Origin of the sequence: Candidatus Accumulibacter similis, from assembly GCA_013347225.1 — a bacterium.
GTDB lineage: Bacteria > Pseudomonadota > Gammaproteobacteria > Burkholderiales > Rhodocyclaceae > Accumulibacter > Accumulibacter similis.
Genome location: CP054595.1, coordinates 1,497,267 through 1,554,281, shown reverse-complemented (window position 1 = coordinate 1,554,281; position 57,015 = coordinate 1,497,267). Strand labels below are relative to the sequence as shown.

At 66.0% G+C, this 57,015-nt stretch carries 52 protein-coding genes and 2 pseudogenes (1 of these 54 cut by a window edge); 26 read left to right on the top strand and 28 right to left on the bottom strand.

Annotation, left to right across the window (positions count from 1 at the left end):
* Positions 1-656 carry the 3' portion of a PEP-CTERM sorting domain-containing protein gene (locus tag HT579_07210; protein ID QKS28727.1) on the top strand. Its footprint begins 364 nt before the window's first position, so the window shows 656 of its 1,020 coding nt (coding positions 365-1,020); its start codon lies beyond the left edge, outside the window; it ends in the stop codon at positions 654-656.
* 669 nt (positions 657-1,325) lie between these two features.
* Here the strand turns inward: HT579_07210 and HT579_07205 are convergent.
* The 5 genes from HT579_07205 to HT579_07185 all read right to left on the bottom strand — a co-directional run bounded on the left by HT579_07205 (position 1,326) and on the right by HT579_07185 (position 9,108).
* Complete coding sequence (locus tag HT579_07205; protein ID QKS28726.1) at positions 1,326-2,360, bottom strand: alpha/beta fold hydrolase; 1,035 nt, start codon at positions 2,358-2,360, stop codon at positions 1,326-1,328.
* Complete coding sequence (locus HT579_07200) at positions 2,360-3,151, bottom strand: alpha/beta hydrolase (GenBank protein QKS28725.1); 792 nt, start codon at positions 3,149-3,151, stop codon at positions 2,360-2,362. Before HT579_07200 ends, HT579_07205 begins: the two co-directional genes overlap by 1 nt.
* Before the next feature lie 5 nt (positions 3,152-3,156).
* Entirely contained in the window at positions 3,157-4,677 is a 1,521-nt protein-coding gene (locus HT579_07195; GenBank protein ID QKS31548.1) for a wax ester/triacylglycerol synthase family O-acyltransferase, read from the bottom strand.
* A 184-nt stretch (positions 4,678-4,861) separates the two neighbouring features.
* Positions 4,862-7,942, bottom strand: a complete 3,081-nt coding sequence (locus tag HT579_07190; protein QKS28724.1) for an efflux RND transporter permease subunit — start codon at positions 7,940-7,942, stop codon at positions 4,862-4,864.
* Positions 7,939-9,108 (bottom strand): efflux RND transporter periplasmic adaptor subunit, encoded by a 1,170-nt coding sequence (locus HT579_07185; GenBank protein ID QKS28723.1) that lies wholly within the window; start codon positions 9,106-9,108, stop codon positions 7,939-7,941. Before HT579_07185 ends, HT579_07190 begins: the two co-directional genes overlap by 4 nt.
* Before the next feature lie 273 nt (positions 9,109-9,381).
* On the opposite strand from HT579_07185, the gene HT579_07180 reads away from it, so the two are divergent.
* Positions 9,382-9,723: a hypothetical protein gene (locus tag HT579_07180; GenBank protein ID QKS28722.1), complete on the top strand. Its 342-nt coding sequence runs from the start codon at positions 9,382-9,384 to the stop codon at positions 9,721-9,723.
* Positions 9,724-9,878: 155 nt separating this feature from the next.
* On the opposite strand, the gene purM is transcribed toward HT579_07180, so the two are convergent.
* On the bottom strand, positions 9,879-10,916 hold the full coding sequence (purM, locus tag HT579_07175; GenBank protein ID QKS28721.1) for a phosphoribosylformylglycinamidine cyclo-ligase: 1,038 nt from the start codon (positions 10,914-10,916) through the stop codon (positions 9,879-9,881).
* Between the two features lie 143 nt (positions 10,917-11,059).
* Here purM and hda point away from each other — a divergent pair, with 143 nt between their 5' ends.
* The 4 genes from hda (at position 11,060) to folK (ending at position 14,367) form a co-directional block, all read left to right on the top strand.
* Positions 11,060-11,716 carry a DnaA regulatory inactivator Hda gene (gene hda / locus HT579_07170; GenBank protein QKS28720.1) on the top strand — a complete coding sequence of 219 codons (657 nt, stop codon included), beginning with the start codon at positions 11,060-11,062 and terminating at the stop codon, positions 11,714-11,716.
* Positions 11,717-11,733: 17 nt separating this feature from the next.
* The gene (locus HT579_07165; protein ID QKS28719.1) at positions 11,734-12,399 is read left to right on the top strand and encodes an HAD family hydrolase; all 666 of its coding nucleotides are present in this window, start codon (positions 11,734-11,736) and stop codon (positions 12,397-12,399) included.
* Between the two features lie 86 nt (positions 12,400-12,485).
* Complete coding sequence (pcnB, locus tag HT579_07160; GenBank protein QKS28718.1) at positions 12,486-13,835, top strand: polynucleotide adenylyltransferase PcnB; 1,350 nt, start codon at positions 12,486-12,488, stop codon at positions 13,833-13,835.
* Positions 13,836-13,872: 37 nt separating this feature from the next.
* Positions 13,873-14,367 carry a 2-amino-4-hydroxy-6-hydroxymethyldihydropteridine diphosphokinase gene (gene folK, locus HT579_07155; protein ID QKS31547.1) on the top strand — a complete coding sequence of 165 codons (495 nt, stop codon included), beginning with the start codon at positions 13,873-13,875 and terminating at the stop codon, positions 14,365-14,367.
* Positions 14,368-14,415: 48 nt separating this feature from the next.
* Here folK and HT579_07150 read toward each other — a convergent pair whose 3' ends face one another.
* Entirely contained in the window at positions 14,416-14,661 is a 246-nt protein-coding gene (locus HT579_07150) for a hypothetical protein (protein ID QKS28717.1), read from the bottom strand.
* Between HT579_07150 and HT579_07145 the strand changes: the two genes are divergently transcribed.
* The 6 genes from HT579_07145 to panD all read left to right on the top strand — a co-directional run bounded on the left by HT579_07145 (position 14,645) and on the right by panD (position 18,951).
* Positions 14,645-14,839 carry a hypothetical protein gene (locus HT579_07145; GenBank protein QKS27481.1) on the top strand — a complete coding sequence of 65 codons (195 nt, stop codon included), beginning with the start codon at positions 14,645-14,647 and terminating at the stop codon, positions 14,837-14,839. The genes HT579_07150 and HT579_07145 overlap by 17 nt on opposite strands.
* 103 nt (positions 14,840-14,942) lie before the next feature.
* Positions 14,943-16,064, top strand: a complete 1,122-nt coding sequence (locus HT579_07140; GenBank protein QKS28716.1) for a CZB domain-containing protein — start codon at positions 14,943-14,945, stop codon at positions 16,062-16,064.
* Positions 16,065-16,088: 24 nt separating this feature from the next.
* The gene (locus tag HT579_07135) at positions 16,089-16,739 is read left to right on the top strand and encodes a deoxynucleoside kinase (protein ID QKS28715.1); all 651 of its coding nucleotides are present in this window, start codon (positions 16,089-16,091) and stop codon (positions 16,737-16,739) included.
* A 4-nt stretch (positions 16,740-16,743) separates the two neighbouring features.
* Entirely contained in the window at positions 16,744-17,556 is an 813-nt protein-coding gene (panB, locus tag HT579_07130; GenBank protein QKS28714.1) for a 3-methyl-2-oxobutanoate hydroxymethyltransferase, read from the top strand.
* Positions 17,557-17,665: 109 nt separating this feature from the next.
* Positions 17,666-18,511 (top strand): pantoate--beta-alanine ligase, encoded by an 846-nt coding sequence (locus tag HT579_07125; GenBank protein ID QKS31546.1) that lies wholly within the window; start codon positions 17,666-17,668, stop codon positions 18,509-18,511.
* A gap of 56 nt (positions 18,512-18,567) precedes the next feature.
* Positions 18,568-18,951, top strand: a complete 384-nt coding sequence (gene panD, locus HT579_07120) for an aspartate 1-decarboxylase (protein QKS28713.1) — start codon at positions 18,568-18,570, stop codon at positions 18,949-18,951.
* A 96-nt stretch (positions 18,952-19,047) separates the two neighbouring features.
* On the opposite strand, the gene HT579_07115 is transcribed toward panD, so the two are convergent.
* Both HT579_07115 and HT579_07110 read right to left on the bottom strand, forming a co-directional pair.
* A complete protein-coding gene (locus HT579_07115) occupies positions 19,048-20,391 on the bottom strand; it encodes an NYN domain-containing protein (protein ID QKS28712.1) in 1,344 nt (447 codons plus the stop codon).
* Between the two features lie 192 nt (positions 20,392-20,583).
* Positions 20,584-21,096, bottom strand: coding sequence for a YbaK/EbsC family protein (locus HT579_07110; protein ID QKS28711.1), 513 nt, complete (start codon positions 21,094-21,096; stop codon positions 20,584-20,586).
* A 322-nt stretch (positions 21,097-21,418) separates the two neighbouring features.
* Here HT579_07110 and HT579_07105 point away from each other — a divergent pair, with 322 nt between their 5' ends.
* The 4 genes from HT579_07105 (at position 21,419) to HT579_07090 (ending at position 26,803) form a co-directional block, all read left to right on the top strand.
* Positions 21,419-22,579, top strand: coding sequence for an acyl-CoA/acyl-ACP dehydrogenase (locus HT579_07105; protein ID QKS28710.1), 1,161 nt, complete (start codon positions 21,419-21,421; stop codon positions 22,577-22,579).
* Between the two features lie 17 nt (positions 22,580-22,596).
* Positions 22,597-23,775 carry a CoA transferase gene (locus tag HT579_07100; protein QKS28709.1) on the top strand — a complete coding sequence of 393 codons (1,179 nt, stop codon included), beginning with the start codon at positions 22,597-22,599 and terminating at the stop codon, positions 23,773-23,775.
* Positions 23,776-23,895: 120 nt separating this feature from the next.
* On the top strand, positions 23,896-24,267 hold the full coding sequence (locus HT579_07095) for a hypothetical protein (protein QKS28708.1): 372 nt from the start codon (positions 23,896-23,898) through the stop codon (positions 24,265-24,267).
* A 181-nt stretch (positions 24,268-24,448) separates the two neighbouring features.
* Positions 24,449-26,803 (top strand): tetratricopeptide repeat protein, encoded by a 2,355-nt coding sequence (locus tag HT579_07090; protein ID QKS28707.1) that lies wholly within the window; start codon positions 24,449-24,451, stop codon positions 26,801-26,803.
* A gap of 165 nt (positions 26,804-26,968) precedes the next feature.
* Here the strand turns inward: HT579_07090 and HT579_07085 are convergent, their stop codons facing one another.
* The 3 genes and pseudogenes from HT579_07085 to HT579_07075 form a co-directional block, all read right to left on the bottom strand.
* Positions 26,969-27,289: a heavy metal-binding domain-containing protein gene (locus HT579_07085; GenBank protein QKS31545.1), complete on the bottom strand. Its 321-nt coding sequence runs from the start codon at positions 27,287-27,289 to the stop codon at positions 26,969-26,971.
* Between the two features lie 224 nt (positions 27,290-27,513).
* Positions 27,514-28,155: a class I SAM-dependent methyltransferase gene (locus HT579_07080; protein ID QKS28706.1), complete on the bottom strand. Its 642-nt coding sequence runs from the start codon at positions 28,153-28,155 to the stop codon at positions 27,514-27,516.
* 160 nt (positions 28,156-28,315) lie between these two features.
* A pseudogene (locus HT579_07075) lies at positions 28,316-28,619 on the bottom strand (maturase).
* Positions 28,620-28,662: 43 nt separating this feature from the next.
* Here HT579_07075 and HT579_07070 point away from each other — a divergent pair.
* Both HT579_07070 and HT579_07065 read left to right on the top strand, forming a co-directional pair.
* Positions 28,663-28,857, top strand: coding sequence for a type II toxin-antitoxin system VapB family antitoxin (locus HT579_07070; GenBank protein QKS28705.1), 195 nt, complete (start codon positions 28,663-28,665; stop codon positions 28,855-28,857).
* A complete protein-coding gene (locus tag HT579_07065) occupies positions 28,854-29,255 on the top strand; it encodes a PIN domain nuclease (GenBank protein ID QKS28704.1) in 402 nt (133 codons plus the stop codon). The genes HT579_07070 and HT579_07065 overlap by 4 nt, the downstream gene beginning before the upstream one ends.
* A 284-nt stretch (positions 29,256-29,539) precedes the next feature.
* Here the strand turns inward: HT579_07065 and HT579_07060 are convergent, their stop codons facing one another.
* From HT579_07060 to HT579_07025, 8 genes are all read right to left on the bottom strand, one after another.
* Positions 29,540-30,517, bottom strand: a complete 978-nt coding sequence (locus HT579_07060) for a ketopantoate reductase family protein (protein ID QKS28703.1) — start codon at positions 30,515-30,517, stop codon at positions 29,540-29,542.
* Positions 30,518-30,629: 112 nt separating this feature from the next.
* Positions 30,630-31,142, bottom strand: coding sequence for a hypothetical protein (locus HT579_07055; GenBank protein QKS28702.1), 513 nt, complete (start codon positions 31,140-31,142; stop codon positions 30,630-30,632).
* Positions 31,143-31,234: 92 nt separating this feature from the next.
* Positions 31,235-32,578 carry a group II intron reverse transcriptase/maturase gene (gene ltrA, locus HT579_07050; GenBank protein QKS28701.1) on the bottom strand — a complete coding sequence of 448 codons (1,344 nt, stop codon included), beginning with the start codon at positions 32,576-32,578 and terminating at the stop codon, positions 31,235-31,237.
* 473 nt (positions 32,579-33,051) lie between these two features.
* Positions 33,052-33,807, bottom strand: a complete 756-nt coding sequence (locus HT579_07045; GenBank protein ID QKS28700.1) for a hypothetical protein — start codon at positions 33,805-33,807, stop codon at positions 33,052-33,054.
* A gap of 97 nt (positions 33,808-33,904) precedes the next feature.
* Complete coding sequence (locus tag HT579_07040) at positions 33,905-34,873, bottom strand: DUF2806 domain-containing protein (protein ID QKS28699.1); 969 nt, start codon at positions 34,871-34,873, stop codon at positions 33,905-33,907.
* A gap of 749 nt (positions 34,874-35,622) precedes the next feature.
* A complete protein-coding gene (locus HT579_07035) occupies positions 35,623-36,093 on the bottom strand; it encodes a hypothetical protein (GenBank protein ID QKS28698.1) in 471 nt (156 codons plus the stop codon).
* Between the two features lie 93 nt (positions 36,094-36,186).
* On the bottom strand, positions 36,187-36,975 hold the full coding sequence (locus HT579_07030) for a DUF3825 domain-containing protein (GenBank protein ID QKS28697.1): 789 nt from the start codon (positions 36,973-36,975) through the stop codon (positions 36,187-36,189).
* Positions 36,976-37,090: 115 nt separating this feature from the next.
* Positions 37,091-37,765: a hypothetical protein gene (locus HT579_07025; protein QKS28696.1), complete on the bottom strand. Its 675-nt coding sequence runs from the start codon at positions 37,763-37,765 to the stop codon at positions 37,091-37,093.
* Positions 37,766-38,213: 448 nt separating this feature from the next.
* On the opposite strand from HT579_07025, the gene HT579_07020 reads away from it, so the two are divergent.
* From HT579_07020 to HT579_06995, 6 genes and pseudogenes are all read left to right on the top strand, one after another.
* Positions 38,214-38,666 (top strand): hypothetical protein, encoded by a 453-nt coding sequence (locus HT579_07020; protein ID QKS28695.1) that lies wholly within the window; start codon positions 38,214-38,216, stop codon positions 38,664-38,666.
* A 2-nt stretch (positions 38,667-38,668) separates the two neighbouring features.
* Positions 38,669-39,445, top strand: a complete 777-nt coding sequence (locus HT579_07015; protein QKS28694.1) for a site-specific DNA-methyltransferase — start codon at positions 38,669-38,671, stop codon at positions 39,443-39,445.
* 89 nt (positions 39,446-39,534) lie between these two features.
* Entirely contained in the window at positions 39,535-40,341 is an 807-nt protein-coding gene (locus HT579_07010; protein QKS28693.1) for a phosphohydrolase, read from the top strand.
* Between the two features lie 140 nt (positions 40,342-40,481).
* Positions 40,482-41,519: an integron integrase gene (locus HT579_07005; GenBank protein ID QKS28692.1), complete on the top strand. Its 1,038-nt coding sequence runs from the start codon at positions 40,482-40,484 to the stop codon at positions 41,517-41,519.
* A 76-nt stretch (positions 41,520-41,595) separates the two neighbouring features.
* Positions 41,596-45,583 (top strand): annotated as a pseudogene (gene hrpA, locus HT579_07000) (ATP-dependent RNA helicase HrpA).
* Positions 45,584-45,609: 26 nt separating this feature from the next.
* Positions 45,610-46,368, top strand: a complete 759-nt coding sequence (locus tag HT579_06995; GenBank protein QKS28691.1) for a competence/damage-inducible protein A — start codon at positions 45,610-45,612, stop codon at positions 46,366-46,368.
* A gap of 77 nt (positions 46,369-46,445) precedes the next feature.
* On the opposite strand, the gene HT579_06990 is transcribed toward HT579_06995, so the two are convergent.
* From HT579_06990 to HT579_06965, 6 genes are all read right to left on the bottom strand, one after another.
* The gene (locus HT579_06990) at positions 46,446-46,994 is read right to left on the bottom strand and encodes a phasin family protein (protein QKS28690.1); all 549 of its coding nucleotides are present in this window, start codon (positions 46,992-46,994) and stop codon (positions 46,446-46,448) included.
* Positions 46,995-47,192: 198 nt separating this feature from the next.
* Complete coding sequence (locus HT579_06985) at positions 47,193-47,744, bottom strand: phasin family protein (protein ID QKS28689.1); 552 nt, start codon at positions 47,742-47,744, stop codon at positions 47,193-47,195.
* A 319-nt stretch (positions 47,745-48,063) separates the two neighbouring features.
* Positions 48,064-48,672 carry a lipopolysaccharide transport periplasmic protein LptA gene (gene lptA / locus HT579_06980; GenBank protein ID QKS28688.1) on the bottom strand — a complete coding sequence of 203 codons (609 nt, stop codon included), beginning with the start codon at positions 48,670-48,672 and terminating at the stop codon, positions 48,064-48,066.
* A complete protein-coding gene (gene lptC / locus HT579_06975; protein ID QKS28687.1) occupies positions 48,669-49,265 on the bottom strand; it encodes an LPS export ABC transporter periplasmic protein LptC in 597 nt (198 codons plus the stop codon). The genes lptA and lptC overlap by 4 nt, the downstream gene beginning before the upstream one ends.
* A complete protein-coding gene (locus HT579_06970) occupies positions 49,262-49,810 on the bottom strand; it encodes a phenylphosphate carboxylase subunit delta (protein QKS28686.1) in 549 nt (182 codons plus the stop codon). Before HT579_06970 ends, lptC begins: the two co-directional genes overlap by 4 nt.
* On the bottom strand, positions 49,810-50,793 hold the full coding sequence (locus tag HT579_06965) for a KpsF/GutQ family sugar-phosphate isomerase (protein QKS28685.1): 984 nt from the start codon (positions 50,791-50,793) through the stop codon (positions 49,810-49,812). Before HT579_06965 ends, HT579_06970 begins: the two co-directional genes overlap by 1 nt.
* 111 nt (positions 50,794-50,904) lie before the next feature.
* Between HT579_06965 and HT579_06960 the strand changes: the two genes are divergently transcribed.
* A complete protein-coding gene (locus HT579_06960; protein QKS28684.1) occupies positions 50,905-52,872 on the top strand; it encodes a cation:proton antiporter in 1,968 nt (655 codons plus the stop codon).
* A 70-nt stretch (positions 52,873-52,942) separates the two neighbouring features.
* On the opposite strand, the gene HT579_06955 is transcribed toward HT579_06960, so the two are convergent.
* A complete protein-coding gene (locus tag HT579_06955) occupies positions 52,943-53,632 on the bottom strand; it encodes a prepilin-type N-terminal cleavage/methylation domain-containing protein (protein ID QKS31544.1) in 690 nt (229 codons plus the stop codon).
* 299 nt (positions 53,633-53,931) lie between these two features.
* On the opposite strand from HT579_06955, the gene HT579_06950 reads away from it, so the two are divergent.
* The gene (locus HT579_06950) at positions 53,932-55,659 is read left to right on the top strand and encodes a sensor histidine kinase (protein QKS28683.1); all 1,728 of its coding nucleotides are present in this window, start codon (positions 53,932-53,934) and stop codon (positions 55,657-55,659) included.
* On the opposite strand, the gene HT579_06945 is transcribed toward HT579_06950, so the two are convergent.
* Positions 55,656-56,942, bottom strand: a complete 1,287-nt coding sequence (locus tag HT579_06945) for an adenylate/guanylate cyclase domain-containing protein (GenBank protein ID QKS28682.1) — start codon at positions 56,940-56,942, stop codon at positions 55,656-55,658. The genes HT579_06950 and HT579_06945 overlap by 4 nt on opposite strands.
* Between the last annotated feature and the right edge of the window lie 73 nt (positions 56,943-57,015).

Below are 57,015 nucleotides of genomic sequence, written 5' to 3'. Positions count from 1 at the left end.
TACTCTTTACCTCGCAGTGGCCGGTCAACAAACTCGGCCAGACCAAGCCGGGCAACACGAGTGAAGACAAAGTCATCGATCTGGCACCGCTGGGCGTCGCTGCATCGCATTCGGCGCTGAATTTCGTTCCTGCAGGCTTCGGTGGTGCCGGCCAGATGAAACTCGTCTCCTGGGCAGGTGGCGAGTTCTACCGGGCAATCTATGCGCCTGATGGCAGCGGCACCTTCGACATCAGCAGCGTCACTCAGATCGACCTCGACACGACGACGCCAGGCGTGGTCGACACCCTGCCCGGAGGGCCGGAAGGCTTCGTCTATATCACTGCGGGAAACCCCGGCTTCAGCGCCAACGCCATGCTACTGTCCGAGTTCAGCACCGGCAAGATCGTCGCCTACGACCTGGACAGCGAAGGCAACCCGCTCGTTGTCACCCGCCGCGAACTGGTGATCGACCTCCAAGGCGCCGAGGGTGCAGCAATCGACCCGCTGACCGGCGATTTTCTGTTTTCCACTTTTGGTGCCACTGGCGGCGACCATGTCGTCGTCCTTCGTGGGTTTACCGAGCTGCCGCCTGGACTGCCCGAGCCGGCGAGTGCCCTGCTGCTGGCGGCGGGACTTGCCGGGCTGATGCTGCAGCGACGCAAGGCAGGCGCCTGACTCGCGACCGGCGAAGAGGTTGCCCCCCACCTCTTCGCCGGGTGACGACGACCCATTCAATCGTGGCGCCGGGGTCAGCGTTCGCGCTCGAAATGCTCGATTGCCAGTCGCGGTGCTTCAACGCCGCATGGATCGTTGCTGGTCAGCCGACAGGCGGTGCGAAACGCGGTTCCTGCCGCTTCGGCGAAATTCAACCGAGTCGCGTCGAAGGCGGCCGTACGGCGACGTAGACGCTCCGTGCGCGCCCTGTCCTTGACGATGCGATCACCACCGACCGCGAAGTCGTCGGCCAATCATGGTGGTGGCAGGCCCTGACGCCAGACTTGGCCGCCAAGCAGACGCGCCATGAGGAGGGTAAGCGAAGCGGTCCCGACCAGCCCTCGATTTCCATGGTCCGGTCGCAATCGGCGCGCGCCATCGTCTCGCCGAAGGCCACCGCGGACGGCTCCCGAAAGCCTTGCAGGTCGCCGCCACGAAGTGTCGCGCCGGCCGTATTGGCTCGTCCGCACGGAGCAGCGGCTACCAGCCAACTCGCTGATCGCTTTCTGCAGGGCGGTCCCGGTTGCGCGGGTGAGTCGTCCTGGCCGAATCCGGCATCGACGCTCGTCCACATTGGCGGATCACGAGTGGGCATCCGACACGGTGGCGAGGTCGCCTCGTCCAGATGAGTCAGGATGCCATGCACGACTCGTGACAGCCCCGCGTCTCGACGGACTCGCACTTACCGGCTTCGCCTTCACTCGACGCAAGGCTTGACCGGCAGTGTTCGACGATCGCGGCGAGCAGCAGCGCCTGTACGCCGGGCGCCAAGTCGTGGCCCATGCCCTCGATGATCTGCAGACGGGCGCCGGGAATGAGCTGCGCCGTCTCGCGGCCGGCCGACACCGGCAGCAGTGGATCGTCGGCGCCATGCACCACCAGCGTCGGCACCCGGATCGCCGCCAGTTCGCGCCGCCGGTCGCCGGCGGCGATGACGGCCAGGAGCTGCTGCACCTGTCCGCGTGGATGGTACGCACGGCGAAGTCCGCGCTCGACGTGCCGGCGCAGTTCGACCGCATCCGACGGAAAGCCGGGGCTGCCGATGACGCTGAAGACGCGCAGCAGGCGGTCGGCCCGGCTGCGCAGGCAGTCGGGCTTCGCCGGCCGGCTCAGAAGTTGGCGCAGGGCGGCCGGCTTGCCGAGCGAACTCCGCCAGTTGCCGGTCGCCGACATGATCGAACACAGGCTGAGCACATGCTGCGGATGACGGGCCGCCAGGCACTGGCCGACCATGCCACCAAGCGAGACACCCACGATGTGCGCACGCGGCACCTGCAGGGCGTCGAGCAATCCGGCGGCATCGTCGGCCATATCGGCCAGCAGATAGGGTGCCGGTACCGGCAGACGCAGCAGACCGCGAGCGATCGCCAGCAGGAGGCGCGGTCGCTGCCGCCACAGGATGTGTGTCGAACGGCCCGTGTCGCGGTTGTCGAAGCGGATGACGCGAAAACCCTGCTCGACGAGGCGCCGGCAGAATTCGCCCGGCCAGGCGACGAGCTGCATGCCCAGACCCATGATCAGCAGGATCACCGGGGCGTCTTCGTCGCCCAGACTCTGATAGCAGATTTCGATGTCGTTGGCCTTGACGAAGGACTCGCCGGGCAGCGCGTCGTCAACGGCGGGGCTGCTGCCCTCCTCACCCGCCAGCAACGCGAGGCCTGGCATCAGTACTTGGCCCGCCGTCGCGGATCGGGGTAGAGGTAGGTCCTGAATCCCGAGCGGTCGAACGGCTGCCAGGCATCCTCGGGCTGCGCCAGTCGATCGGCAATCGCGTACAGCGTCAACGGGTTCATCCCCATGCCGAGGTGGCTCGCCTGCACCTCGATGTTGTCGGTATGCGGGCTGTCGCGCTCGAGGCTGCACTGCCAGGCGACGACGCCGTCGCTGCGACTGAAGATCGAGGTCGTGGGCACCGGCGGCGGCGCCCGCAGCGGCTCGTGAATGTCCGGTGCACCAATCTTGTGACCGGTCGCCCACTCGTAGATCCGCCAGGCATTGGTCGCCTTCGGATGACCGGTGAAGGGGGTGCCCATGGTGATCACCTGCCGCACGACATCCGGTCGTGCCTTTGCCAGCTCGCGTGCGTAGATGCCGCCAAGGCTCCAGCCGACGAGGCTCAGCGAGCGCCCGTGCTCGCGTGCCAGCCGGTCGAGCAGGTCGAGGCAGGCATCGATCACCCCATCGCGTGGCCCGCGGTTGATTCCCAGGCCCCAGGGGTACACGGCGTAGCCGCGACTGCGCAGATAGTTGCGCAACGGCAGGGTCGACAGGTCACCGGTGATCAGGCCTGGAAAGACCAGCACCGGATGGCCGTCGCCACGCGGCGCCATGCTCAGCAGCGGTGTCGCCGCAATGCTCGCTCCATACTCCCAGCCGGCACGCATCTCGAGCGCCAGACGCAGCCAGCCGGGCGAGCGCAACAAACCCAGTTCATACCACTGATGGGGCTCGTACATGGCGCTCACTCTCCTCCCGTTGTGGATCTTCGGCGCGTTGCGCCGCGCGCAGTCGCCGCCGGCGTTGCCGGGCTCGACCGGGTGGACGCCGCCGGCCGGCGGGCACGACGCTGCGCTGGCTCGGCTGCCGGCGGCGCCGTCGGCAGCCGAGCCAGCTCGTCGTAGGCGGCCCGCAGCGCCTTCGCCAGCGACTGCACCTCCGGTACCGCCGCCGGCGCCACCGTCAGGCCGAAATCGAGCGCGTCGCAATAGCTGAAAACCGTGATGTTGAGCCCGAGGCCGTGCGTGACGATGCTCAACGGCCAGCAGGCACGGACTCGCCCGCCGGCCAGGTACAACGCTTGCCGCGGCCCCGGCACATTGGAAATCGCCAGATTGGCCAGCGGCGTGAGGTGCGCGGCCAGCCGCGAACGACCGTAAAGCGACGCCAGGCCGCCAACGACCCAGGGCACGCCGAGCGACGGAAAATCGGTCGGGATGATCGCTCGGGCGTGCCGGGTCAATGCCTTCGCCGCACCGGCAGCGGCGCGTACCGCCTGCAGTCGGCGCAGCGGGTCGGCGACATGGGTCGCCAGGCGGACCAGGGTCAGCGTCGCCTGGATCGTCGTCTCGGTGTTTCCGGCATCGCGCAGCGAGACCGGCATCGTCGCCAGCAGCGACTTGCGCGGTACGCCGCCGTGCGCCGCCAGGTATTCGCGTACGGCGGTGCTGCACAGCGTCAGGACGACATCGTTGAGCGTCGCCGCGTGCCGCTCGGCGATGGCTCTGACGCCGGCAAGTGGCAGCGATACGGCAGCGAAGTCGCGCTCGGCAGTGATCGGAACATTGAGCGGCGTGCGCGGCCCGAAGCCCAGATTCTGCCCCATTCCCGCAGCCGGCCGCGCGCCGCCGCGCGCGACCAGCCCGGCGAGCAGCCGCATCCCCGACGGCAGGTGACGGAGAAATTTCAGCGACTGGGCAGCGGTGTGGCGCAGAGTGCTGGCGAGCCGCTCGCCGACGCCCGCACGCTCCGCTTCGCCGACCAGCGTCCGCCAGTCGGCTGGCACCGGCCACGGCTCGGCGCTGTCGTCGAAGATCGACGCCGCCAGCCCGAGACCGGAGATGCCGTCGACGGCCGCATGATGGACTTTCAGGTAGATCGCCACCTCGCCGTCGGTCAGCCCGTCGATGATCGCCAGCTCCCACAGCGGACGGCGGCGATCGAGAACCCTCGAATGCAGGGCAGCGGCGCAGGCCTGCAGCTCGGCGAGACCGCCGGGCGCTGGCAGCACGATCCGCTGCAGATGCTGCGCGAAATCCGGGACGCCACCGTCGATCCACAGCGGATTGGCAAGATGCAGCGGCAGCGCCGCCAACCGGGCACGAAAGAATGGCGACAACGCCAGCCGGGGCAGCAACTGACGCTCGATCTCGCCGGCAAAGTCCGCCACCTTGCCGCGTGGCGGCTCGAGGACGTACAGCGCGGCGACGTGCATCGGCGTCGCCGGCGTTTCCAGGTGCAGGAACAGGCCGTCGAGACCGCTCATGTTCTTCATCGAAGACCCCGCTGCACTGTCATTCCGTGAACCGGGCGCCTGTCGAAGGCGCGACCCTGGCCGGCCGGCAGCAGTTTGCGACGAGCGGTTGCCAGCGCGCGTCCGCCCGTCGTCCCTGGTCCCGGCCTCGATGAAGTGCCGTGAACGCGCGGCGCGGCACACTTGGTCACAACGCTCACGACACCGGCGCTGTCACCGCCTCGCCGACGCCGGCAGCCCTTCCCTTGCGCCGGGCGAGCAGCGTATACACGGTCGGCACGACGAAGAGCGTGAAGAAGGTGCCAAGCAGCAGGCCGCCGACGATCACCCAGCCGATCTGCTGCCGGCTCTCGGCACCGGCACCGCGCGCCAGTGCCAGCGGGATCGTCCCGAGAACCATCGCGCCGGTGGTCATCAGGATCGGTCGCAGGCGCAACTCGGAAGCCTCGATCACCGCCTGCCGGATCTCCTGCCCGCGCTCCTGCAACTGGTTGGCGAACTCGACGATCAGGATGCCGTGCTTGGTGATCAGCCCGACCAGCGTCACCAGTCCGATCTGGCTGTAGACGTTGAGCGTGCCGCCACTGAGCAGCAGCGCCAGCAGTGCGCCGGTCATCGACAGCGGCACGGTGAGCATGATGATCAGCGGATCACGGAAGCTCTCGAACTGCGCCGCCAGCACGAGGTAGATGAAGGCCAGCGCAAGGACGAAGGTCAGCGCCAGCGACGACGACGACAGCTTGAACTCGCGCGACTGGCCTGCATAGTCCACCGCGTAGCCCGCCGGCAGCACGCGCGCCGCCGCCTCTTCGAGGAACTTCAGGCCCTCGCCCATGGTGTAACCCGGATTCAGGTTGGCGGTGATGATCACCGCGCGCCGCTGGCCGAAGTGGTTCAGTTCTCGCGGACTGACGGTCTCGTCCACCGTCAGCAGGTTGGCGAGCGGGATCATGCTGCCGTCGCGCGCGCGGACGAAGATGTCGCGAATGTCGGATGGTGTCGTGCGCTCGGTGCTGGCGACCTGGACGATGACGTCGTACTGTTCGCCCTCGCGCTTGAAGCGCGTCACCTGGCGACCGCCAAGCATGGTTTCGAGCGTGCGACCGACGGTCTCGATCTGTACGCCGGTGTCCATCGCCTTGTCGCGGTTGACGATCACCGACAGTTCCGGCTTGTTCAGCTTGAGATCGGTATCGACATTGGTGAAGCCGGGGTTCTTCGCCACCTCGTCGAGGATCTTCGCCGTCATCTGCTCGAGTTCGGCATAGGAACCCGAGGTGACGATGACGAAATTGATCGGCCGCTCGCGCGGACTCTGCCCAAGCGACGGCGGCAGGACGGGGAAGGCCATGACGCCGGGAATGCCCATGAACTGCGGAAACAGCTCCTTGACGACCGCCGCCGAATTGCGCTGCCGCTCCGCCCAATCGACCAGACCGACGAAGGAGATTCCCTGACCGACCGTCGGATTGCCGGCCACGACGAAATAGCGCTCGATGTCCGGGGTACGGGCGTAGACGTCCTCGAGCTGACGCGCATAGCGGTCGGTGTAGTCGAGGGTGGCGCCCTCGGGACCGAGGAAGACGCCGATGATGACACCGCGGTCCTCGATCGGTGCCAGTTCCGACTTCAGCGCGCCGAGGAGAACGACGTTCGAGCCGGCGACCAGGGCAAACACGAGCATGACCAGCCAGCGCCGCCGCAGTGCCGCCGTCAGCGCCCGGCGATAGGCGGCCGTCAGCGCCGCCAGCAGCTTCTCGACCCACAGGTAGGCGCGGCCGTGCGCCGTCTCGTGTCGCAGCAGCAGGGAACACATCATCGGCGACAGCGTGAGCGCGACGAAGCCCGATACCAGCACCGCACCGGCGAGGGTCAGCGCGAACTCGACGAAGAGCTTGCCGGTTCGGCCGGTCATGAAAGCCACCGGTGCATACACCGCCGCGAGCGTGATGGTCATCGCGACGACGGCGAAGCCGATCTCCTGGGCCCCCTGGAAGGCCGCCTGACGTCGCGGCATCCCGGCTTCGATGTGACGGTAGATGTTCTCGAGGACGACGATCGCATCGTCGACGACGAGGCCGATCGCCAGCACCAGCGCCAGCAGGGTCAGCGTGTTGATGCTGAAACCCAGCACCAGCATCAGCGCAAAGGCGCCGATCAGCGATACCGGGATCGTCACCAGCGGGATCAGCGTCGCCCGCAGGTTGCGCAGGAAGAAGAAGATGATCAACAGGACGAGCAGCATCGCCTCGCCGATGGTCTTGAAGACGGCATCGATCGAACGGTCGATGAACACCGACGAGTCATAGGCGATGTTCGCGGTCATTCCCGGGGGCAGGTCGGCGACGAGCTTCGGTACCTCGGCGCGCAAGGCGCGCGACAGCTCGAGCGGGTTGGCGGTGGCCTGCTTGATGACGCCGAGAGCGACCGCCGGCCGCCCCTTGAAACGAACGCTGCTGCGCTCGGAGGCGGCGCCGATCTCGACGCGACCGAGGTCGGCGATGCGCACCGGGTAGCTGCCGCGGGCGTCGGCGGCCTGCTTGACGATGATCTCGGCGAACTGCTCCGGCTGTGCCAGGTCGGTGCGCGCGACCACCGAGAACTCGCGGCTCTCGCTCTCGATGCGGCCGGCCGGCACCTCGACGTTCTGACGCCGCAGCGCGTCCTCGACATCCTGCGGCGTCAGGCCGTACGCCGCCAGGCGGTCGCGATCGAGCCAGATGCGCATGGCGAACTTGCGTTCGCCGAAGACACGCACGTCGGCGGCACCCGGCAACGTCTGCAGGCGCGGCTTGACGACGCGGTTGGCGAAATCCGTGACCTCGAGCGCCGAGTGCTTGTCGGACGAAAAAGCCAGCCAGATGATCGGGTTGGCATCGGCCTCGACCTTGGCGATGACCGGCTCGTCGATGGCAGTCGGCAGCTTGTTGCGCACGCGCGACACGCGGTCGCGCACGTCGGCCGCCGCCGAGTCGGGGTTGCGCTCGAGCTTGAAGCGCACCGAGATCTGGCTGTTCTCCTGCCGCGAGATCGAGGTGATGACGTCGACCCCCTCGATGCCGGCGAGCGAATCCTCGAGTGGCTTGCTGACCTGCGACTCCATGATCTCCGCCGACGCGCCGCGGTAGGTGGTATCGACCGTCACCACCGGCTCGTCGATCTTCGGATACTCGCGCACCGGCAGGCGCGTGTAGGAAACCAGTCCGACGAGCATGATCGCCAGCGACAGGACGGTCGCGAACACCGGTCGCCGGATGCACAGGTCGGAAATCTTCATCTGCCCGCTCCTGCCGCAGCGGCAGCGCCGCTCGCTGCCGGCTGCGGCGCCGTCGCTGGCGGCGACGCGGCTTCCCCGAGCGTGCGCACGGCGGCACCGTCGCGCAGCTTCATCTGTCCGGCGGTGACCACTTCATCGCCGGCGCTCAGCCCCTCGACCACCTCGACCAGGGCATCGCGCCGCATGCCGGTGCGGATCGCCGTCCGCCGTGCCTGGCCATCGACGACGCGATAGACGTACGGCAGCTTGCTGTCCGGGACCACCGCCTGTTCCGGCAGCAACAGGACGTTGCTGCGCTTCTCGAAGATCAGGCGCACGCGGACGAACATGCCGGGCCGCAGGTGCCCGTCGCCGTTGGCCATCCGGGCGCGCAGCGCGATCGCCCGGCCACCGGCCTCGACCAGCGGGTTGATCGCTTCGAGGACGCCGGTGAAGAGCTGTCCCGGCAGCGCGTCGCTCGACACCTCGAGCTGCTGCCCGGGGCGGAGCTGCGGCAGATACGATTCGGGCAGGCGGAAATCGATCTTCAGCGTCGCGATGTCCTCGATATTGACCAGATCCTGCCCTTCCTTGACGTAGTCGCCGACGCTGATGTTGCGAATGCCGACGATCCCCGCGAATGGTGCCCGCAGGCGCGTGCGGTCGAACTTCGCCTGCGCCAGGGCCAGCGCCGCCTCCTGCACCTTCAGCGTCGCCTCGGCATTGTCGAGGGCCTGCTGGCTGATGAAAGTGCGGGCGAAGAGATCCTGGCTGCGTTTGAAGTTGGCCTGTGCCAGCCCGAGGCTGGCGCGCGCCTGGTCCACCTCGGCCGCCTGCGTCGCCGCATCCAGGGCCACCAGCAGCGCGCCCCTGGCGACCGCCGTACCGTCACGAAAATTGATCGCCGCGATCCGTCCCGGCACTTCCGGGCGCAGGACGACCGACTCGTTCGAGCGCAGCGAGCCGACCGCGCTCGCCTCGAGTGCCAGCTCGGCGGCCTGCACCCGTGCCGTTTCGACGTGCGGTGCCGGTGGCGGGCCGCCGGCCTGCCCGCCCGCGGCCCCTTTTCCCGCCGGCGCCCCCGGCAACGCCGGCGCGCGGAAGCTGAGGTAGGCAAAGGTACTCAGCCCGACGAGGCCAGCCACAGCCACTGCCAGAACCAGCACCCGCTTTTTCCTGCTCGACATATCGATCCGCATCTCCCGCCAGGCGGGCAATCAGGGTTGGTGGAGCAACGCGCACGGCGCTGCGGCGGCGCGCCAGCCCCTGGCACGCCGTCGCGGGCCGGCGGCAGCGACCCTTTCGCCCCCTGCCGCGACAAAGTTGGCAAGCCGGCACACTTGCCGATACCACTCCGACAGCAGCAATGCTAGAGTATTCCGCAGACGAATCATGAGTTTGATCGTCGGCCCGCCGCCCTTACGGGCAATCGGCAGGCGCCGGCGCATGGAGACCGCAGCATGAGGATTCCAGCCGAAATCATTCCTTTGGTCGGCAACCTGAACAAGGAGGTCGACAACGCGAAGAAGCCAGAACCGGTGGGCGGTGCGGCCGGCCTCGCCAGCAACCTGTCGGCCTCGCCGCAGAACGACCGGGCGCTCGCCGGCAGGGAGCAGGCAGCGCCACCGCGGGCCGACACCGCCGCCGCCACGACCGGCACCCCGGCGGCAGACACCACGGTCGCGGTCGAGCGCCGCCAGGCCGAACGCCGCGTCGAGAACCGGCCGGTACTGCTCGACACGCGGTCGAAGAAAGGCCGCCGCCAGGGCACGGCGAGCGGCCGCATCAACATCAAGGTCTGAGCAGCGCGCCACGCGCCGGTTGCGGTTGCCGCGGCGGCAACGAACGTGCGCCGCCTGCTGCCGGCGAGCGTCAGCATCGTCCAGCCGCCGCTGCCGCGCAGCGTTCGCGCGCGCCCCTGCCGGCGGCGTACTGGCGACGACAGCGCCCCAACCTCTCAGAGAACCACCGTCGCCGCCTCGCCCGCGGCGCGCGGCTCGATGCTGCCAATCGCCAGCGCCGGCTCGCCGGCATCCTGCAGCAGCCGCAGCGCCTGCCCGGCGTCCGCCCGCGCAACGACGACGACCATGCCGATGCCGCAGTTGAAGACACGATGCATCTCGCTTTCGGCAACGCCGCCGGCACGTTGCAGCCAGTCGAAAAGCGGCGGCCGACGCCAGGCGGACTGGACGATCTCGGCCCTGACCGACGCCGGCAGGATGCGCGGCACGTTGCCGGTAAGGCCGCCACCGGTGATGTGCGCCATGCCCTTCACCGGCAACGCGCGCAGCAGGGCCTGCAGCGGCCGGACATAGATGCGCGTCGGCGCCAGGATCGCATCGGCCAGTGTGCCGCCGCCGTCGAAGGCCGCCGACAGGTCGGCCTGCGTGCGGGCGATGATCCGGCGCACCAGCGAATAGCCGTTCGAATGCGCCCCCGACGACGGCAGGCCGATCAGCACGTCTCCGGCGACGATCGCCGACCCGTCGATGATCGCCGACTTCTCGACGACGCCGACGGCAAATCCCGCCAGGTCGTACTCGCCTTCCGGGTACATGCCCGGCATTTCGGCGGTCTCGCCACCGATCAGCGCACAGCCGGCCAGCTCGCAGCCCCTGGCAATGCCGCTGACGACCTCCGCCGCGGTGGCGACGTCGAGCTTGCCGCAGGCGAAGTAGTCGAGGAAGAAGAGCGGCTCGGCACCCTGGACGAGGATGTCGTTGACGCTCATCGCCACCAGGTCGATGCCGATCGTCGCGTGCCGCTGCAGTTCGAAAGCCAGCCGCAGCTTGGTGCCAACGCCGTCGGTACCCGACACCAGCACCGGCTGACGATAGCCGGCGGGCACTTCGAAGAGGGCACCGAAGCCGCCGATGCCGGCCAGCACGCCGGGACGCATGGTCCTTCGGGCAAGCGGCTTGATGCGCTCGACGAGGGCGTCGCCGGCGTCGATATCGACCCCCGCATCACGATAGGTGAGAGATTCCTGAGTCATCCTGAAGGGCGTCCCGAACAAGTCTGGCGGATGCGGTGCAGTGGTAGAATGCGGCACGGCGTTTTCCCGAAGCGGGGATCTTATCCGAAAAGCTCCTCTCGCGGACCGTTCGCCCGCACCCACCGCAGCCTGAAACAGCTCCCATGCGCCAGTTGACCCTCGACCTGCAGCCAGCGGCGCCGCCCAGCCTGGAAAACTACGTCAGCGGCAGCAACGGCGAAGCGCTGACCGCGCTCGCTGCCTGGCTCGCACCCGACAACCGCGAACCGCTGTTCTTCCTCTGGGGCGAAAGCGGTGCCGGCAAGTCACATCTGTTGCAGGCATGCGCCGCCACCTGCAGCGACGCCCGCCTCGACCCGCAACTCGCCAGCCTGCCGACGAGTTCCGGCCTCTGGGCCGTGGACCACCTCGAGGCACTCGCTGATGGCGGCCAGGTCGTCCTCTTCAACCTGATCAATCGCCTGCGCGCCAGTGACGGGCGGCTGCTGCTGGCAGCGCGCCTGCCGCCACGGCTGCTCGAGCTGCGCGAGGACCTGCGCACGCGCCTCGGCAGCGGCCTGGTCTACCGGCTGCGCAGCCTGAGCGACGAGGAAAAGCGGGCCGCTCTCGCCGAGTTGGCGCGGGCACGCGGGCTCGAGCTGTCGCCGGCGGTCATCGACTACCTGTTTGCCCGCGTGCCACGCGACATGCGCAGCCTGACGCAACTGCTGCGGGCGATCGACCAGTTCTCGCTCGAGCACAAGCGGCCGATCAGCCTGCCCCTGCTGCGCGAGGTCCTGCAGACCTCGCCGCCCACCTGACCAGAACGAACACCATCATGGACCTCGTCCTCTTCGACCTCGACAACACCCTGATCGCCGGCGACAGCGACTTTGAGTGGGCGCAGTTCCTGATCGGCAAGGGAATCCTCGACCGCGACCTGTACGAAGCGAAGAACCTTGAGTTCTACGAGCAGTACAAGGCCGGCACGCTCGACATCGACGTCTTCCTCGACTTCCAGCTGCAGCCGCTGTCGCGCTTCCCGCGCAGCCAGCTCGACCTCTGGCAGCGCGAGTTCCTCTCCCGCCACATCCTGCCGCTGGTCAGCGACAAGGCGCGCGCGCTGGTCGGTGGGCATCTCGGTCGCGGCGCTCTGTGCGCCATCGTCACCGCCACCAACAGCTTCGTCACCGGGCCGATCATCCGCGAGTTCGGCATCGCCCACCTGATCGCGACGATCCCGGCACAGGAAGACGGCCGCTTCACCGGCAAGGTGCGTGGCCTGCCGTCGTTCCGGGAAGGCAAGATCGTCCGCGTCGAAGCCTGGCTCGAGGCGATGGGGCTGTGGTGGAGCAGCTTCGAGCGAAGCTGGTTCTACAGCGACTCGCTGAACGACCTGCCGCTGCTGTCGCGGGTCAGCAACCCGGTGGCCGTCGACCCCGACCCCACCCTGCGGGCGCACGCCGCAGACGCCGGCTGGCCGGTTCTCAGCCTGCAGGGGTAGCGCGAGCAAGCATTATCCGGGTCGGTGGAAACGATTTGGGCTATGATGACGGCACAACAGCACGAGAACGAGACAACCCCCCGCTGATGATCCGCAAGTTCATATCCCGCGTCCTCGGACGCAAGAGTGCCGGCAAGCCCAGCGAACCAGCGGTCATCGCCGTCGCCCAGCATGGCCTGCAGCGAGACGACATCAGTCGCGGCAGCCGGCGCACAGTCGAGACCCTGCAGGAAAGCGGTTATCAGGCGTTCATCGTCGGCGGCGCGGTGCGCGACCTGCTCGCCGGCCTGAAGCCGAAGGACTTCGACGTCGCCACCAACGCAACGCCGGAACAGGTGCGCCACTGTTTCCGTCGCTCGCGCATCATCGGCCGCCGCTTCCAGATCGTCCACGTCAACATGGGCGCCGAAACCATCGAGGTCACCACCTTCCGCGGTCATCACGGCGAAAACGGCGGCAGCAAGGCGCTGGTCGACGAGCAGGGGCGGGTGCTGCGCGACAACGTCTTCGGCAGCCAGGCGGAAGACGCCGCGCGGCGCGATTTCACGGTCAATGCCCTGTATTACGACCCTTCTTCGGAAACCATCGTCGATTACCACCACGGCGTCGCCGACCTGCGGCAAAAGACGCTGCGCATGATCGGCGAACCGAAGACCCGCTACCGGGAAGATCCGGTGCGCATGCTGCGCGCCGTCCGCCTGGCTGCCAAACTGGGCCTGTCGATCGATCCCGAGGCGAGGCACCCGATCCGTGAGATGAGCAGCCTGATCGAGAACGTCCCGCCGTCACGCCTGCTCGATGAGATCCTCAAGCTGCTCACCTGCGGGCACGCCGTACGCTGCGTCGCGCAACTGCGCGAGGAAGGGCTGCATCATGGCCTGTTCCCGCTGCTCGACGTCATTCTCGACCAGGCGCTCGGCGAACGTTTCGTCGGCCTGGCGCTCGCCAACACCGATCGCCGGGTGCGCGAGGGCAAGCCGGTGTCACCCGGCTTCCTCTTCGCCACCCTGCTCTGGCACGAAGTGCTCGCCAAGTGGGAACCGCTCAAGGCTGCCGGCGAACCGGTGCTGCCATCGCTGTTGCAGGCGATGGACGAGGTCCTCGATGTGCAGGCGGAGAAGCTGGCGATCACGCGGCGGATCAGCGGCGACATCAAGGACATCTGGGCGCTGCAGCCACGCTTCGAACAGCGTAGCGGCAAGCGCCCCTACGGCATCCTGCAGCAGCCACGCTTCAAGGCGGCCTACGATTTCCTGTTGTTGCGCGTCGAGTCCGGCGAGGTCGCGCGCGAGGTCGGCGACTGGTGGACCGAGTTCCTCGCCGCCAGCGACGAGCGCCGCGCAGCGATGCTGCTGCCGCAGGCGGCAGCAGCGCCCCGGCGTCGCCGCCGCCGTCGCGCCGCGAGCGAGTCGAGCGCAACCAGCCAGGCCGAGTGAAGCACCCGGCAGCGCCATCGGACCTCGGCCGCCCGACCTGAGCCAGGCTTCGCACCTGGCGTTCGTCGCCCTTGGCGCCAACCTGGCCGAACCGCTGGAGCAGGTGCGCGCGGCCGGCGAGGCGCTGGCCGGCCTGCCGCACGCACGACTGCTGCGGATGTCATCGCTCTACCGCACGGCGCCGGTGGGAATCCGCCGCCAGCCCGATTTCATCAATGCCGTCGCCGCGCTCGCGACAACGCTGGCGCCGCATGAACTGCTCGACGCGCTGTTCGTCGTCGAACGGCAATTCGGTCGCCGGCGCGATTTCCCGCAGGCACCGCGGACGCTCGACCTCGACCTGCTGCTCTACGACCAACTGCTGCTCGACAGCGAGCGCCTCAGCCTGCCGCACCCGCGCATGCACCTGCGGGCTTTCGTCATCGCGCCGCTGCTCGAGATCGCGCCGGAGTGCCGCATTCCGGGCCGCGGCAGCGCCGCCGCCTGGCTCCCGGCAGTCAGCCAGCAACGGATCGAAAGACTCGCGCCCTGAGGGTTGGCGACGATTCAATCGGGCGCACTCGTCATGCCGGCTGCAGTGTCACCAGCGTGGGTCGCGGTAGGGCCGCTTCCACCCGCCGTGGCCACGGTATGGCCGCCCCGGCACGACGACCACCGCCGGCGGCGCGGGATAGACACGTGGCGGGCCGACCACGACCGCCGGCGGGTAGCCGTAGGCCGGGGCATACACCGGCGGTGGCGCGGCCACCGGCGGCAGCGGCGTGACGACACAGCCGCCGAGCACGGCGGCAGCCAGCAGGGCAGCGGGAATGGTCTTCATCTTCATGGCCTCCGGGGTCGATAGCCAGTCAACGCGCCAGGGACAGGGACGGCAGGGCGTTTTCGTGACGACATGTTACGATCCGTTGCCGGCACAGGTGGCGGCGCAACAGCGTCCCTTCCTGGCGGCGTGCCCGGACCAGCGTGCGCCGGCTTTTTTGCGTTGCGGCAGCGCGCAAACTTGACCATTCATGGGCCGCTCTGTGTATCCTAGGCGCCGTTCCGGGGTGGTGGCATCGAGCCGCCACCGGAACGCAGGAATAACCAGGAAATCCCCGGGGGGATACGATGCCTTTTTTCGGTGCTGGCGAGAAGATGCGCCGCCTCGAGCGGCGAATCAGCGAGCTCGAGGCGGTGAATGCCGGCCTGCGCGGACAGCTCTCGTCGACGCAGGCGGTGCAGACACAGGCCAGTCAGTTGAACGAGCAGACGAAACGGCAGGCGGCCGAGATGCAGCGCCTGTTCGCGGCCTTCCGCTCCTACCGCGAGTCACTGTCGGACTCGCAGCAGAGCCTGCAGGCGGTGGCCGAGCGCCTGCGTGGCGAGCGGAGCGAAACCTCTGCGGCCACCAGCATGGCGGCGAGCAGCCGCGACTCGGTGAACAGGATCAGCGCCGACCTCAACGAACTTGCCGGCAACTCGCGCCACGCGCTGGCCAAGGTGCTCGGTCTGCAGGGCAGCGCGCAGAAGATCGGCGGCATCGTCCATCTGATCAAGGAGATCGCCGATCAGACCAACCTCCTGGCGCTCAACGCGGCAATCGAAGCGGCGCGCGCGGGCGAGGCCGGCCGCGGCTTCGCCGTGGTTGCCGATGAGGTGAGAAAGCTCGCAGACCGGACGACGCATGCCACCAGCGACATTTCCCAACTGGTGAACACGATCCAGGGCGAAACCGTCGCCGCCCAGAACAGCATCGGTCAGCTCGCCGAGCAGGCGGATTCTTTCAGCGAGCAGGGCCAGCAGGCCTCGACGACGATGTCCGGCATCACCCACCTGGCGCGCAACCTGGAGCAGACGATCACGGTCGCGGCACTGCGCAGCTTCGTCGAACTGGCGAAGATCGACCATCTGCTGTTCAAGTTCGACGTTTATCAGGTGCTCCTGGGAACCACCGACCGGAGCACCGGCGACTTCGCCAGCCATACCGCCTGCCGCCTCGGAAAATGGTACTACGACGGAGAGGGCAGGCACTTTGCGCAGCTCGATGGTTTTCGCGCGATGGAGACGCCGCATGCCGACGTCCACCGCCATGGACGCAACGCCATCGAAGCCCATCAGGCCGGCGATCTGGCCGCCGCAGTGAGCGCGGTCGAGCACATGGAAGCCGCCAGCTCGGGCGTTCAACGGTGCCTCGAGCGCATGGCAGTGGACGGCGCGGGCCGGCCGCAGATCCTGTTCACCCAAGACTGAAGCGCGCCCAGCCCGCTTGCCACCATGCTCCGCAATGCACTCACCGCCGCCAGACGCATTGCCGTCGAGGGCCCGATCGGCGTCGGCAAGACCAGTCTTGCCCACCGCCTCGCCAACCACCTCGACGCGCAACTGCTGCTCGAACAGCCCGAGCACAATCCTTTCATCAGCCGCTTCTATGAAGACCAGGAGCGCTTTGCCCTGGCAACGCAGCTCGCCTTCCTGCTGCAGCGGATTGACCGGCTGCGCTCGCTGCCTGCGGCCGAAGACGACGGCAGGCCTCTGGTCAGCGACTTCCTGCTCGAGAAGGATGCCCTTTTCGCGCTGCTGACGCTCGCCGCGGACGAACATGAGCTGTATCGCCAGATGTACCAGCACCTGGCGCCGCAGCCGCTCCACCCCGATCTGGTGATCTACCTGCAGGCGCGGCCGGAGACGCTGCTCGCCCGCATCCGCAAGCGTGGCCGCGACATGGAGAGGCGCATCGGCGATGCCTACCTCGGCGTCCTCAGCGAAAGCTACATGCGCTTCTTCCACACTTACGAGGCGGCACCGGTGCTGGTGGTCAATTGCGAGAACATCGATTTCGTCGATTCAGACGATGACTTTCAACTGCTCGTCAAGCGCATCGAAGGCATGCGCGGCCAGCGGGAATTCTTCAACCGCGGAGAGTGATTCCATGTCCACACACGTTGCGACGCGCCGCCTGACGCATGTCGACCTTGCCAGGATGCGCGCCAGCGGCGAGAAGATCGCTGTCCTCACCTGCTACGACGCCAGCTTCGCGCAGCTCTGCGAAGCCGCCGGCGTCGATGCCCTGCTCATCGGCGACTCGCTCGGCATGGTTCTGCAGGGCCACGACTCGACCTTGCCCGTCACCCTGGCCGACATCGCCTACCACACCGCGAGCGTCGCCCGCGCCAGCCGGCGACCGCTGGTGATTGCCGACATGCCCTTCGGGACCTTCCAGGAGAGCCCGCGGCGGGCGCTGCGCAACGCCGTCCGGCTGCTGGCCGCCGGCGCGCAGATGGTCAAGCTCGAAGGCGGCAGCGAGATGGCCGAGACCACCCGCTTCCTCACCGCGCGCGGCATCCCGGTCTGCGGGCATGTCGGACTGACGCCGCAGTCGGTGCATCAGCTCGGTGGCTACCGCGTCCAGGGCCGCGATGATGCGGCGGCCGCCCGCCTGCTGGCCGACGCGCTGGCGCAGCAGGAGGCTGGCGCCGGGCTGCTGGTGCTGGAAGCGATCCCCGAGGCCCTGGCAGCGGAAGTGAGCGACCGGCTCGCCGTGCCGACGATCGGCATCGGCGCCAGCCGCGCGTGCTCGGGACAGGTCCTCGTCCTGCACGACATGCTCGACATCTCGACCGGCAGGAAGGCGCGCTTCGTCCGCAACTTCATGCTCGGCCAACCGTCGATCGCGGCGGCGATCGCCGCCTACGTCGCAGCGGTCAAGGATGGCAGCTTCCCCGCAGCCGAGCACTGCTACTGAGTCACCGGCGAGCGACCAGGCGGCGGACCTGGGCCGCGCACACCACTGCCGCCCGCCCATGCACCCGCAGCGCCCGCCCGCGGCACGTTGAGAGAGGTTGAACAGGAACATGCAGATTCACTCGTCGATCCCCGAGCTGCGCGCCGCGTTGCGGCAGCGTCGCCGCGTCGCCTTCGTGCCGACCATGGGCAACCTGCACGCGGGCCACATTGCCCTGATGCGGGAAGCCCGCGCGCACGGCGATACGGTGGTCGCGAGCATCTTCGTCAACCGCCTGCAGTTCGGTCCCAACGACGACTTCGATCGCTACCCGCGCACTTTCGCAGCCGACTGCGAGAAGCTGGTCGCCGCCGGCGTCGACCTGCTGTTCGCCCCCGGCGAGAAGGAACTGTACCCCGAGCCACAGGAATACCACGTCGATCCGCCGGCGAGCCAGAACGATCTCGATGGCGCGTTCCGGCCCGGCCACTTTCGCGGCGTCGCGACCGTCGTCCTCAAGCTGTTCAACATCGTACAGCCGCAGGTGGCGCTGTTCGGCAAGAAGGACTACCAGCAGTTGATGGTCCTGCGCAACATGACCCGGCAACTGGCGCTGCCGATCGACATCGTCGGCAGCGAGACCGTTCGCGCCGACGATGGTCTCGCGCTGTCGTCGCGCAACGGTTACCTGTCGCCCGGTGAGCGCGCCGAGGCACCGCGGCTGCACCGCCTGCTGCAGAGAATCGCCACGGCCGTCGCTGCCGGCGATGCCGAGTTCGCTCGCCTCGAGGCCGACGCGGCGGCCGAACTCGACCGCAACGGCTGGCGAACCGACTATGTTGCGCTGCGACGACAGTGCGATCTGCAGCCGCCGCGCAACCCCGGCGAACGGCCGCTGGTGGTGCTCGCGGCGAGCCGCCTGGGCAGCGCGCGGCTGATCGACAACGTCGAAATTCCTGCCTGCGACGACCATTGACAGGTCGCCATTAGCAGCTACAATTCGCATCCCCAAACTGCCAAACCGGTGAATCCATGCAGAGAACCATGTTGAAGTCGAAGCTGCACCGCGTCAGCGCCACGCACGCCGAGCTTCACTACGAGGGCTCATGCGCCATCGACGAGGATCTGCTCGATGCGGCCAACATCCGCGAGTATGAACAGATCGACATCTGGAACGTGAACAATGGCGAGCGCTTCACGACCTACGCCATCCGCGCCGAGCGCGGCTCCGGGGTCATATCCGTCAATGGTTCGGCGGCGCGCCGTGCCGCTCCGGGTGACATCCTGATCATCGCCAGCTTCGCGGCATACAACGAGGTCGAACTCGCCAAGTACGCGCCGCTGCTGATCTACGTCGACACGCAGAACCGGATCGTGCGCATGGCAGGCCAGATTCCCGCGCAGGCCGCCGCCTGAGCAAAGCCGGCGCCCGTCGTCAAACAGCGAAGCCGCGACCCCGGTCGCGGCTTCTTCCGTTTACGGTACTGGTCCGGCGCGGCGGCGCCGGCGAACTCAGGCCGTTTCGACCACCGCCTTGGGCTTGCGCGGGCGCCGCGGCCGGCTGGCCGGCTTCCTTGCCGTCGGCGCGGCCTCCGGCTCGCCGACGACGGCAGCATCGGGGGACTCGCCGACCTCTGCCGGCAGGACCTCGGGCGCGCGCTCCGGGATGACGGTTGGCGCATCGTCCGCCGTCATGGGCAGCGGCACCGGCTCTGGGGCTGGCGCCGGCGGCGTGCTGGCAGCGCGCTCGACGCTCGACTCGGGCAGCGCGGCTTCGCCCGCTGCTTCTGCCGCGGGTGGCGCGCTCGTCGCAGCGCCTTCGCTTGCCTGAGCCTCCTTCGGCTCCCGCGTCGCCCGTTTGCCACCCTTGTCGACGGCCTTGCGCCTGCCCTCGCTCTTCCGGCGCGGGGTGGGCTGCCCTGCGGCTTCAACCGCCTGCTCGTCGGCCGCTCGTGCCGGCTCGGTTGCCGGTGCCGGCGGCTGCTCGCCCGCCTCGTCGAGCGCCAGGTCGGCGCCGAGTTCGCCAGCGGCGGCGATGCCATTGCGTCGAAAGACGTAGGTACCGGACTTCTCGTCGCGGCCGATTGCCAGCAGACCGCGCGCCTGCGCCTCCTCGAGCAGGTTGCCGAAGGCGCGGAAGCCGTAGTAGGACTCGTTGAAATCGGGCTTGCGGCGCTTGATCGCCTCCTTGAGCATCGAGGCCCAGATCTTGCCGCTGTCGCCACGTTCGCCTACCAGCGCATCGAAGGTCGCCACCGCCAGCTCGATCGCCTTGCTCCGCCGCGCCTCGAGCTCGGCCCGCCGCTCGGCATCCTCCTCCGGCGTCCGCCTGACCACCGGCTGCGCCTCGCGCGAGTCGCGCCGTGCCGAGCGCTGCATCTCGCGCACCAGGTCGTCGTAGAAGATGAACTCGTCGCAGTTGCCGATCAGGAGATCCGATGTGGATTGCTTGACGCCGACGCCGATGACGTACTTGGCGTTCTCGCGCAGCTTCGATACCAGCGGCGAGAAATCCGAGTCGCCGCTGATGATGACGAAGGTATCGACGTGCGACTTCGTGTAACAGAGATCGAGCGCGTCGACGACCAGCCGGATGTCGGCCGAGTTCTTGCCCGACTGCCGCAGGTGCGGAATCTCGATCAGCTCGAAGCTCGCCTCGTGCATGGTGGACTTGAAACCCTTGTACCGCTCCCAGTCGCAGTAGGCCTTCTTGACGACGATGCTGCCCTTGAGCAGCAGCCGCTCGAGTACCGGCTTGATGTCGAACTTGTCGTACTTCGCATCGCGAACACCAAGGGCGACGTTCTCGAAGTCGCAATACAGGGCCATGATGGCGGTTTCGGGCGCTACGGCCATGATTCGTGTTCTCCGCAAAGGAATGTTGCACCACGCCTGCCGGTGGCGGCTGGCAGCGTCTGCGATGCAGGCGGGTGGTGGCGGGGGATGCCCAACGCCGAGATGGTAAACCGTTGGCGGCAGGAAGCAAGCGCGACGCCGGCGACAAGCTCGCCGCGACCACGCGGCGACGCTGGCGCCGACAGCCGTGCATCAGTCGGTCGACTGCCCGCCCGCCGGCGATTGCGCGACGTCGACCACCTGCCCACCGGTCATCGCCAGCAACTCCTGCGGCGACAGGCTGAAGACGCAGTGCGGATGCCCGGCAGCCGCCCAGATGCGGTCGAAGCCCAGCAGCAGGCGATCGACGAGAACGATCGTCGGTCGCGGGTGGCCGAGTGGGCAGACACCGCCGATGGCGTAACCCGTGTGCTCGCGCACGAAAGCGGCACCCGCCTTGCCGAGCGGACCGACGACGGCAGCCACCCTGCCCTCGTCCACCCGGTAGGCGCCGCTGGCAACGACCATCACCGCCATGTCGTCGGCCAGCCGCCGGAAGACGATCGACTTGGCGATCTCGGCGACGCTGCAGCCAAGGCCCGCAGCCGCTTCGGCGGAAGTCCTGCCACTGGCGGAAAGCGCCACGACCGGCTGGCGATGGCCGAGCGTGCGCAGGAGATCCGCCACTCGCTGCGCGCTGTCGGGGAGTCTGCTCGCCACTGCCATCGATCGCTCCTGGTCATTGGACTGTTGTCGTGGTACCTGCGGGCGCCGACCGCCGTCATCGCGGCCGGCGGCGCGGCCGGCAGTTTACTCCAACAGCGGCTGCCCGCGAGCCTGTCGCGAAGTGTAAACTGCGAGCGAACGGGAAAGCCCGCCAGACCGGCCTGCCGCGCGCGATCGCCGGACGTTGCCGGCGCATCGTCAGCGGCCCGGTCCGCGGCGGACAGCGGCGAAGCCGCGTCGCGGCAGCAACCGGCGATACCGACCATACTGGCTGGCCGCCGCCCGTGCACGGCTTCGCCGGCCGCCGAAGCAGAGGATCGCCATGCACACCACCGCCGACCTGCACCCGGAAATCCGCGACGCCATCCGCGACCTCTGCCGGCAGTTCCCGGACGAGTACTTTCGCCGCATCGACGAGCAGCGCGGCTATCCCGACGAATTCGTCGCCGCATTGCTCGACGCCGGCTGGCTGGCGGCGATGATTCCCGAGGAGTACGGTGGCTCCGGCCTCGGCCTGACCGCAGCCAGCGTCATCATGGAGGAGATCAACCGCTGCGGCGCCAATGCGGCGGCGGTGCATGGGCAGATGTACAACATGGGCACGCTGCTGCGCAACGGCAGCCCGGCACAGAAGGAGAAGTACCTGCCGGCGATCGCTGCCGGCAAGCTGCGCATCCAGTCAATGGCGGTGACCGAGCCGACGACCGGCAGCGACACCACCCGCATCCGCACCACCGCGACCCGCAAGGATGGCCGCTACGTCATCAACGGCCAGAAGGTCTGGATCTCGCGCGTCCGCCACTCCGACCTGATGATCCTCCTCGCGCGCACGACACCGCTGGCCGAGGTGCGCCGCAAATCGGAGGGCATGTCGATCTTCATCGTCGACCTGCGGCAGGCGATCGGCAACGGTCTCGAAGTGCGCCCGATCGCCAACATGGTCAACCATGAGACCAACGAACTCTTCTTCGACGAACTCGAGATCCCGGCCGAGAACCTGATCGGTGAAGAGGGCCAGGGTTTCCGCTATCTGCTCGACGGCCTCAACGCCGAACGGGCATTGATCGCCGCCGAGTGCATCGGCGACGGCTACTGGTTCGTCGACCGTGCCACCCGCTATGCCAGCGAGCGCATCGTCTTCGAGCGCCCGATCGGCAGCAACCAGGGGGTGCAGTTCCCGCTCGCCGAGGCGTTCATCGACATCGAGGCTGCCAACCTGATGCGCTACGAGGCCTGCGCCCGCTTCGACGCGCAGCGCCCCTGCGGCGCGCAGGCGAACATGGCGAAGCACCTCGCCGCCCGTGCCTCGTGGCAGGCGGCCAACGCCTGCCTGCAGACGCACGGCGGTTTCGGCTTCGCCACCGAGTACGATGTCGAACGCAAGTTCCGCGAGACCCGCCTCTACCAGGTGGCGCCGATCTCGACCAACCTGATCTTCGCCTACGTCGCCGAGCACCTGCTCGGGCTGCCGCGCTCGTACTGATCCCCGGAGTCTCCCGCATGCGACCACTCGACGGCATCACCGTCGTCACCCTCGAACACGCCGTTGCCGCGCCCTTCTGCACCCGTCAGCTCGCCGACCTCGGCGCGCGCGTGATCAAGGTCGAGCGCCCGGGCAGCGGCGACTTCGCCCGTGCCTACGACCAGCGCGTGCATGGCCTCGCCTCGCATTTCGTCTGGACCAACCGCTCGAAGGAAAGCCTGACGCTCGACCTCAAGCATGCGGCCGCGCCGCCGCTGCTCGCCCGGCTGCTCGCCGGCGCCGACGTCCTGGTGCAGAACCTGGCGCCGGGCGCGGCCGCCCGCCTGGGCCTGGCGTACGAGGATCTGCGCGCGACCTTTCCGCGACTGATCGTCTGCGACCTCTCGGGCTACGGCGGCGACGGCCCGTATCGCGACCGGAAGGCCTACGACCTGCTGATCCAGGGCGAAGCCGGCTTCCTCTCGGTCACCGGCACGCCCGATGCCCCGGCCAAGGCCGGCTGCTCGATCGCCGACATCGCCGCCGGCATGTACGCCTACAGCAGCATCCTGGCAGCCCTGCTGCAGCGTGCGCGCAGCGGCTGCGGCTGTCGCATCGAGGTCTCGATGCTCGAAAGCATGGTCGAATGGATGGGCTACCCGCTCTACTACGCCTGCGACGGGGCGGCACCGCCGCCGCGCGCCGGCGCCGCGCACGCGACCATCTACCCCTACGGCCCCTTCGCCGCCGGCGACGGCAAGCTGCTGATTCTCGGCGTGCAGAACGAACGCGAGTGGCAGCTCTTCTGCCGCCAGGTGCTCGACCGACCGGAGCTGGCCGACGACGCACGCTACTCGTCGAACTCCCGCCGCAGCGCCGCGCGCGACGAGTTGCAGGCGCTGATCGCCGAGCAGTTCTCCCGCCTCGGCAGCGAAGAGCTGATCGCCCGCCTCGACGCGGCGCGGATCGCCAATGCGCGCATCAATGACATGCACGAAGTCTGGCAGCACCCGCAGCTCGCGGCACGCGGGCGATGGACCGAGGTGGCAACGCCCGCCGGCCCGATTCCGGCACTGCTGCCACCGGGCGGCAACAGCGGCTTCACGCCGCGCATGGACGCGGTGCCGGCCCTCGGAGAGCACACCGAGGCAATCCTCGGCGAACTCGGCTGCGACGCCGCCGCGATCAGCGCCCTGCGCGCCGCCGGCGCCGTCTGAGCGACACCCGCCGCAGCGCCACTGCGCCTTCCCGTTCTGCTAGAGTGCGTTCTCATCCCGGCATGGGGTGACGGCCGCGCCGCCGCTCCCGGCGAGAAAGCCGATGGCAAGGATTGCGCGATGAACCACTGGACTCCCGGCTCCTTCTTCCTGGCACTTGCAGCCGCCATCCTGCTGCCGGCCCTGATCATCCATTTCACCCTCGGCAGGAAGGGTGGTCACCAGCTATTCAGCGATCTGCCGCGGGAAAAGGTCCGCGATCTGCCGTTCGCGATGCTGCGCTTCCGACTGCGCAACGACCTGCGGGGATCCCTGGCAACGCTCGCCGGCATGGGCTTCGCGCTCGCGGTCTATCCGCTGGCGTGCCGCTGGGGCTTGCCGATCAACTTCCTCGGGCTTTCCGAGCGGCAGCTCGTCTTTGCGCTGGTTCTCGGCGGCGGCCTGCTGTTCATCGCCATCGTGGCGCTGTTGGGGCGACGCGGGCGGGACTGAAACAGCACCGCCCGGCGACCCCAGGAAGGCCGCAACGGCCGGCTCCGGCCGCACATTCCCGAGCAGCAGCGCCGGCAGGCGGCGCGCGGCGGTTCATCGGCGCCGGCCACCGGGCGAGCGGCCGCAGGCGTGCAGTGCTACCATTGCCCATCCCGCCACTGCCCCACCTGCACCGCCCACGATGACCCGAAAAGCCAGGCGCCAGGCTGCTGCGCCGCTATCCGCAGCCGCCTCCGTGACCGCTTCCGCGACGGCTTCCGCGACCGCCACAGCGGATGCGCCGGCGCCGCAGAGGCGCAGGACCCTGCTGGCCGTCGGCCTGCTGCTGCTCATCGCCGTCGCCGCCGGCATCGCCCTCTACGCGACGCGCGGCCGGGTGCCGGAATCGCCGGCCGCAGCCGCGGCGATCGGTACCCCCGAAGACGGCAGGCCGGCGAGCCACGTCGGCGCCGCCGCCTGCAAGAGCTGCCACGAAGCCGAATACCGGGCCTGGTCCGGATCGAATCACGATCGCGCGATGCAGGCAGCGAATCCGCAGACGGTGCTCGGCGATTTCGCCGACGCGAAGTTCCGTCAGCATGGCGTCGAATCCCGCTTCTACCGGCGCGGCGACCGCTTCTTCGTGCGCACCGAGGGTCCCGACGGCAAGCCCGCCGACTACGAGATCAGCCACACCTTCGGCGTCTACCCCCTGCAGCAGTACCTGATCGCCTTTCCCGGCGGCCGCTACCAGGCGCTGTCGATCGCCTGGGATGCGCGCCCGCAGGAGCAGGGTGGACAACGCTGGTTCCACCTGCAACCCGAGCGCCGCGTCGCCCACGACGATCCGCTGCACTGGACCGGCAACTACCAGAACTGGGCCCTGCAGTGCGCGGAATGCCACTCGACCAAGCTGCGCAAGGGCTACGACGCCGCCAGCAACAGCTACCGGACCACCTACAGCGAAATCAACGTCGCCTGCGAGGCCTGCCACGGCCAGGGTTCGCGGCACGTCGAGTGGGCTCGCATGGCACGGCCACCGTATCCCGCGCAGGGCGACATCGGGCTGCCGCGGCTCGGCAGCCGCTGGCGCGAGGCGTGGAAGTTTCCCGCCGACGGCGCCCGCGTCGCCGTGCGCGACCGCCCCGCCGACCCCGCCGGAATGAACGTCTGCGCCCCCTGCCACGCGCGCCGCGCGACCCTGAGCGAAGAGCGCAGGCCCGGCGCGGTTCTCGAAGACAGCCACCGTCTGGCGATGCTCACCGCCCCCAACTACCATGCCGATGGCCAGCAGCGGGAGGAGGTCTATGTCTGGGCTTCCTTCCTGCAGAGCAGGATGCAGCAGAGCGGCGTCACCTGCATGGATTGCCACGAGCCGCACTCGCTGCGGACCCGTGCCGCCGGCAACGCGCTCTGCAGTCGCTGCCACAATGCCGCCGAGTACGACGCACCCGGACACCACCGGCACGTCAGCGGCAGCAAGGGTGCGCAGTGCATCAACTGCCACATGCCAACGCAGAACTACATGGTGATCCACGCCCGGCAGGACCACAGCCTGCGCGTTCCGCGCCCCGACCTCTCGCTGTCGCTCGGAACGCCGAACGCCTGCAACCAGTGTCATGTCGACCGCAAGCCCGAGTGGGCGGCGAGCGCCATGGATCGCTGGTACGGCAGGGCCTGGCGTGATCGCCCGAGCTACGGGCCGACCCTGCATGCGGGCGCGACGCGCGGCATCCTGGCGCTGCCCGATCTGCTCGACCTCGCACGCAACCCGGCAGCGCCGGGGATCATCCGGGCGACGGCGGCGACCCTCGCCCAGTCGCACGCCACCCCGGCGACGCTGCAGACGGCGGGAGCGCTGCTCGCGGACCCGGATCCCCTGCTGCGCATCGCCGCGCTCGGCCTGCTCGCGGCGGCACCGCCCGCGACGCGCAGCGAAGCCGCCGCGCCGCTGCTCTCGGATCCGGTACGCGGCGTCCGCATCGAGGCGGCGCGCGTGCTCGCCGACGTCCCCGCCGACCGCCTCGGCGCCGAGCGACAGCAAGCGCACGCCGCCGCGATGCAGGAATACCAGACCGCGCTCGATCTGGAGGCCGACTGGCCGTCGGGCCGGCTCAATCTCGGCATCCTGCGTTTGCGCCAGGGGCGCAGCGACGAGGCACTGGCGGCCTTCGAACAGGCGATCGCGCTCGATCCACTGTTCGAGCCGGCCTACGTCAACCTCGCCGACGCACTGCGGCAGCTCGGTCGCGACGCCGAGGGGGAAGGCGTGCTGCGGCGCGGACTCGCCCGCATGCCGCGCAATGCCGACCTGCACCATGCACTCGGCTTGCTGCTCGTACGCCAGGGCGACCAGCGGGCAGCGCTGAAGGAACTCTCCGCGGCCGCACGCCTCGCACCGGACAACCCGCGCTTCCTCTACGTCGAGGCGATCGCGCTGCACGGTGCCGGCAGGCGGAGCGAAGCCCTCGCGCTCCTGCGCCGCGCCGACCAGCGCCATCCCGGCAACGTCGACATCATCGCCGCCCTCCGCAGTTTCGCTGACGGCGCACAGTAACCGCCAGCACCGGCATCAGCCGGGAGACGAAAGCTCGGCCGCCCCGCCGACTTCCGACCGCGGCTTCGGACCGCGTTTCTGTGGACGGATCGCAGCAGGCTTGGCGCGATCGACCGCATCAAAGCGCTGATGGACCGCCATGCGCGGTTGTGCGTCGGGATGCGGTCACTCGAAAACCACGGCGGTACCGCTTGCGGAAACCATGAGCATTCCGTTGCCTTGCCCCAGAACTTCGTAGTCGAGGTCGATGCCGACCACAGCGTTCGCGCCGACTTGAGAAGCGCGCTCGCGGAGTTCGGCAAGAGCGATGTCCCGCGCTCGCTGCAGTTCTTTCTCGTAGGTCGCCGAACGTCCGCCTACGATGTCCCGGATGCCGGCAAACATGTCCTTGAAGATGTTTGCGCCGAGGATTGCCTCGCCGGTGATTACCCCGCAGTAGCGGACGATCTTCTTGCCTTCGATGTTCGGGGTTGTGGTCATCAGCATGGTGGGAACCTCCGTTGGATGCAGTGCTTGCGGTTCATGCGGCCCAATGGCCTCCATCTGCCGCGCCGAAAGCGTCCGGCGTTGGCCTTGGCGCCTCGGCGACAGACAAAGCGCGTTGTACTGAAGCGCCTCGACGGCGGCCGTCTCGTCAGTGCCGACCTTTGGAAAACCGCCGAAAACCGACCCTGCCCCTTTGATGGCGGGCACTCCGCTCGAACGCGTTTTCAGATCTCGACCGATTCACCGCGCTTCCGCCACACGCTTGCAAGCCAAGGCTGTCGCTCGAGCGGCAGCCCCGGCGGGCGATAGTAGTGCTCCAACTCCTCGAAGGCTGCCCGCTCAAGAAACGCGCGCCATGACTTGAGGTCGTGATACGCGCCATACCGCCCGCCATTCCATCCCTCTTCGTTATTCCCCCGAGGGTTCGAGGTGAAGAGCACGCCATCGCGTTTGAGCGCAGCACCCAATTCCCTCAACACGCGCGGCAGCTCTGCGGATGGCACATGGAACAGCGACGCGTTGGCGAAGATGCCGTCGAACCGGCCGGCGGGAAGCTTCAACGCAAGGAAATCCTGCTCCCAGACCTCACAGCCACTGTACTCGCGCGCCATGGCGGCGAGCTGCGAGGCCCCTTCGAGGCCGATCGGCTCGTGGCCCAGAGAGCGAAAAACCGCCAGGTCACGCCCAGGGCCGCATCCGAAATCGAGAATGCGGAACGAGGGGCCTCCGCGGATGTGCCGCAGCAGCGCCTCGATGTTTTGCTTCACGTCGTGGTCGCGCGTACCTTCCCAAAACTCGGCGGCGCGCTCGTTGTAGTGCTTGAGCGTCTTCTCGCTGATGAGCGCCAGGTCGAGCAGCTGTGTCATCACGATCCTTCGATTTTCCTGCCGAGATCTGATCGGGATAGGGGAAAGCCTCGCGGCCTCCCCCACACCACCGGACGAACGGGTCACGTATCCGGCGGTTCGATGAAGCAAATTCCTGCCGCGGCGCGAGGCTCGGCAGTCCCATTTTTTCGAAGAAGCGCTACGGGAGCGCGATCGACAGGGCCGGCGTCTGCGACACCCGCCATGGACCGTGTGCGGACTTGCTGGTATGCCACGCTTCTCGCACAGACACGCCACGTTTTGCGCAGTTCCCGATAGCCCGCTCGACCCCATTTCTGCCAGAGATGGCAGCGTAACGGGCAAAGGACCCACTTGTCGAGGTCGCGCAGAGGGCTCAGCACCTCGGCGATTCCGAAGTACGCTTGCCAACCAAGCAGGGTTTCTCCAGGCTCTGCGACGACGGCGGCGAAGGTGGTGCCTCTCGTCCGACGGGTCTGCTTCACTCGCTACGCTGTACAATGTGTATCTACATCGCTGGAGATACACATGCGGACGAACATTGTGATTGACGACAAGCTCATGGCCGACGCATTGAAGGCCAGCGGAGCCAAGACCAAGAAGGAAGCCGTAGAGCTCGGACTTCGAACCCTCTTGCAGATGAGCCGCCAGGCCGAGGTGCGCAGGCTTCGGGGTAAGGTTCAGTGGCAAGGTGACCTGGACACCATGAGGCGCGACAAGTGATTCTGGTTGACTCGAGTGTCTGGGTGGATTACCTGCGGGGTACACCGACTCCGCAGGCGGACAAGCTCGACGCATTGTTGGGCACCGTGCCGCTGGCAGTAGGTGACTTGATCTTGACCGAGGTGCTGCAAGGCTGCGGGACGGACAAGGAGTTCAACGAGGTGCGCCGGATGCTGCCGAGTCTGACCGTCGTACCACTTGGTGGCCAACACGTGGCTATTGAGGCTGCGCGAAACTACCGCCGACTGCGTGCCCTGGGGCTGACGGTGCGCAAGACCATTGACACCGTGATCGCGACGCGCTGCATCGTGGACAAGCTGGAGCTCTTGCACTCGGACCGGGACTTCGACCCGTTTGAGCAGCACCTCGGGCTGCGCTGTGTGCCCTGTGAAGCCTAAGGCCATCGGCAAGTGGCCCACGCCCAGCATTCCGGCAGCGCGCACTGCCGCCTGATGCACCGCTGACAACCTGGGGTCGGGCCCAGCGGATCTCCAATCGATGCTGCTCGTCAGCAGGGAGATCGGCACGTCGCTACCTCGGGGGGCTTTCACGGTAACGTTCGAGTTAGCCCTGACCGCGGAGGCGGGCGCTGTAAGGCCGAGCGACGACGATGGTACACACTGGCGTTGCCCGGCCTTACAGCGCCTGCCGTAGCGGGTCAGGGTTGAACGAGAGGGCGCACTCACGCAGCGGCGACACTGGCTTCCCTGGCACGAATGAGGCTGGACACCGCATCGTTGTATGGAGTCACGATGCCTTGGCCGTTGCCCATGCGAACGACTGCCCCATTGAGGTACTCGACCTCGGTTCGGCGTCCGGCTTCGACATCTTGAAGCATTGAAGAGCGATGAGCTGCTGCCTTTGGCAGAACAAATGGCGTGAGCGACTTCTCCACGTACTCCTCTCCGCTTTGCGCCAGTGTCAGTTTTCGTTCGGCCTGGATGACTCTGATGGTCTCATCTGCAACGCCGGATATCAGCTTTCTGGTGTGCTGATTACTCACCAACTCGCCATAGGTCATTCTCGTCACTGCACCGATGGCATTTAGACAGGTATTGAACAAGAACTTGGTGAGGATCGCGGGCTCAATGTTGTCTTCATAGGTGATGGGGAGAAAGCCCGCTTTGCCTAGCTCTACAGCCTCCTTCATCTTGTCGGACGCAGATGCAAATAGTGTTCCAACGCGAATGGGGCTCGCCTGCACATTGACGTTTATCTGGGTTGGAGTTCGTCTCTCTATCCCAATCATCATGATGCTCGAGAAGATCTCCACTTCGGCCGGGAGGATGGAGCGAGCCTCGTCAGCCGAGCCCCACCCGTTTTGCAGAAGCAGGACTGCTCTCGGCGCAGCGGAAGTGCTGGTGCTTGCCATCAAACTCCTTAGGACTTCCTGAACCTGATAGGCCTTGGTTGCAACGATCAAGAAGTCGCAGTTGACGTCTTCTGGACTTGGATTCTCCGCGTTGGAAATTTTCAAGCGCTGTGGCTCGATCCAGTGGTTACCACTCACGCCGGTAACAGTGATTCCCTCTTGGCGCAAGAGCTGTACTGTCGCGCCTCTTGCAAGCACGGTCACGTCTACCCCAGCGCGGGCGTACGTCGCAGCAATCGCCAGGCCCACTGACCCACTACCCAAAACTGTCATCCGAAGCTGAGTCATATGAGGTGTTCCGGTGAGGTGCCGATGGGGTTGACTGTGCGCCAACGTGCTAGCTCAGGGTCGCGAAGCCGGCTCTCCGGCGTAGCGTCCCTCTGGAGTGGAGGGTTGGGCATCATGGCTCTGGTATGTAGGTGAACTCTTTCCATACTTGGCCATCATCTCCAGCAACATTCCCAAACTCCAACCAGATCGTAGCGGCGAGATCATCCACTTCGACAGAAAATTCCTTTAACTCCTCTAGTGTTATCGAATGCTTTCCCGAGCGAGCCGCGTCAATCCGATATATTGCTTTCGACTCCTGCGTCTCAGGATTCACGTATAGGTTCAGCATCAAGGGGTTGTGGGCGATTAGGTTTCTTGTCTTTGCAAGTTCCTTAGCTCGTTTGAACCCGTCCCGTAGCCGAGATAGCGGCGGGGCCAATACCTTTCGATTGTCTAAGATTTCGAGAAGGACATCAACTCGGCGTGAGAAATCCAAGCTCACTGTTGAAGCGAAAACTCTCTCGTCAGGTATCACGTCCAAACACCGAACGGAAACATACTCGATGTCTCCGAACCTAAGAAGGGCACGGCCAACGAGCGCCTCCCATTCAAGGTGATCAGAAGCGGTGGACGGTCGTTTCATGATGCCCAATCGGGATAGGGAGAAGCCTCACGGCTCCCCCCACACCACCGGACGAACGGGTCACGTATCCGGCGGTTCGATGAAGCAAATTCCTACCGCGGCGCAAGGCTCGGTAGTCCCATTTGTTCGAAGAAGCGCAACGGGAGCGCGATCGACAGGGCCGGCGTCTGCGACACCCGCCATGGACCGTGTGCGGACTTGCTGGTATGCCACGCTTCACGCACAGACACGCCGCGTTTGCGCAGTTCCCGATAGCCCGCTCGACCCCATTGCTTCCAGAGATAGCAGCGTAACTTGCGTCGTACCCACTTGTCGAGGTCGCGCAGAGGGCTCAGCACTTCGGCGATTCCGAAGTACGCTTTCCAACCAAGCAGGGTTTCTCTAAGCTCTGCGACGACGGCGGCGAAGGTGGTGCCTCTTGTCCGACGGGTCAGTTCCCGCACGCGGTCCTTGAGCTTGTCGAGGGCCTTGTCGGCCACCTTGAGCTTGGCACCGTTGCGACTGACCGTGAAGCCCAGGAACTTGCGGTTCATGGGCCGATCGACCGCGCTCTTCAACGGATTCACTGTGAGCCGCAGCGAGTCACTGACAAAGCGTGTCACGCTGGCCATCACGCGCTCACCCGCACGCTTGCTCTTGACGAGGATGTTGCAGTCGTCGGCGTAACGGGCAAAGCAGTGGCCGCGCCGGTCCAGTTCCCAATCCAGTTCATCCAGCACCGCGTTAGCCAGCACAGGCGAGAGCGGGCCGCCTTGCGGCACGCCGAGGGTCGTGGGGTGTATCTGACCCTCGATGCTCACGCCAGCCTTCAGGAAGCGATTGATCAGGCGCAGCAGGTCGGCGTCCGGGCAGCGACTTTTCAGCCGCGCCATCAGCCGGTCATGATTCACCCGGTCGAAGAAGGCTTGCAGGTCCATATCCACCACCCAGTGGTAGCCGCCTCGGATATTGGCCTGGACGGCACGGACGGCCTGGTGGGCCGAGCGCTTCGGGCGGAATCCGTAGCTCTGGGGGTGAAAGTGCGGTTCCCATAGCGCCGAGACAACTTGCGCGATGGCTTGCTGGATGAAGCGGTCCAACACCGTAGGGATGCCCAGCGGGCGTTTCTTCCCGTCGGCCTTGTCGATTTCCACGCGCTTGACCGGTTGCGGACGGTAGCGGCCCGCTTCCAGTTGCTCGCGGATTTCCGGCCAGTGGTGTCGGAGGTAGTCCGGAAGTGCCTCAACGGTCATGCCGTCGAGACCCGGCGCACCCTTGTTCTGGCGCACTTGCTTCAGGGCGCGTCGCAAATTGGCCCGATCCAGTACCTGGGCCAGCAACGCTTGGGAAGGAATCGACTCGGGTTTCCCTGACAAACCAGCGACGAGTTCATCCTGCGGGGTAGCCGCAGCCTGCAGGGGCAGGTGGTCAGATGCGATCCCGTCTCTCTTCGTCACGGTCCTTCGTCTTTCATCGTTCGGGCCTTCGGTGGGAAGCGCCACCTACTATGCCCTCTGCTGACTTCTCCACGGCATTCAGCGCCAGTCACCCAACGCCCAGCCTCGTTGCTCTGAGGCACCGGGGAGACCTCCCGGGGTAAGACTCGTTACCTTCGCTGCATGGACGCCGGATTTACAAAATGCACCCCAGCCGCAGATGGAGGGCTTCGCGGTCACGTGCCCGCTCGCCCCGGATGCATCACGCCTCATATCCGGTTATTGTTCATCGCCCCGCAGCTTTGGATTGGGCTTCCTCCGCACCTCGCCTCACGACGACGCACTTGCCCTTCTCCTTGCCTTCGGCTCTGCGAAAACCTGGCCATAGGACTTGCACCTATGAAGTAACGCGCCATGCCCGGCGCACACGTAGAGCTAACCGGCCTGCGCGGCTTTTTGCGCAGGTCCGGTTGAGCGCCGGGTTGGGGGTCTGGCTATGCATCGAGAGCCTTAATTTTCCTCTGCCTCTTTCCCAAAGCATCCAGTTCTTCGTCAAGGCCTAGGCTAAACACGTGGTTAGCAAACTCTGCCATTCCCACCGCTGAGAAATGCGCTGTGTAGTGAGCTGCAACGTCTCTGCTTTCGCGGTAGGCCTCGTGATCCTCGGAGGTATGCATACCAGTCTTTATGTAGCTCTCCAGATAGTCCGTTGAGTGGACATTCCTTGAAAAATTGCGGTAGACAATGCTATAGGCAACCTCATGGCCTGTCATAGCTGCGCGCTGTTCAATTGGTATCCCCGTAAAACCGTGCTTTCGCAGCTTTGTGAATTCTTCAGGCGAATAGCGTTGTGCAATTTCCTTTTCGAGATTTTCAAGCTCCTCCTGTCTCTCAGGAGGAATGCCGCCAAACTGAGATGCGCGAGCCTGTTTTATCTTTTCGACCATCATGCTATCGGCCACACGCCGAAATGCATATTGGGAGTCGCGTCGAGCCATTGTTAACAGGCAGTCGAAGTTAATTCGCAACTCGAAGAGAATTCGTATTAGTGCTTGTGCCGGTTCCTCCAGTTGGTGTGCATACAAGACATTAACGGCAGACAACGTCTCGGTGGCTTTGTGTAAGAACGCCGTGTGGATGCCAATAAATGGATCATGGCTCGTCCGGGCAGAGAGGCGGGTAACCGCCTCCTTACACACGCGACGAGCATCGCGGTTTAGCTGTATCCAGGCATTTACAACACGCGACATGAAGACCCCCAACGTCAAAGGTAAGGGGCGCTGCGCGGCGGTTTATCGCGCGGCGTCCCAGCGACCGAAGGGAGCGCCTTGACCGCAGGGTTGGGCCTCATGTCGTGACGAACTCAATACTGACGGACTGGTTAGCCAACCAAGTTCGCAGCTTTACGTCGTAAGCGTCATTCCGCTCAAGTGGAATAACACTCCGCAATTCGTGACCGATAGCAGAGAACACAGTGATCTGTGTGTTTGCAATCTTCTTGGAAGCGTCAGAAAGCCTTAGCGCGAATGGTTGCCCTACGTAATCAGCGCGGACCACATTGACATTTGGATTTAGATCAAGCTGGCTTGTTAGTGCCGGCGCCAATAATCCCGAGGACTGTAGGTTCAAGAAATCGGAGTAGGTAACGCCAAGTTCCACTAAGCCCTCCTGCTGGAATTTTGGAAATGGCGCGGTAACGACGTAAGTAAAGCCCCGCGCATCAGCTATGCTCATGCCTGACAACAACTGAAATTTGCGCGCTGTAGATTGGCTAAGTGTCGTCAGAATTTGAAGCGTCGCCGGTGAAAAAGTACCGGGCTTCGTAATTTCACCCGCAAGAATCCTACCTAGGATAACGCGAATTTCCACGTTAGATTTCTTTGCTGCAATCTCTGTAAACTCCGTTAGCCAATCCTCATCCACTGCGCCTTCAGGCTCTGTTTCTGGTGGGGATGCAGCAATAGCTTCCATTGTGGCTCGGGCCACTGCTTCACGGTTCAACTGTTCCCTAACAATCTTCGCTCCGAAATAATTGACCGCGCGATCGGCCAAAGTTGGATCAGAACCGAACTGTTGCGCTGCCGCAGTTGCCGCTGCTAGCGTGACCGCCTCCGTTCCCTTTCCATGAGCGCGAATCTTTCCCGCTTGTGCCTCTAGGTAGGCAACAGGCACTTCAACCGCACCAGTGATTAGTCGGCCAAGCGCACGCCAGAGAGATCGCTTGACCGGCGCAGGAAGCGGAATACCAGTTATGTCTGGCAACCCGATCTCTGAAATTACGCCAACTAGGCTTCCACCATCTTCCGAATCACTCATACAGTCTCCAAATATGATGCCCAATCGGGATAGGGAGAAGCCTCACGGCTCCCCCCTCCCACACCACCGTGCGGACGGGTCACGTACACGGCGGTTCGGCAGATTGAGTCGACGAGTCGAGTCGCCCAAGGCTGAAGCAGCCCAAGGTTTCGCGGCCCGCAACCGGAGCCTCATCTCTATCCGCTCCAAGCCCACGTTCATCCGGTCGGATGCAGTCATCGTCTTCATTGGACAACGATTACTCCTCTCTTTCCAGTTCCTCACGGAACACCGTTCGGGCCTTCGGTTGGCTCTCTGGCTCCTCGCCGTCGCCTACCCTACTATGCCCTCTGCTGACTTCTCCACGGTATTCAGCGCCAGTCACCCAACGCCCAGCCTCGTTGCTCTGAGGCACCGGGGAGACCTCCCGGGGTAAGACTCGTTACCTTCGCTGCATAGACGCCGGATTTACAAAATGCACCCCAGCCGCAGATGGAGGGCTTCGCGGTCACGTGCCCGCTCGCCCCGGATGCATCACGCCTCATATCCGGTTTTTGTTCATCGCCCCGCAGCTTTGGATTGGGCTTCCTCCGCACCTCGCCTCACGACGACGCACTTGCCCTTCTCCTTGCCTTCGGCTCTGCGAAAACCGGGCCATAGGACTTGCACCTATGAAGTAACGCGCCATGCCCGGCGCACACGTCAGAATTGAGCGGCCTGCGCGGCTTTTCGCGCAGGTCCGCTCGAATGATGGGTTCGGCCCCATGTTTTCATCGCTGACTCCCAAAGCCCTCGAAGATGGGACTTAGGCGGCACTGGAGAAATGACTCCAAAAGCGTGAGCACGGGGATGCCGCATTCGACACTGAGCAGAAAGTTCACACGATCGACGTTTGCCTTGATCCAAGCGCCGACGTTGGACTCGGTGATGCCCGACAACCCGAGCTTTTCGTGACCGGCAACGAGAGACTTGGCCAGATTGCTGTTTGAACTGGCTGGGCTGTAGTGTTGGCTGGTGAATCGCGCCTGACTTTTTGGCCCGACCTTTCCAACCTTGAGGCAGTGGCCATTCCAAACGAAAACATAAACGGCAGCCTTTCCGCTCGGAAGTGCAGACGGCGGTTTGTGCGGAGCAGGCAATGTCTCGACCGAAAGCGCCGCCGGAGGCAAGGACATGCCAGCAAGACCGACAACCTTTCGGAAGTCGTCGAGCAGGACGGTCAGATCACCGAGCGATTTCATGGGGCCGAACGTTCGAGTTCAGGGGCCGGCGGAGGGCAAAACCCGGAGCGAACCGGCAAGCGCAGCTTGCCGGCGGTCCCCTGGAACGAAATGTTAGGGGGTGAGCCAGTCACGGTCCGGCCTTGCGAGCTGCCTAGCATTGTTGTAGGCCATGTCGAGTGTGAGACAGGTAGCGCCTCGATAGAAGTCGCTAAACCGCTCGACCACAAGCGCCAAATCGGCACGCGACGGGTCGAGCAACGTGAGCGGCAGCAGGAGCTGAATGGACCCTTGGTAGTACTGCGGAATCGCGGTCTTGTAGTTCCTCTTTACCCGTTCCGAAGCTGTGTCGATGGCTCCCTTGACCAAGTTCTGAAGGCCAAACGGATTCATGGCCTTCAGTTCGTTCGGAAATCGATTGATGTTGTCTTCGATGATGTGTTCGACGTTGACTCGAAGTTCCTTTCGAGTATCGAAGACCAATACTGATGGATCATCGAAGTAGTGGGCCATTTCAGGCAAGGAAGAAAATTTGTTGAGGTCCCATTCGCCCTTTCGGCTGAATTTCCAAAAGTGCCAGTACTGCGGGCGGCCGTCGAGCTTGTTTCGTTCGAAAAGCGCGAACAGTGGTTCTTGTTTGCTTGTAATCAGGCCGGTGTTCCAACAAGCAAATTCTTCGCCGGACGTAACTGTGATCTTCTTCTCCTCGGCTACCCGCTTGTATGTGTAGGTGATGTAGTTGCGGAGTATTGGTTTTGAATGAGGCGACGCGGTGCACTTGTAGTCCCAATCCTCTGCCTCTGCTAACGACGCGAGAGATTCGATGTTCTCATCGAACTTGGGCATCAGTACAAAGTCGCGGAACAGCTCTGGGAAATCGTAAGGTTTGTTCTTGTTCATCATTGCTCTCTGAGTAGAAAGTGGGCCATTCATCCCCCTAACGGCTGAATTCACCGGCCTGCGCGGCTCTTCGCGCAGGTCCTGTGGAATGATGGGTTCGGCATCACCGTCACCAACGTTAGCTTGCGTTCAGTTCAATGATGACTTTGTAGCAACGCTGCAAGCGATGCTCGCTGGGCACCCGTCGCATCGACTCAACCAGAGAATCGAAATCGGATCCCGTCGCTTGGTGCGAGGGATTACCTGCCGCGGTGAATGCTGCAAATGCCAGTTCTTCATTACCTAGGTCGTCTGGAGCGATGTCTTGATAAGCAGAACAGCACTTGAGAAGAAGCCGATTGTTGTCAATCCTTTCTAGCGAGAGCGTTCCGTCGGTGTCTCGGTCGGCGTGTTTCAGGAAGTTTGCAGCCCTATTGTTTTCGTTCCAGTACTGCTTTTCGACATCCTGGGGGATTGTGAGCTTGACGTCGGGAAGTTTGGAGTCGGCAGTGATGAAGAAAAGTTCATCTGCAATGCGCTCGACTTCAGCCATTATGGATGGGTCAGACGTGAAATGCGCCGGGAGCGTTCCACGGCGAAAGTCCCGAACCACATAGAAGAAGGCTGTGCGATAGATGTCGGCAGCTTCACTCTGCCCGCGATCGCGCTTTAAATCCTTTAGTAGTCCATATGCGGCCGACGCGACCGTATGGATAGCGAGTTCATCCTCCTCCAAGAAGAACAGCCTGATCGCGGCTTGGATCTGACGTTTGGCGGCAGCGAGTTTGGTTACGTGGAGTGCTGCTGTGGACATGGGCTCAAGGAAGCGGTGAAGAGCGGGTAGGTGATGCCGAACGTGTGAATTCACCGGCGCCGGCCGATGCGCCGCCGGACAAGCAACGACGCTGCACCGGCGTCCGGTGGAATGACGGGTTGGGCCAATAGCCAAGAGGGTAGCCACTGCTGAGCGGTAAGGCAATGAGGCCACCGGGCAAGAACCTCGCTGACGGCTCCTCGCCGCAAGCGCGTGAGCCAATGCGGCCGCAGGACAAGAACAACTGGCAACCGAGCCGCCGCGTCAGCCCCGGTAACGCTGCCACCGGAAGCGCTACGCGAGACCGCAGCTTCCCGCGAAGACGAGGCCGACGGCTGCGACCACAAGGAGAACTCATGCGCTTTCCCCCGCGAGCGCCCAACGCCAGTTTCAGGGGCGGGCCGGAGGCCCGTCCCGCTGGAAACGATAGTTAGAACTGGAGCGCGACATGGCGACCTATCTTCTGAATTTCAAACAGCAATTCGCGGGCAGCGTCGAGTGCGGCGACAAACGCCAGACGATCCGCAGGTGGAGAACGGACGGCAAGCGGATGGTTCCTGGCGACACGCTGAAGCTCTACACCGGGTTGCGTACCAGGAATGCCAGGCTGTTGCGCACCGCTAAGGTGGAATCGGTGGCCAGCGTCCGCATGGACTGCGCTGAAAACGTGATCGTGGTTGATGGGGACAGGCTGGACACCGCGCGCGCTGCCGCATTTGCCAGGGACGATGGGTTTGGCTGTGTCAGCGAGATGCTGGCCTGGTTCCGGGATCAGTACATGAGCAACGACTTCGAGGGCTACTACGTGCGCTGGCATGCGGGTTCTAACGCAGAAGTCAGCGGCGCCGGCACGGTGTCCGCTGGACTGCCGGGTTATACGGCTGGCGACAATACGGAGTGACCATGCTTGAACTGGACAAGATTCACTGCGGCGACAACTGCGACCTGCTCGGGCAACTGCCGAGAGAGTGCATTGACTTGGTGGTGACAAGCCCGCCATACGATGACCTACGCACCTACGGCGGACACTCTTGGGATTTCTTCGGCGTGGCGTGGCAACTGAAGCGCGTGCTGAAGCCTGGCGGCGTGATTGTGTGGGTAGTGGCCGACGCGACGAAGGACGGCAGCGAAACAGGCAGCAGCATGGAGCAGGCGCTGCACTTCAAGCGGCTTGGACTGAACTTGCACGACACGATGATTTACCAGAAGTTGAATTACTTGCCACAAAACGCGCCGGATCGTTACGACCAAGCATGGGAATATGTTTTTGTCCTTTCCGCAGGCCGCCCGAAAAACGCGCAACTCCTGACGAAGAAGAATGCAAAGGCCGGGGTTTCTCTTTGGACTGGTGGACGAATAAACCAGGATGGCGTGCTACACGACAAGGTTTTTCGTGAGATAGCAGATGAAGGGATACGGCATAACGTGTGGCCGTACCCAACAGGCGGTGGAACACGCGACCACCCTGCTGTTTTCCCGCTGGCTCTTGTGACTGACCTTGTTGCGACTTGGAGCAACCCCGGCGACGTGGTGCTAGACCCATTCAGCGGCAGTGGCACCACGGCAAAGGCAGCAAAGGAATTGGGGCGCAGGTTCTTGGGGCTGGAGATCAACCCGGAATACTGCGCGATTGCGGAACGGCGATTGAGCCAGCAGGTTCTGGAACTTGAAGCCGTATAACGCCTGAATTCAGCGGCGCCTATAGGCGTCCGCTGGAATGACGGGTTGTGCGTCAAACGGTAACTACGAAGAAAGGAAAGAAGATGAGCATGTGTATCTACCACGGCAATTGTGCCGATGGCTTTGGGGCCGCGTGGGTTGTTCGGAAGGCGCTCGGCGAGATTGACTTTCACGGTGCAAAGTACCAGGAGCCGCCGCCGGACGTGACCGGCAAAGACGTGGTGATGGTGGATTTCAGCTACAAGCGCCCGGTGCTGCTGGAAATGGCCGAGAAGGCGAACAGCATTCTGATTCTCGACCACCACAAGACGAGCGCCGAAGACTTGGTGGATCTGCCGGCGAACGTGACGGCGAAGTTCGACATGAACCGCAGCGGCGCGATGCTGACGTGGGAACACTTCTTCCCAGGCGAAACCCCGCCGCCGCTGCTGCTGCACATCGAGGACCGCGACCTGTGGCGCTTCGCGCTCCAGAACACGCGCCAGATTCAGGCGAACGTCTTTTCCTTCCCCTATGACTTCCAAGTGTGGGACACGCTCATGGCAGCGGCGCCGGCTGCTCTGGCGGTTGAGGGCGAAGCGATTGAGCGCAAGCACTTCAAGGACATGCGCGAACTGCTCGGCGTAACGACGCGGGAAATGGTGATCGGCGGGCACCGCGTGCCGGTGGCGAACCTGCCATACACGATGAGCAGCGATGCAGGCCACGAACTGGCGAAGGGGAGACCGTTCGCGGCCTGCTACTGGGACACGCCGGAAGGCCGGGTATTCAGCCTGCGGTCGAGCGACGACGGCGCGGACGTGGCCGAAGTGGCTAAGCAGTACGGGGGCGGCGGGCATCGCAACGCGGCAGGGTTTCGCGTGAGCTTCGCGCAAGCGCAGGCGTTCGAGGTTTGACGCACAACGTTTAGTGAACGCCGATTCGGGTGTAGACCGCGTCCTCGGCAGGTGGCTCGGCAAGTGCGATATCCCGCGGCGGCTGGTGTATACTGGATGTATGTCCATGCATTTCGCTGATTGTGAAGGACTTCCCAGACATGAACACCCCTGCCCCTCCGCAAGACACACCTCCGGTTCCCCGATATACACCTCGCGCAACCGGGAATTCCACCCCAGCGCCCCGGCTCCTCGACCAGGTGCGCGCCCAGATCCGCCTGCGCCACTACAGCATACGAACCGAGACACAGTATGTCCAGTGGATCAGGCGTTTCGTGCTCTTCCATCACAAGCGCCACCCGCGCGAGATGGGGGCAGCCGAGGTCGAAGCCTTTCTCACCCATCTCGCGGTGGAGGGACATGTCGCCTCGGCAACACAGAACCAGGCGCTGTCGGCATTGCTGTTCCTCTACCGCCAGGTGCTCGGTGTCGAACTGCCCTGGCTGGACGACGTGGTGCGCGCCAAACAGCCGGAGCGCTTGCCGGTCGTGCTGAGCCGCAGCGAAGTGCAGCGGGTGCTGGAGCGGATGGAAGGTGTCCACGGTCTGCTTGTGCGCCTGCTCTACGGCACCGGAATGCGCCTGATGGAAGTGATTCGCCTGCGCGTGAAGGACGTGGATTTCGCGCAGGGCGAGATTCTGATCCGTGACGGCAAGGGAGCGAAGGATCGCGTGACGATGCTGCCGGAGGCCGTTGCGGCCGATCTGGGTGAACACCTGCGGCGGCGGAGGCTGATTTTCGAGGACGACCTGCGGCTGGGCAAGGCTGCGGTCTACTTGCCCGACGCGCTCGAGCGCAAGTACCCGAACGCGAGCACGTCCTGGCCCTGGCAGTATGTCTTCGCCGCCCGGAGTCATTCGGTCGATCCGCGCAGCGGCGTCGAACGCCGCCATCATCTCGACGAGAAGCTGCTGCAGCGGGCGATGAAGAAGGCCGTCACCGCCGCCGGCATCGACAAACCGGCGACGCCGCACACCCTGCGGCACTCCTTTGCGACGCACCTGCTCGACAGCGGCTACGACATTCGCACCGTCCAGGAACTGCTCGGCCACGCCGACGTAGCGACGACGATGATCTACACGCACGTCCTCAAGCGCGGCGGGCGCGGCGTTCGCAGCCCGCTCGATGCGCTCCTCTGAGCCCGTGTCGGCCTGATGTCCTCAGCCTTCGAGTCCTCGTGTCCGCTGCGCGCGGGTGCCGCCCGGCAACGCGAGCATGCCCGCCGCTTTCCTGTGCCGCGATGACCGCGAAGCCCGTTCCCGCCGCCAGCCGTGCGCCTGCCGCGCCCGCCAACCCCTTCGCCGACTGCCTGGCGGCCGACCAGCGCCGTCTGCGCTCGCTGGCGCGCGACCTGCGGCACGTCTTCGGCTCCCGGCGCGATGCCTTGCAGGCCGAGAGCGCGCGACTGCTGGAGCGCTCGCGGGCGGCGGTCGCCGCACGCCGGGCACGCCTGCCGCAGCCGGAGTTTGCCGACGACCTGCCGGTCAACGCCCGCCGCGACGAGATCGCGGCGCTGATCGCGCAGCACCAGGTGGTCATCGTCTGCGGCGAGACCGGCTCCGGCAAGACGACGCAGATCCCGAAGATCTGCCTCGAGCTCGGTCGCGGCACGAGCGGCCTGATCGGCCATACGCAACCGCGGCGGATCGCCGCCCGCGCCACGGCGGCGCGCATCGCCCAGGAGTTGCAGAGCGAGCCGGGCCGCCTCGTCGGCTACAAGATCCGTTTCAGCGACCGCAGTTCGCCCGATGCCTTCATCAAGCTGATGACCGACGGCATCCTGCTCGCCGAGACGCAGGGCGACCCGTGGCTCGAGCAGTACGACACGCTGATCATCGACGAGGCGCACGAGCGCAGCCTGAACATCGACTTCCTGCTCGGCTTCCTGAAGCAGTTGCTGCCGAAGCGGCGCGAGCTGAAGCTGATCATCACCTCGGCGACGATCGATGCCGGGCGTTTTTCGCGCCACTTCGACGACGCGCCGGTGATCGAGGTGTCGGGCCGGCTGTACCCGGTCGAGCTGCGCTACCGTCCGCTGCAGACGGTGGCGGGCGACGGCGCGACCGGCACGGCGAACGGCGCCGCTGCCGACGACGAGCGCGACCTCTACGACGCCATCACCGACGCCTGCGACGAGCTGCATCGCAGCGGCCCGGGTGACGTGCTGGTCTTCCTGCCCGGCGAGCGCGAGATCCGCGAGGCGGCCGAGGCGCTGCGCAAACACCACCCGCCGCACACCGAGATCCTGCCACTGTACGCCCGCCTGTCGGCGGCGGAGCAGAGCCGCGTCTTCCGGCCGCACGTCGGGCGGCGCATCGTCCTGGCGACCAACGTCGCCGAGACCTCGCTGACTGTGCCGGGGATCCGCTACGTCGTCGACACCGGCCTGGCGCGCGTCAAGCGCTACTCGTACCGCAACAAGGTCGAGCAGTTGCAGATCGAGAAGATCGCCCAGGCCGCCGCCAACCAGCGTGCCGGGCGCTGCGGCCGCGTCGCCGCGGGCGTCTGCATCCGGTTGTACGAGGAGCAGGATTTCGCGCTGCGGCCGGCCTATGCCGAGCCCGAGATCCTGCGCTCGTCGCTGGCCGGCGTCATCCTGCGGATGAAGGCGCTGCGCCTCGGCAACGTCGAGGACTTTCCCTTCCTCGAGGCGCCGCCGCGCAAGGCGATCAGCGACGGCTACCAGTTGCTGCTCGAACTCGGCGCCGTCACCGCCGAGCACGCGCTGACGCCGGTCGGCCAAGAACTGGCGCAGATGCCGCTCGACCCACGCCTCGGGCGGATGATCGTCGCCGCGCGCGCCGAGGGCTGCCTCGCCGAGGTGCTGGTGATCGCCGCCGCGCTGTCGGTGCAGGATCCGCGCGAGCGGCCGCAGGAGCGCCAGGGGACGGCCGACGCGGCGCATCGCCGGTTGGCCGACGAGCGCTCCGAGTTCGTCTCCTGGCTCAAGCTCTGGCACTGGTACGAGGAGGAACTGGCGCACCGCAAGTCGCAGCGCAAGCTGCTCGAGGCCTGCCGCGAGAACTTCCTTTCCGCCCTGCGCATGCGCGAGTGGCGCGACGTCCACAGCCAGTTGCACGCACTCGCGGCCGAGCATCGCTGGCAGGAGAACGGGCAGCCGGCGAGCTACGAGGCGATCCACCGCGCGCTGCTCGCCGGGCTGCTCGGCAACATCGGCTGCAAGTCCGAGGAATCGGGGCACTACCTCGGCGCCCGCGGCATCCGCTTCCTCGTCCATCCGGCGTCGCCGCTGCAGAAGAAGGCCGGCAAGTGGATCGTCGCCGGCGAGATCAGCGAGACGACGCGCCTCTTCGCCCGCTGCGTCGCGCGCGTCGAACCGCAGTGGCTGGAAGAGGTCGGCGCGCACCTGCTGAAACGGAGCTGGTTCGACCCGCACTGGGAAAAGAAGGCGATGCAGGCGGTCGCCTTCGAGCGCATCACGTTGCACGGCATCGTCGTCGAGCCGCGGCGGTGGGTGAACTTCGGGCCGATCAATCCCGAAGAGGCGCGCGAGATCTTCATCCGGCAGGCGCTGGTCGGCGGCGAGGTGAGCGAGGAGTTCGCCCGCCGCTGGGATTTCTTCACCCACAACCAGCAACTGATGCTCGACATCGAGACGCTCGAGCACAAGTCGCGACGACCGGACGTACTGGTCGACGACGAACTGATCTTCGCCTTCTACGACCGCCTGATCCCGGCCGGCATGTACAGCGGCGCCGCCTTCGACAAGTGGCGGCGCGAGGCCGAGCGCGAGACGCCGCGGCTGCTGCACCTGCAGCGCGACGACCTGATGCGCCACGAGGCCGCCGGCATCACCAGCGAGGCCTTTCCGCATCAACTGCGGCTCGGCGGCGTCGACTACGAACTGGGCTACCACTTCGAGCCCGGCAGCGCGCGTGACGGCGTGACGCTCTGCGTGCCGCTGGCGCAGCTCAACCAGATCCCGGCGGCGCGCTGCGAGTGGCTGGTGCCCGGCCTGCTGCGCGAGAAGGTCGTGCAACTGGTGAAGACGCTGCCGCAAAGGCTGCGTGCGAAACTGGTGCCGGTGCCCGAATTCGCCGCCGACTTCGTCGCCCAGGTGGCGCCGTCCGACAAGCCGCTGTTGCTGGCGCTGGTGCACTTCATCGTCCAGTCGCGCGGGCTCAACGCCCGCGGCTGGGAGATCACTCCCGACGCCTTCCGCGCCGACGCGCTGCCGCCGCACCTGTCGTTCAATTTCCGCCTGCTCGACGAGAACGGCCGCCAGCTCGGCATGAGTCGCAACCTGAACGAGCTGCGCGCCGAGTGGGGACGCGAGGCGCGGCAGGAGTTCGCCGAGCTGCACGAGACGCCCGGCGAGCATGCGGACCTGCGCGACTGGAGCTTCGGCGAACTGCCGGAACTGATGGAGGTCGATGCCGGCGGCGGGCAACTGGTGCTCGGCTACCCGGCGCTGGTCGCCGACCGCGAGAGCGTCTCGCTGCGCGTCTTCGATTCGCCGGCCGAGGCGGCGCAGGCGCACGGCACCGGGCTATTGCGCCTGTTCATGCTGCAGTTCCGCGAGCAGTTGAAGTATCTCGAGAAAAACCTGCCCGGACTGAACCAGATGGCGATGCAGTTCATGGGTCTCGGCACCCTCGACGACTTGCGCCGGCAGCTGCTCGACCTGAGCTGCGCCCGCGCCTGCCTCGGCGAACCGTGGCCGCGCGACGCCGCCAGCTTCCGCGCCCGCTGCCTCGAGGCGAAGCCGCGGCTGACGTTGCTGGCGCAGGAGATCTGCCGCCTGGTCGGGCAGATTCTCGCTGACTGGCAGGCGCTGCAGAAGAAATTGCCGGCGTTCAAGCCGTTCGCGGCTACCATCCAGGATGTCGAAGAGCAGCTCGCGCGCCTGATCCACAGGCGCTTCGTCATCGACACGCCGTTCGAGCGCCTGCAGCACTATCCGCGCTATCTGAAGGCGATCGCGCTGCGGCTCGACAAGCTGAAGGCTGCCGGTGCGGCAGGGGCCGCGCGTGATGCGCGGCTGCTCGCCGAGCTGGCGCCGCTGGCAGGCAGCTACCAGCGGCGGGCCGCGGTGCTTGCGCGGCAGGGCCTCGCCGATGCGCAGCTCGAGCAGTTCCGCTGGCTGCTCGAGGAGTTGCGCGTGCAGTTGTTCGCGCAGGAGCTGCGCACGCCGGTGCCGGTGTCGACGAAGCGGCTGCAGAAGATGTGGGAGAGCATGTGAATGGCAAAGGGCCAGGGAGAGCGGCAATGAAGAGTTTCGGGGCGATCATCATCGGCGACGAGATCCTGTCGGGAAAGCGCGTCGACCGGCACTTCGCGCGCATGGCCGAACTGCTGGCGGAGCGTGGACTGCGCCTGTCGTGGGTCGAGTACCTTGGCGACGAGCGCGCGCGCATCGCCGACAGCCTGCGCCGCAGCCTCGCCGCCGGCGACATCGTCTTCTCGTTCGGCGGCATCGGCAACACGCCCGACGATCACACGCGGCAGGCAGCGGCGGCGGCGCTCGGTGTCGACCTGGTGCTGCACCCCGACGCGGAACGCGAGATCCGCGCCCGCTTCGGCGCCGAGATCACCGACGTCCGCCTGCTGCTCGGCACCTTCCCGCGCGGCGTGGACATCGTCCCCAATCCGTTCAACCGCATTCCCGGCTTCCGCGTGCGTGACCACCACTTCCTGCCGGGCTTCCCGCAAATGGCGCACCCGATGGCCGAATGGGCGCTCGATACCTTCTACGCCGATCTCTGTCGGCAGCAGGAGCGGGTGGACAAGGCGTTCCTGCTCACCGGCAGCAATGCCTACGAGAGCGCGCTGCTCGACCTGATGGAGCGGATCGTCGCCGATTTTCCGCGTCTGCGGCTGTTCAGCCTGCCATCGATGGCCGAGGACGGACAGCGGCGCTACCTCGAACTTGGTGTCGAGGGCGAGCCGGAACTCGTCGAGCAGGCGATGACGGCGATCCGGCACGAGGTCGAGCGGCGCGGCATCGGCTGGCAGTGGCGTCCGTGACCGGCCGCCCGTGAACGAACAACCCCGGCCGCGGCCGGGGTGTCTGGCGGGGAGATCGGACTCCCCGGGGCGAAAGCCTACTTCTTCGGCACGAGGGCAGCCGCTGCCTGAGCGGTGGCGCTGTTCGCCGCCTTGACATTGGTGTCGACGATGTCGGTCATCTGCTTCGCCATCTGCGAGATGTTCTCGAAGGCGGTAGTGGTGACGTTGACCATCTGTTTCATTGCCGAGCCGAAGACATCGCCGGCCACCGGTGACGAGAGACCGGTCTTCTCGATCAGTCCGGTCGCACTGTGGCGGACGTTGTTGTACTGGTCTTCCATCACCGAGGTGATTTCGCGCTGCATGTTGGCCGACAGGTCATACAGGTTGCGCGCGTACTCGAGCAGCTTGTCGACGTTCGGGCGGGCGATCGCGCCGGCGATCTCGCCGAGTTGCTGCGGGTCCTTGACGCCGAGGAGCTGCTGCGCGCCGTTGGCGCTGCTGTTGAAGAGTTCGCGGCTGGCGGCCAGGTTGAGGGCGGAGAGCTGCTCGAGGCCCTGAAAGGCGGTGCGAACCAGGGTCATCATGACCTGTGCGTTGGCTTTCTGGCTCTCGGCGAGTTTTTCCAGATCGATAGTGCTCATTGATACCTCCGTGGTGATAAGGGTGCTGCGGGCATGCGGCAAGAGCTGCGTACCCCGATGTTCCTGTTGCTGGATCAAGCCCTGCATGGCAGCCGCCTGCAGGGCTGCAGCGAAGACACCCCCGGGAGTATCTCGGGGGGCCCTTCGCTCACTCTGCAGTCGCGGCGCGCACGCCCGACCGGCCGTGTTCGACGCAGCCTACTTCTTGGTCACCGCGGCCGTGGCGCCGACCGCCTTGACCGTCGCGTTGGTCGCGGCAGCGACATTGGCTTCGGCGATGTCGGCAACCTGCTTGGCGGCCTTGTTCATGCTGTCGAAGGCCGAGGTGGCGGCGGCGACGGCGGACTTGACGGCATTGACGGCGACGTCCGATCCGGGAGGTGCGTTCCTGGTGGCCTTCTCGAGCAGCGCGACCATCTGCTTCTGGAAGTCGTTGAACTGCGCTTCGAGCAGCTTGCTGATCTCTTCCTTCGACTGCGCCGAGATTTCATAGACGCTGCGCGTGTAGGCGACGGCCTTTTCCAGGCCTGGCTGGGCCAGCGATGCCTGCAGGGCGAAGAACTCCTGTGCGTCCTTGGCGCCCAGCATTGCCTTGGCATTGGCAACGCCGTCTTCCAGCATCGAACGGGCGGTGTTCAGGTTGAGCGCTGCGATCCGCTCGGCACTGGCCAGCGCGGTGTTGGCAAGGGTCAGCATCGCATCAACGGAAGCCTTGTTGGCGGCGGCGAATTGTTCGGGGGTGTTGAACATGGCAATCTCCTCAAAAAGTGTGGATACAACACAACATGTGCAATGATCAAGGCACCAACCGTTCGGCTTGACTGCCCCCCGGTGTTTTGCTGCACTGCACCATGGAGCGAATTATAGGCGTTGCCGCCGGCTTGTCAACAACTTTTTGCTGCAGCGCACCAAAATATTATTTCCATGATTTCATTGTGATTGTTTCATACCAAGCGGAAATCCCGTGGTCATGGTCCATCTCCTGCCCCGCCGCATGGCGGGACAACCCGGCAGTTGAGCAGGGCCAACAGGCTGCGAGCGCGGCGTCGGCGACCGGCGCGACGGGATGTCAGTCGTTGCGCGGCGCGACCCTGGCCGCGGGTTTGAGGTTCAGCGGCTCCTTCCTGGTCTCGGTGACGGCGTCGCCCTTCGCCTTCGGCTGGATGATCGCGCGCACGCGCGCCTGAGCCTCGCCGCTGGCGGCCTTCGTCGTCCCGGCGCCGGTGGTGACGAGGAACTTCTCGTTGATCGCGTCGTAGGAGATGTAGCGGCCGCGCACTTCGTCCTGTCCGCTGCGCACCCAGGCGCGATTGAAGAACTGCGTCGTATCGGAGCGCGCGTCGTATTCGATGCGCTCGGCCTCGCCCTCGACATACTCGTCGACGCCGTCCCGCTTCTGCCGGAAGCGAGCCAGACCGTTCGCACCGCCGGTCGCCGTCGCCTTCTGGAAGCCATCGGCGTCCTGCGTGACGACCAGGCGCGCGGTGCGCAACTCGGTCGTTCCCTGGATCAGAACCGCGTTGCCCTCGAGCGTCTGCACCTTGTTCAGGTCGTCGAGGCTCAACCGGTCGGCCTCGAGATGGATCGGCTTCTCGCGATCGGCCCGCTCGGCCAGCGCCGGCGGGGAAACGGCAACAAGAACGCCGCTCAGACAGGCGCTGCAAATCGTCTTGTTCATGTCTTCGGTTTCTTCTTCCTGGCGAATGGACTCTCGATCTCCCCGCGGACCTGGGACTCGAGAACGTAGGTCTGCAGACCGTGGTCAACCTGCATGCCGACCCCCTGCACCCACGATGGCCCCTGGGTGATCAGCACCTTGCTGCGGGTGAAGCCGCGCTTCTCTTCGGTCAGCACGGTGAGTTCCGGCATCTCGGCCAGCAGCGCGGCCTGCCTGCCGCTGGCGGCGCGGCGTATTTCGACCTGCCCGCTGAGCTCGACCTTCTCGGCCTTGGCGGTGGCGCGCGCTTCGTTGGCGCGGATGGTGACCGTCGGCTTCGCGGGCGACACGTAGGCGAGCCTCGGCTGCAGCAACTCGCTCGTCTCGTCGTCCGGGTAGTGACGCACCTCCGCTGCCTCGATCCGGTAGAGCAGCGCACCGTCGGCGTCGAGCTTGTGCCCGCGGGCGTCGCTGAGAATTGCGTCGGGGTCGTGCCGGTTGCGGCCGTCGCGCGCGCCATCGGGCAGCTCGGTCGCGAAGCGCAGCCAGGCCGTCAGTGCCACCAGCACCAGCATGATGGTCAACGGCAGAACGGCGCTGCTCCACTTCTTCATCGCCGGTCCGGCGCCACGTAGGGTGCGATGAGGTCCTGCAGCCGGCCCTGCGCCTCAAGGATGAACTCGCAGGCCTCGCGTACCGCGCCGCGGCCGCCGTCGCGGCCGGTGGTCAGCCAGGCATGCTCGCGAACCAGCGGATGCGCGTCATGCGGCGTCACCGAGAAGCCGCAGGCGCGCATCAGCGGCAGATCGGGCAGGTCGTCGCCCATGTACCCCGCCTCGGCCACATCAAGCCGCAGCTCGGCGAGCAGCCGCCGCATCTGCGCCAGCTTGTCGTCGACCGCCTGATGGAGATGCACGATGCCCAGGTTCTGCGCCCGCAACTCGACACAGCGCGCGCGCCGGCCGGTGATGATGGCCACCGTGATGCCGGCCTCGGCAAGCAGCTTCAGGCCAAAGCCGTCGAGCGTGTTGAAGGCCTTGAGCTCGATCCCCTCGTCGCTGTAGAACAGCGAGCCGTCGCTGAGCACGCCATCGACGTCGAAAGCCATCAACTTGAGGCGACGCGCGCGCATCCGCGCCTCGCTGCGGGAGTCGCTCATCAGATCACCTTGGCGCGGAAAAGATCGTGCATGTTGAGTGCCCCGACCAGGATTCCGCCCGGGTCGACCACCGGCAACTGGTTGATCTTGTGCTCTTCCATCATGGCCACCGCTTCGACGGCCAGCCGGTCGGGAGCGATCGAGCGCGGACTGCGCCCCATGATGTCGGCCGCCGACAGCGTGCGCAGGTCGAGGCTGCGCGCGAAGGCCCGCCGCAGGTCGCCGTCGGTGACGATGCCGATCACCCGCCGTTGCGGGTCGACGACGGCCGTCATGCCGATGCCGCCGCGGGTGATCTCGAGGATCGCGTCGTGCAGGCTGGTTGCCGGCGACACCTCGGGCAGACCGGGGCCGCTGTGCATGACGTCGCGCACATGCGTCAGGAGGCGGCGGCCCAGCGATCCGCCGGGATGCGAACGGGCGAAATCGTCGACGCCGAAGCCGCGTGAGTCGAGCAGCGCCACCGCCAGCGCGTCGCCGAGCGCCAGCGCAGCCGTCGTGCTGGCGGTCGGCGCCAGGTTGAGCGGGCACGCCTCCTGTGCCACTGCCGCGTCGAGGTGCACGTCCGCTTCGACGGCGAGCGACGATTGTGGATTGCCGGTCATGCTGATCAGCCGCGCTCCCTGCCGCTTGATGATCGGCACGATGGTCAGCAGTTCGGCGCTCTCCCCCGAATGGGAGATGGCGATCAGCACGTCGTCGCGGGTGATCATGCCGAGATCGCCATGGCTCGCCTCGGCGGGATGGACGAAATAGGCCGGCGTGCCGGTGCTGGCGAAGGTCGAGGCGATCTTGCGCCCGACATGCCCGGACTTGCCCATGCCGCTGACGATGGTCCGCCCCGGACAGTTGAGGATCAGCCGCAGTGCCTGCAGGAACTCGTCGCCGATGCGCGAGGCCAGCGCCAGCACGGCATCGGCTTCGATTCGCAGCACCTGCCGGGCAAGATCGAGCGCCTTCGCGGATGGCCGTGTTTGGCTCATGAGGTGGCAGCGGTTATCATGCCGCGAGTATAACAGAAGGGCATCGCCCGCTCACCCGGCTGCGGCCGCCGACCGCCGACTGCCAACTCGCGACCAGACACGGACCGGAAGATGGAAACGCTGCCGACGATTCTCATGCTGCTCGCTGCCTCGGTGGTGTCGGTGATCGTCTTCCGGTCGCTCGACCTGCCGCCGGTGCTCGGCTACCTGCTGGTCGGCACGCTGATCGGTCCGCACGCGTTCAACCTCGTCGGCGGCTTCGCCGGCGCGCAGCATCTGGCGGAGTTCGGGGTGGTCTTCCTGATGTTCTCGATCGGCCTCGAGTTCTCGCTGCCGAAGCTGCATGCGATGAAGCGCATCGTCTTCGGCCTCGGCCTGCTGCAGGTCCTGCTGACGCTGACGCTGGTGGTCGCCATCGTCGTCGCCCTCGGGCTCGGCTGGCAGGCCGGCGTCGCGCTCGGCGGCGCGCTCGCCATGTCGTCGACCGCCGTGCTGACGAAGCTGCTCAGCGAGCGCCTCGAGCTCGACTCGCCGCATGGGCGCGAGGTCATGGGCGTGCTGCTGTTCCAGGACCTGGCGGTGGTACCGCTGCTGATCCTGATCCCTTCGTTCTCCGAATCGCCCGAGCGGATGGCGACGATGATCGGCGTCGCCGCGCTGAAGGCCGCCGTCGTCCTGTCGCTCGTGCTCTTCCTCGGGCAGCGGCTGATGAACCGCTGGTTCTTCATCGTCGCCCGCGGCAAGTCGGCCGAGCTGTTCATGCTCAACGTCCTGCTGGTGACGCTCGGCCTCGCCTGGCTGACCGAACTCGCCGGGCTGTCGCTGGCGCTGGGCGCCTTCGTTGCCGGCATCCTGATCTCGGAAACGCAATACCGGCACCACGTCGAGGAGGACATCAAGCCGTTCCGCGATGTCCTGATGGGGCTCTTCTTCATCACCATCGGCATGCTGCTCGACGCACCGCTGGTGCTGGCCAACGCGCCGCTGGTACTGGGCGTCCTGGCGCTGCTGCTGACGCTCAAGTTCGCCCTCATGTGTGGGCTGTCACGGCTTTTCGGCGCCACCCCCGGCAACGCCATGCGCACCGGTCTGTGGCTGTGCGCCGGCGGCGAGTTCGGCTTCGTCCTGCTGGCGCAGATGGGGCCGCTGCAACTGGTGCCGCCGCTGGCGCTGCAGTCGGTGCTGGCGGCTCTGGTCCTCTCGCTGCTGCTGGCGCCGATGCTCGTCGAGTACAGCAACCGCATCGTCCTGCGCTTCGCCGCCAGCGAGTGGCTGCTGCGCTCGATGCAGCTCACCAGCCTCGCGGCGCAGACGATGAACACCGAGCGGCACGCGGTGATCTGCGGCTACGGCCGCAGCGGCCAGCATCTGGCGCGCTTCATGGAGCAGGAGGCGGTGGGCTACATCGCCCTCGACCTCGATCCCGAACGAATCCGCGAGGCGGCGGCGGCCGGCGAGAACGTCATCTTCGGCGACGCGACGCGGCGCGAGACGCTGCTCGCCGCCGGGGTCACCCGCGCCAGCGTGCTGATCATCGCCTTTGCCGACACGCGTGCCGCCGAACGCGTCCTCGACCAGGTGCGCAGCCTGGCGCCGCGACTGCCGGTGGTCGCGCGAACGCTCGACGAAAGGGACATCCCCGCCCTGCAACAGGCCGGTGCGGCGGAGGTGGTCGCCGAAACCCTCGAGGCCAGCATGGTGCTTGCGGCGCACGCGCTGCGCCACCTCGGGGTACCGATGACGGAGGTGATCGAGCGCTTCCGGCAGACGCGAGAGGCCGGCTACCGGACGCTGCGCGGCTTCTTCCACGGTGACGACGACCTCACGGCCGACGGTGCCACGACTGACGAAGCACGCCTGCACTCGATCCTGCTCGCCGAGGGTGCGCACGCGGTCGGGCGCACCCTCGGCGAACTCGGGCTGCAGGCGCTCGGGGTAGAGGTGACGGCGGTTCGCCGACACAACATCCGCGCCCTCGAGCCGGCAGCCGAGACCCGCTTTCGCACCGGTGATGTCGTCGTGCTGCTGGGGTCGGCCGCTGCCCTGGCAGCGGCCGAGCAACGGCTGCTGCAGGGCTGAGCGAGGGCGGGCGGCGCGGCAGCGGCCGGCTGGCTGGCTGCCGCGCCGGCAAGCGCGCAGCGCCGCAGGCTCAGTACGCCGCGCAGACGATGTACTGGTTGCCGTCCACGATGGCGTTCGTGGCCGTCGCCGCGGCGCCGCGTGCCGAGCCGGTAGGCACCGCCTGCACCGAACCGCCGGCGGTATTGCCGTCATCCATCGTCGTGTCGATCTGCCTGACGTAGCGGCCGAGGATGCCATCCGAACAGACGAAGAACGAGCCGCGCATGTTGAGGATGAACGGCGCCTGGCCACCGGTCATCTCGACACCGATCAGACCGCCATCGGCATTGCGCGGCCGGTAGGCGGTGTCGGCGAGCAAGGTCGGACCGGTCGTCAGGTTGGCCTGCCGCACGTGCTGCCAGAAGAGCGAGGTTTCATCGGTGAGGACACCGGTGCCGTTGGCGTTGCCCGCCAGCCACGTGCCGTCGATGCGGCCGTTGTTCTGCGCACAGTCGGCGCCGGCCGGCGCGCAGGCAGCGGCAATGCCGACGCCGAAGGCGTCGTTCAACTGGTTCTGGTTCTGGTCGCCGGGGAAAGCCTTGAAGCGGTCCTGGTAGGCATACACCAGGCTCGAGACGCTGCGGAAATCGCCGATCATGTTCTTCACCTTGGCACTGTTGATCATTTCCTGGCCCTTCAGCACCCCGCCCAGCAGGAGCCCGATGATGACGAGTACAATGGCAATCTCGACCAGGGTGAATCCCGACTGCTGCTTCATTTGGTTCATTTCTTCCTCCTGTCCATGTCCGGTGCCAGAGGTGACAAGCACTTTCCGTGCCAGCCAAATGCGGCTGATTTGGCGCCCGGAGACCCGCAAGCTGTCGAATTCTCGACACTCCTGTCGAAAGTCGGGCGGCAAAGCGGCGCCGGCGCCCGGGGCAACCGGCTCGCCTGCCGCCGCGGCGGGGCCCGGAGGCGGCGCCAGGAGTCCCGCAAGCGCCGCCTCTGGCGAGCTGCGGCGCCCGCAGCATTGCCGCGGCGATGGCGAGCGGGCGGCGCGGCAGCGGGGCGGCACGCGTGAGACTGCTGCAGCGCATGGGCACGGCGTTGCGCCAGCGCCAGCGTTGGCTGCTGATCTCGCTGCTCGTGTTCCTGCACCTGGCGCTGGTCGCCGGCGCCGCGTCGCTGGTCGGTCTCCTCTGCTGGCTGGTCAACGTCGGCCTGTTCATCCTCTGGCAGCCATTCATCTACGCCGAACGGAAGGTCGATCTCAGCGGCCTGGCGGTGATCACGCTGCTGCTTGCCTGTGGTGCCATCTGGTACGGCTGGTGGCTGCTGATCGTCTGGGTGGTCATCCTCGCCGCCCTGGTCGGCGGCCGCGTGATGTTCATCGATCACCGGCCGACCCGCATCTTCTACCTCGTCGGCTTTGCCTACCTGCTGGCGGCGCTGCTGTTCTGGCTGGTGCCGCAGATCGTGCCGACAGCCCTGCTCAACGGCCCGGCGCTCGAGCGCGAATTCGCCTGGGGCATGCCGCTGTTCCTGCTGCTCATGACGCTGCTGCCACTCTCGCGGGAAAGCGATCGACCGGGCGGCGCGATGGTCGATCTCTTCTACAGCCTGTTCATCTTTCTCCTGATCGCCGTCCTCGTCCTCGGCAGCCTGGCGTTCATGCTCCTGCGCCAGGCGGGCTACTTCGAGGCGGTGATCAACACGCTGGTGTCGATCGCCGTCCTGCTGCTGCTGATCGGCTGGACCTGGAACACGCGTCCGGGCTACACCGGCATCGACGTCTTCTTCTCGCGCTATCTGCTCAGCATCGGCCTGCCCTTCGAGCGCTGGCTGCACCGCCTGACGACGCTGGCCAGCGACGAGAACGAGCCCGAGAAGTTCCTCTCACAGGCGCTCGCCGAGATGCTTGACCTGCCCTGGGTGGACGGCGGCCACTGGATCGCCGGCGGCAGACAGGGCTCCTTCGGCAGCGAATCGCGCCATCGCCAGGAATTCCCCGGGCAACCGCTGCAGCTCACCCTGTACACCCGTCACAAGCTCAGCCCGGCGCTCGTCTGGCACTTTCACCTGCTGGCGCAACTGGCCAACGAGCACTACGTCGCCAAGCTGCGGGCGCGCGAACTTGAGCAGGTGAGCTATCTGCGGGCGATCCACGAAACCGGCGCCCGCCTGACGCACGACGTCAAGAACCTGCTGCAGTCGATCGACGGCCTCTGCTATCTCGCGCAGACCGTGCAGGGAAACGACGGCGAGCGTCTCGAACTGCTGCTGCAGCGCCAGTTGCCGCAGATCAGCCAGCGACTGCAGCAGACGCTGGCCAAGCTGCAGAAGCCACAGAGCGAAATCGGCGGCATGCTGCCAGCCGCCATGTGGTGGCGCATCCAGCAGCAGCGCTACGCGGGCTCGCCGGTGCGCTTCGTCGCCGACGAGATCGACCCGCAGGCGATGCTGCCGACGACCCTCTTCGACAGCGTCGCCGACAACCTGCTGCAGAACGCACTGCTCAAGAGGCAGGTGGAAAACGCGCTGCAGATCCGCGTCACCCTCGCCGCCGACGCTTCGCTGCTACGCGTCTGCGATGACGGCAGCCCCGTCAGCGACACGGTTCTCGGCGACCTGCTGCAGGCGCCGGTCGCCTCCGAAAACGGTCTCGGCATCGGCCTCTACCACGCCGCGCGCCAGGCCGCCAGCAACGGCCATCGACTGCGGCTGGCGAGCAACCTGCCGGGCCAGGTCTGCTTCGAGTTGCGCCGCTGCCCAACCACTGACGCCGCCGCTGCCGCTGCCGTCTAGGCGACGACCCGCGTCGCCACGCGGCGACCGATCAGGCGGTGGACGATCATGCTGCCCTTGCCCTTGACCTGGATCGTCAGCGGCTCCTGAAAGTCGAAACTGTTGCAGAGCCGCCGGTAGGTCCGCTGATCGACCTGAACGATCCCCGGAACCCCTTCGGTGGTGACGCGACTGGCGATGTTCACCGTGTCGCCCCAGAGGTCGTAGATGAACTTCTTCTTGCCGACGACGCCAGCAACCACCGGTCCGGTGCCGATGCCGATCCGCAACTCGAGATGCATCTCGTTGACGCTGAAGTCGTGGTGCAACAGGGCACACATCTCGAGTGCCATGTCGGCCAGTGACTCGGCGGGGTTGCGGCAGGCATCGTTGAGCCCGGCGGCGACCATGTAGGCGTCGCCGATCGTCTTGATCTTCTCCAGCTCGTATTTCTCGGCCAGTTCGTCGAACGAGGAGAAGATCTTGTTGAGCATGCTGAACACCTGTTGCGGGGTCAGTCCTTCGGCGACGCGGGTGAAGTTCACGATGTCGGCGAACATCACCGAGACCTCGGCAAAGCCGTCGGCGATCGTCTGGTCGCTGTCCTTCAGGCGCTTGGCGATCGGCCCCGGGAGGATGTTGAGCAGCAGCCGTTCCGAGCGATCCTGTTCGATCTGCAGCAGGCGGTGCGCTTCCTGCAGACGCTGCTGCGCCCTGTGCTTCTCGCCGTCGGCGTAGCGCAGCAGGAGGTAGACGATGGTCGACACGGCAACGAAGTTGAGCGCGAAGAAGAACGCCGTCGTGCGCAACGGCACCTTCGGCGGCTGCGCCAGCAGCGAGTCGGCGAGGTAGAAGTCGAAGGCGCCGGAAAGGACGGTGAGAAAGACATAGGCGAAGAACCATGCGCCGGATTCGCGCGGGCCGATGAACAGGACGGCGCCGATCGGCGCCAGCAGCGCCCAGAGGCTGATGCCGCTGGCGTCGATGAAGCTGCCGATGCTCCATTGCGCGACGAAGGGCATGAACAGGAAGAGCGCGAGCTGAACCTGGCGAAAGAAGTTGAAGTTCAGCGTCCACAGGTACAGCAGCAGGTTGCCGACCAGCAGGAGTTGCAGGCCAAACGGCAGGTTGGACGAGAAACGCGGCCCCAGTTGCCAGTAGATCAGCAGCCAGGCAACCGAAGCAAAGCAGATCAAACCGGTGGCAAAGAACAGCAGCGACTTCTGCAGACGCAGCTCTTCCGGGTCGTCCGCGGCCACGCCGGCAGTACGCAGACGGGTGAGGAAGGTTCGGCCAGCAGTCACCGCCGCCCCGACCCGCAGCGGAACGCCGGGGTACGCTCGCCGTGCGCGATGCAGCCGCCTGCCGACCGATGAC

Bases quoted from the DNA above. Each gene is read 5' to 3' on its own strand.
- HT579_07010 (QKS28693.1), top strand. From the start codon at position 39,535: ATGTGTATCTACCACGGCAATTGTGCCGATGGCTTTGGGGCCGCGTGG.
- HT579_07180 (QKS28722.1), top strand. From the start codon at position 9,382: ATGAGGATTCCAGCCGAAATCATTCCTTTGGTCGGCAACCTGAACAAG.
- HT579_06960 (QKS28684.1), top strand. From the start codon at position 50,905: ATGGAAACGCTGCCGACGATTCTCATGCTGCTCGCTGCCTCGGTGGTG.
- HT579_07115 (QKS28712.1), bottom strand. From the start codon at position 20,391: ATGGCCGTAGCGCCCGAAACCGCCATCATGGCCCTGTATTGCGACTTC.
- HT579_07140 (QKS28716.1), top strand. From the start codon at position 14,943: ATGCCTTTTTTCGGTGCTGGCGAGAAGATGCGCCGCCTCGAGCGGCGA.
- HT579_07095 (QKS28708.1), top strand. From the start codon at position 23,896: ATGAACCACTGGACTCCCGGCTCCTTCTTCCTGGCACTTGCAGCCGCC.
- HT579_07190 (QKS28724.1), bottom strand. From the start codon at position 7,942: ATGAAGATTTCCGACCTGTGCATCCGGCGACCGGTGTTCGCGACCGTC.
- HT579_07100 (QKS28709.1), top strand. From the start codon at position 22,597: ATGCGACCACTCGACGGCATCACCGTCGTCACCCTCGAACACGCCGTT.
- HT579_06995 (QKS28691.1), top strand. From the start codon at position 45,610: ATGAAGAGTTTCGGGGCGATCATCATCGGCGACGAGATCCTGTCGGGA.
- HT579_07145 (QKS27481.1), top strand. From the start codon at position 14,645: ATGGTCTTCATCTTCATGGCCTCCGGGGTCGATAGCCAGTCAACGCGC.
- HT579_07200 (QKS28725.1), bottom strand. From the start codon at position 3,151: ATGTACGAGCCCCATCAGTGGTATGAACTGGGTTTGTTGCGCTCGCCC.
- HT579_07125 (QKS31546.1), top strand. From the start codon at position 17,666: ATGCAGATTCACTCGTCGATCCCCGAGCTGCGCGCCGCGTTGCGGCAG.
- HT579_07135 (QKS28715.1), top strand. From the start codon at position 16,089: ATGCTCCGCAATGCACTCACCGCCGCCAGACGCATTGCCGTCGAGGGC.
- lptC (QKS28687.1), bottom strand. From the start codon at position 49,265: ATGAAGAAGTGGAGCAGCGCCGTTCTGCCGTTGACCATCATGCTGGTG.
- HT579_07110 (QKS28711.1), bottom strand. From the start codon at position 21,096: ATGGCAGTGGCGAGCAGACTCCCCGACAGCGCGCAGCGAGTGGCGGAT.
- panB (QKS28714.1), top strand. From the start codon at position 16,744: ATGTCCACACACGTTGCGACGCGCCGCCTGACGCATGTCGACCTTGCC.
- HT579_06955 (QKS31544.1), bottom strand. From the start codon at position 53,632: ATGAAGCAGCAGTCGGGATTCACCCTGGTCGAGATTGCCATTGTACTC.
- HT579_07165 (QKS28719.1), top strand. From the start codon at position 11,734: ATGGACCTCGTCCTCTTCGACCTCGACAACACCCTGATCGCCGGCGAC.
- HT579_07070 (QKS28705.1), top strand. From the start codon at position 28,663: ATGCGGACGAACATTGTGATTGACGACAAGCTCATGGCCGACGCATTG.
- HT579_07025 (QKS28696.1), bottom strand. From the start codon at position 37,765: ATGTCCACAGCAGCACTCCACGTAACCAAACTCGCTGCCGCCAAACGT.
- HT579_07105 (QKS28710.1), top strand. From the start codon at position 21,419: ATGCACACCACCGCCGACCTGCACCCGGAAATCCGCGACGCCATCCGC.
- lptA (QKS28688.1), bottom strand. From the start codon at position 48,672: ATGAACAAGACGATTTGCAGCGCCTGTCTGAGCGGCGTTCTTGTTGCC.
- HT579_07205 (QKS28726.1), bottom strand. From the start codon at position 2,360: ATGCCAGGCCTCGCGTTGCTGGCGGGTGAGGAGGGCAGCAGCCCCGCC.
- pcnB (QKS28718.1), top strand. From the start codon at position 12,486: ATGATCCGCAAGTTCATATCCCGCGTCCTCGGACGCAAGAGTGCCGGC.
- HT579_07005 (QKS28692.1), top strand. From the start codon at position 40,482: ATGAACACCCCTGCCCCTCCGCAAGACACACCTCCGGTTCCCCGATAT.
- HT579_07030 (QKS28697.1), bottom strand. From the start codon at position 36,975: ATGATGAACAAGAACAAACCTTACGATTTCCCAGAGCTGTTCCGCGAC.
- hda (QKS28720.1), top strand. From the start codon at position 11,060: ATGCGCCAGTTGACCCTCGACCTGCAGCCAGCGGCGCCGCCCAGCCTG.
- HT579_07035 (QKS28698.1), bottom strand. From the start codon at position 36,093: ATGAAATCGCTCGGTGATCTGACCGTCCTGCTCGACGACTTCCGAAAG.
- HT579_07045 (QKS28700.1), bottom strand. From the start codon at position 33,807: ATGTCGCGTGTTGTAAATGCCTGGATACAGCTAAACCGCGATGCTCGT.
- HT579_06985 (QKS28689.1), bottom strand. From the start codon at position 47,744: ATGTTCAACACCCCCGAACAATTCGCCGCCGCCAACAAGGCTTCCGTT.
- panD (QKS28713.1), top strand. From the start codon at position 18,568: ATGCAGAGAACCATGTTGAAGTCGAAGCTGCACCGCGTCAGCGCCACG.
- HT579_06990 (QKS28690.1), bottom strand. From the start codon at position 46,994: ATGAGCACTATCGATCTGGAAAAACTCGCCGAGAGCCAGAAAGCCAAC.
- HT579_07090 (QKS28707.1), top strand. From the start codon at position 24,449: ATGACCCGAAAAGCCAGGCGCCAGGCTGCTGCGCCGCTATCCGCAGCC.
- HT579_06970 (QKS28686.1), bottom strand. From the start codon at position 49,810: ATGAGCGACTCCCGCAGCGAGGCGCGGATGCGCGCGCGTCGCCTCAAG.
- HT579_07015 (QKS28694.1), top strand. From the start codon at position 38,669: ATGCTTGAACTGGACAAGATTCACTGCGGCGACAACTGCGACCTGCTC.
- HT579_07080 (QKS28706.1), bottom strand. From the start codon at position 28,155: ATGACACAGCTGCTCGACCTGGCGCTCATCAGCGAGAAGACGCTCAAG.
- HT579_07150 (QKS28717.1), bottom strand. From the start codon at position 14,661: ATGAAGATGAAGACCATTCCCGCTGCCCTGCTGGCTGCCGCCGTGCTC.
- HT579_07085 (QKS31545.1), bottom strand. From the start codon at position 27,289: ATGCTGATGACCACAACCCCGAACATCGAAGGCAAGAAGATCGTCCGC.
- HT579_07020 (QKS28695.1), top strand. From the start codon at position 38,214: ATGGCGACCTATCTTCTGAATTTCAAACAGCAATTCGCGGGCAGCGTC.
- HT579_07195 (QKS31548.1), bottom strand. From the start codon at position 4,677: ATGAGCGGTCTCGACGGCCTGTTCCTGCACCTGGAAACGCCGGCGACG.
- HT579_06965 (QKS28685.1), bottom strand. From the start codon at position 50,793: ATGAGCCAAACACGGCCATCCGCGAAGGCGCTCGATCTTGCCCGGCAG.
- HT579_07040 (QKS28699.1), bottom strand. From the start codon at position 34,873: ATGAGTGATTCGGAAGATGGTGGAAGCCTAGTTGGCGTAATTTCAGAG.
- HT579_07060 (QKS28703.1), bottom strand. From the start codon at position 30,517: ATGACTCAGCTTCGGATGACAGTTTTGGGTAGTGGGTCAGTGGGCCTG.
- purM (QKS28721.1), bottom strand. From the start codon at position 10,916: ATGACTCAGGAATCTCTCACCTATCGTGATGCGGGGGTCGATATCGAC.
- HT579_07185 (QKS28723.1), bottom strand. From the start codon at position 9,108: ATGTCGAGCAGGAAAAAGCGGGTGCTGGTTCTGGCAGTGGCTGTGGCT.
- HT579_07055 (QKS28702.1), bottom strand. From the start codon at position 31,142: ATGAAACGACCGTCCACCGCTTCTGATCACCTTGAATGGGAGGCGCTC.